The organism is Paenibacillus sp. FSL E2-0151, assembly GCF_037993015.1.
GTDB lineage: Bacteria > Bacillota > Bacilli > Paenibacillales > Paenibacillaceae > Paenibacillus > Paenibacillus amylolyticus.
Window position 1 is genome coordinate 2,993,931 of sequence record NZ_CP150308.1, and the last position, 57,671, is coordinate 3,051,601.

General features: G+C 44.6%; 54 protein-coding genes (2 of these 54 cut by a window edge). 44 read left to right on the top strand and 10 right to left on the bottom strand.

Going from position 1 to position 57,671, the window contains the following annotated elements:
* Window positions 1-394: the 3' end of an iron ABC transporter permease gene (locus tag MHI55_RS13815; protein WP_076249542.1), read on the top strand. Its footprint begins 620 nt before the window's first position; the window shows 394 of its 1,014 coding nt (coding positions 621-1,014); the start codon falls outside the window, past its left edge; it ends in the stop codon at window positions 392-394.
* Between the two features lie 242 nt (window positions 395-636).
* Here the strand turns inward: MHI55_RS13815 and MHI55_RS13820 are convergent, their stop codons facing one another.
* Entirely contained in the window at window positions 637-1,746 is a 1,110-nt protein-coding gene (locus MHI55_RS13820) for a LuxR family transcriptional regulator (RefSeq protein ID WP_256719958.1), read from the bottom strand.
* 129 nt (window positions 1,747-1,875) lie between these two features.
* Here MHI55_RS13820 and MHI55_RS13825 point away from each other — a divergent pair, with 129 nt between their 5' ends.
* The 13 genes from MHI55_RS13825 (at window position 1,876) to MHI55_RS13885 (ending at window position 17,292) form a co-directional block, all read left to right on the top strand.
* The gene (locus MHI55_RS13825) at window positions 1,876-2,583 is read left to right on the top strand and encodes a class I SAM-dependent methyltransferase (protein WP_076249540.1); all 708 of its coding nucleotides are present in this window, start codon (window positions 1,876-1,878) and stop codon (window positions 2,581-2,583) included.
* A complete protein-coding gene (locus tag MHI55_RS13830; protein WP_076249539.1) occupies window positions 2,567-3,664 on the top strand; it encodes a saccharopine dehydrogenase NADP-binding domain-containing protein in 1,098 nt (365 codons plus the stop codon). Before MHI55_RS13825 ends, MHI55_RS13830 begins: the two co-directional genes overlap by 17 nt.
* Before the next feature lie 74 nt (window positions 3,665-3,738).
* Window positions 3,739-4,032, top strand: coding sequence for a hypothetical protein (locus MHI55_RS13835; protein ID WP_036608638.1), 294 nt, complete (start codon window positions 3,739-3,741; stop codon window positions 4,030-4,032).
* 78 nt (window positions 4,033-4,110) lie between these two features.
* Window positions 4,111-5,403, top strand: coding sequence for an amidohydrolase (locus MHI55_RS13840; protein WP_076249538.1), 1,293 nt, complete (start codon window positions 4,111-4,113; stop codon window positions 5,401-5,403).
* Between the two features lie 192 nt (window positions 5,404-5,595).
* Window positions 5,596-6,633, top strand: a complete 1,038-nt coding sequence (locus MHI55_RS13845; RefSeq protein ID WP_076249537.1) for a dockerin type I domain-containing protein — start codon at window positions 5,596-5,598, stop codon at window positions 6,631-6,633.
* 91 nt (window positions 6,634-6,724) lie between these two features.
* Complete coding sequence (locus tag MHI55_RS13850; protein ID WP_340390283.1) at window positions 6,725-8,677, top strand: S-layer homology domain-containing protein; 1,953 nt, start codon at window positions 6,725-6,727, stop codon at window positions 8,675-8,677.
* A gap of 385 nt (window positions 8,678-9,062) precedes the next feature.
* Window positions 9,063-11,027, top strand: coding sequence for an ATP-binding cassette domain-containing protein (locus MHI55_RS13855; protein ID WP_340390285.1), 1,965 nt, complete (start codon window positions 9,063-9,065; stop codon window positions 11,025-11,027).
* Between the two features lie 29 nt (window positions 11,028-11,056).
* Entirely contained in the window at window positions 11,057-11,725 is a 669-nt protein-coding gene (locus MHI55_RS13860) for a response regulator transcription factor (protein WP_339301058.1), read from the top strand.
* Between the two features lie 2 nt (window positions 11,726-11,727).
* On the top strand, window positions 11,728-13,065 hold the full coding sequence (locus MHI55_RS13865) for a HAMP domain-containing sensor histidine kinase (RefSeq protein ID WP_340390287.1): 1,338 nt from the start codon (window positions 11,728-11,730) through the stop codon (window positions 13,063-13,065).
* Between the two features lie 212 nt (window positions 13,066-13,277).
* On the top strand, window positions 13,278-15,113 hold the full coding sequence (locus tag MHI55_RS13870; protein ID WP_340390289.1) for a UbiD family decarboxylase: 1,836 nt from the start codon (window positions 13,278-13,280) through the stop codon (window positions 15,111-15,113).
* A 283-nt stretch (window positions 15,114-15,396) separates the two neighbouring features.
* A complete protein-coding gene (locus MHI55_RS13875; RefSeq protein ID WP_036608620.1) occupies window positions 15,397-16,482 on the top strand; it encodes an HD domain-containing protein in 1,086 nt (361 codons plus the stop codon).
* A 161-nt stretch (window positions 16,483-16,643) separates the two neighbouring features.
* Window positions 16,644-17,099 carry an SRPBCC family protein gene (locus tag MHI55_RS13880; protein WP_340390291.1) on the top strand — a complete coding sequence of 152 codons (456 nt, stop codon included), beginning with the start codon at window positions 16,644-16,646 and terminating at the stop codon, window positions 17,097-17,099.
* 31 nt (window positions 17,100-17,130) lie between these two features.
* Entirely contained in the window at window positions 17,131-17,292 is a 162-nt protein-coding gene (locus tag MHI55_RS13885; RefSeq protein WP_340390667.1) for a hypothetical protein, read from the top strand.
* Between the two features lies 1 nt (window position 17,293).
* Here the strand turns inward: MHI55_RS13885 and MHI55_RS13890 are convergent, their stop codons facing one another.
* Window positions 17,294-18,514 (bottom strand): MFS transporter, encoded by a 1,221-nt coding sequence (locus MHI55_RS13890; protein WP_340390293.1) that lies wholly within the window; start codon window positions 18,512-18,514, stop codon window positions 17,294-17,296.
* Window positions 18,515-18,755: 241 nt separating this feature from the next.
* Between MHI55_RS13890 and MHI55_RS13895 the strand changes: the two genes are divergently transcribed.
* The gene (locus MHI55_RS13895; RefSeq protein ID WP_017688803.1) at window positions 18,756-19,337 is read left to right on the top strand and encodes a TetR/AcrR family transcriptional regulator; all 582 of its coding nucleotides are present in this window, start codon (window positions 18,756-18,758) and stop codon (window positions 19,335-19,337) included.
* Between the two features lie 80 nt (window positions 19,338-19,417).
* Complete coding sequence (locus tag MHI55_RS13900; RefSeq protein ID WP_340390295.1) at window positions 19,418-20,386, top strand: D-2-hydroxyacid dehydrogenase family protein; 969 nt, start codon at window positions 19,418-19,420, stop codon at window positions 20,384-20,386.
* 177 nt (window positions 20,387-20,563) lie between these two features.
* On the opposite strand, the gene MHI55_RS13905 is transcribed toward MHI55_RS13900, so the two are convergent.
* A complete protein-coding gene (locus MHI55_RS13905) occupies window positions 20,564-21,601 on the bottom strand; it encodes a LacI family DNA-binding transcriptional regulator (protein WP_340390297.1) in 1,038 nt (345 codons plus the stop codon).
* A 386-nt stretch (window positions 21,602-21,987) separates the two neighbouring features.
* On the opposite strand from MHI55_RS13905, the gene MHI55_RS13910 reads away from it, so the two are divergent.
* The 13 genes from MHI55_RS13910 (at window position 21,988) to MHI55_RS13970 (ending at window position 37,957) form a co-directional block, all read left to right on the top strand.
* Entirely contained in the window at window positions 21,988-23,037 is a 1,050-nt protein-coding gene (locus MHI55_RS13910) for a 2,3-butanediol dehydrogenase (RefSeq protein WP_076318073.1), read from the top strand.
* A 181-nt stretch (window positions 23,038-23,218) separates the two neighbouring features.
* The gene (locus MHI55_RS13915) at window positions 23,219-24,532 is read left to right on the top strand and encodes a hypothetical protein (protein WP_340390299.1); all 1,314 of its coding nucleotides are present in this window, start codon (window positions 23,219-23,221) and stop codon (window positions 24,530-24,532) included.
* A gap of 332 nt (window positions 24,533-24,864) precedes the next feature.
* Window positions 24,865-25,968, top strand: a complete 1,104-nt coding sequence (locus MHI55_RS13920) for an NADH:flavin oxidoreductase (protein WP_340390301.1) — start codon at window positions 24,865-24,867, stop codon at window positions 25,966-25,968.
* 397 nt (window positions 25,969-26,365) lie between these two features.
* Window positions 26,366-27,706: a beta-N-acetylhexosaminidase gene (nagZ, locus tag MHI55_RS13925; protein WP_340390303.1), complete on the top strand. Its 1,341-nt coding sequence runs from the start codon at window positions 26,366-26,368 to the stop codon at window positions 27,704-27,706.
* Window positions 27,707-27,747: 41 nt separating this feature from the next.
* Window positions 27,748-28,452, top strand: coding sequence for a response regulator transcription factor (locus MHI55_RS13930; protein WP_340390305.1), 705 nt, complete (start codon window positions 27,748-27,750; stop codon window positions 28,450-28,452).
* Entirely contained in the window at window positions 28,449-29,432 is a 984-nt protein-coding gene (locus MHI55_RS13935; RefSeq protein ID WP_340390307.1) for a sensor histidine kinase, read from the top strand. The genes MHI55_RS13930 and MHI55_RS13935 overlap by 4 nt, the downstream gene beginning before the upstream one ends.
* A gap of 302 nt (window positions 29,433-29,734) precedes the next feature.
* Entirely contained in the window at window positions 29,735-30,505 is a 771-nt protein-coding gene (locus MHI55_RS13940; protein ID WP_036608600.1) for an ABC transporter ATP-binding protein, read from the top strand.
* Window positions 30,480-32,438 (top strand): ABC transporter permease, encoded by a 1,959-nt coding sequence (locus MHI55_RS13945; protein WP_340390309.1) that lies wholly within the window; start codon window positions 30,480-30,482, stop codon window positions 32,436-32,438. The genes MHI55_RS13940 and MHI55_RS13945 overlap by 26 nt, the downstream gene beginning before the upstream one ends.
* Before the next feature lie 173 nt (window positions 32,439-32,611).
* The gene (locus tag MHI55_RS13950; protein WP_340390311.1) at window positions 32,612-34,057 is read left to right on the top strand and encodes a 4-hydroxyphenylacetate 3-hydroxylase N-terminal domain-containing protein; all 1,446 of its coding nucleotides are present in this window, start codon (window positions 32,612-32,614) and stop codon (window positions 34,055-34,057) included.
* Between the two features lie 215 nt (window positions 34,058-34,272).
* On the top strand, window positions 34,273-34,980 hold the full coding sequence (locus tag MHI55_RS13955) for a response regulator transcription factor (RefSeq protein WP_340390313.1): 708 nt from the start codon (window positions 34,273-34,275) through the stop codon (window positions 34,978-34,980).
* Window positions 34,958-36,415: a HAMP domain-containing sensor histidine kinase gene (locus tag MHI55_RS13960; RefSeq protein WP_340390315.1), complete on the top strand. Its 1,458-nt coding sequence runs from the start codon at window positions 34,958-34,960 to the stop codon at window positions 36,413-36,415. The genes MHI55_RS13955 and MHI55_RS13960 overlap by 23 nt, the downstream gene beginning before the upstream one ends.
* A 35-nt stretch (window positions 36,416-36,450) precedes the next feature.
* Window positions 36,451-37,530: an AI-2E family transporter gene (locus tag MHI55_RS13965; RefSeq protein ID WP_338594307.1), complete on the top strand. Its 1,080-nt coding sequence runs from the start codon at window positions 36,451-36,453 to the stop codon at window positions 37,528-37,530.
* A gap of 28 nt (window positions 37,531-37,558) precedes the next feature.
* Window positions 37,559-37,957: an Asp23/Gls24 family envelope stress response protein gene (locus MHI55_RS13970; protein ID WP_047842725.1), complete on the top strand. Its 399-nt coding sequence runs from the start codon at window positions 37,559-37,561 to the stop codon at window positions 37,955-37,957.
* Between the two features lie 69 nt (window positions 37,958-38,026).
* Here the strand turns inward: MHI55_RS13970 and MHI55_RS13975 are convergent, their stop codons facing one another.
* The gene (locus MHI55_RS13975) at window positions 38,027-38,872 is read right to left on the bottom strand and encodes an AraC family transcriptional regulator (protein WP_340390317.1); all 846 of its coding nucleotides are present in this window, start codon (window positions 38,870-38,872) and stop codon (window positions 38,027-38,029) included.
* A 201-nt stretch (window positions 38,873-39,073) separates the two neighbouring features.
* On the opposite strand from MHI55_RS13975, the gene MHI55_RS13980 reads away from it, so the two are divergent.
* The 3 genes from MHI55_RS13980 to MHI55_RS13990 all read left to right on the top strand — a co-directional run bounded on the left by MHI55_RS13980 (window position 39,074) and on the right by MHI55_RS13990 (window position 43,298).
* The gene (locus MHI55_RS13980) at window positions 39,074-40,078 is read left to right on the top strand and encodes an aldo/keto reductase (protein WP_076249522.1); all 1,005 of its coding nucleotides are present in this window, start codon (window positions 39,074-39,076) and stop codon (window positions 40,076-40,078) included.
* A 267-nt stretch (window positions 40,079-40,345) separates the two neighbouring features.
* Window positions 40,346-41,938, top strand: coding sequence for an acyl--CoA ligase (locus MHI55_RS13985; RefSeq protein ID WP_179087809.1), 1,593 nt, complete (start codon window positions 40,346-40,348; stop codon window positions 41,936-41,938).
* A gap of 115 nt (window positions 41,939-42,053) precedes the next feature.
* Complete coding sequence (locus MHI55_RS13990) at window positions 42,054-43,298, top strand: aminopeptidase (RefSeq protein ID WP_036608587.1); 1,245 nt, start codon at window positions 42,054-42,056, stop codon at window positions 43,296-43,298.
* A gap of 99 nt (window positions 43,299-43,397) precedes the next feature.
* Here the strand turns inward: MHI55_RS13990 and MHI55_RS13995 are convergent, their stop codons facing one another.
* Window positions 43,398-44,039 (bottom strand): superoxide dismutase, encoded by a 642-nt coding sequence (locus MHI55_RS13995; protein ID WP_340390319.1) that lies wholly within the window; start codon window positions 44,037-44,039, stop codon window positions 43,398-43,400.
* Between the two features lie 331 nt (window positions 44,040-44,370).
* On the opposite strand from MHI55_RS13995, the gene MHI55_RS14000 reads away from it, so the two are divergent.
* Complete coding sequence (locus MHI55_RS14000; protein ID WP_340390321.1) at window positions 44,371-45,021, top strand: metalloregulator ArsR/SmtB family transcription factor; 651 nt, start codon at window positions 44,371-44,373, stop codon at window positions 45,019-45,021.
* Between the two features lie 66 nt (window positions 45,022-45,087).
* Here MHI55_RS14000 and MHI55_RS14005 read toward each other — a convergent pair whose 3' ends face one another.
* Window positions 45,088-45,327, bottom strand: coding sequence for a 4Fe-4S binding protein (locus MHI55_RS14005; protein WP_036608584.1), 240 nt, complete (start codon window positions 45,325-45,327; stop codon window positions 45,088-45,090).
* Between the two features lie 201 nt (window positions 45,328-45,528).
* On the opposite strand from MHI55_RS14005, the gene MHI55_RS14010 reads away from it, so the two are divergent.
* From MHI55_RS14010 to MHI55_RS14025, 4 genes are all read left to right on the top strand, one after another.
* Window positions 45,529-46,527 carry an NAD(P)/FAD-dependent oxidoreductase gene (locus tag MHI55_RS14010; RefSeq protein ID WP_340390323.1) on the top strand — a complete coding sequence of 333 codons (999 nt, stop codon included), beginning with the start codon at window positions 45,529-45,531 and terminating at the stop codon, window positions 46,525-46,527.
* A 128-nt stretch (window positions 46,528-46,655) separates the two neighbouring features.
* Window positions 46,656-47,084 (top strand): Rrf2 family transcriptional regulator, encoded by a 429-nt coding sequence (locus MHI55_RS14015; protein WP_036608578.1) that lies wholly within the window; start codon window positions 46,656-46,658, stop codon window positions 47,082-47,084.
* 34 nt (window positions 47,085-47,118) lie between these two features.
* Window positions 47,119-47,661, top strand: a complete 543-nt coding sequence (locus tag MHI55_RS14020) for an NAD(P)H-dependent oxidoreductase (RefSeq protein WP_340390325.1) — start codon at window positions 47,119-47,121, stop codon at window positions 47,659-47,661.
* 35 nt (window positions 47,662-47,696) lie between these two features.
* Window positions 47,697-47,849, top strand: coding sequence for a hypothetical protein (locus MHI55_RS14025; protein WP_200868493.1), 153 nt, complete (start codon window positions 47,697-47,699; stop codon window positions 47,847-47,849).
* Between the two features lie 216 nt (window positions 47,850-48,065).
* On the opposite strand, the gene MHI55_RS14030 is transcribed toward MHI55_RS14025, so the two are convergent.
* On the bottom strand, window positions 48,066-48,530 hold the full coding sequence (locus MHI55_RS14030) for a GyrI-like domain-containing protein (protein WP_340390327.1): 465 nt from the start codon (window positions 48,528-48,530) through the stop codon (window positions 48,066-48,068).
* A gap of 166 nt (window positions 48,531-48,696) precedes the next feature.
* On the opposite strand from MHI55_RS14030, the gene MHI55_RS14035 reads away from it, so the two are divergent.
* A complete protein-coding gene (locus MHI55_RS14035) occupies window positions 48,697-49,857 on the top strand; it encodes a leucine-rich repeat domain-containing protein (RefSeq protein ID WP_340390329.1) in 1,161 nt (386 codons plus the stop codon).
* A gap of 267 nt (window positions 49,858-50,124) precedes the next feature.
* On the opposite strand, the gene MHI55_RS14040 is transcribed toward MHI55_RS14035, so the two are convergent.
* On the bottom strand, window positions 50,125-50,757 hold the full coding sequence (locus MHI55_RS14040) for a nitroreductase family protein (protein WP_340390331.1): 633 nt from the start codon (window positions 50,755-50,757) through the stop codon (window positions 50,125-50,127).
* A gap of 130 nt (window positions 50,758-50,887) precedes the next feature.
* On the opposite strand from MHI55_RS14040, the gene MHI55_RS14045 reads away from it, so the two are divergent.
* On the top strand, window positions 50,888-51,127 hold the full coding sequence (locus MHI55_RS14045; protein WP_235193803.1) for a hypothetical protein: 240 nt from the start codon (window positions 50,888-50,890) through the stop codon (window positions 51,125-51,127).
* 140 nt (window positions 51,128-51,267) lie between these two features.
* Here the strand turns inward: MHI55_RS14045 and MHI55_RS14050 are convergent, their stop codons facing one another.
* Together MHI55_RS14050 and MHI55_RS14055 are read right to left on the bottom strand one after the other, a co-directional pair.
* A complete protein-coding gene (locus MHI55_RS14050; protein WP_127545626.1) occupies window positions 51,268-52,041 on the bottom strand; it encodes a M15 family metallopeptidase in 774 nt (257 codons plus the stop codon).
* Window positions 52,042-52,456: 415 nt separating this feature from the next.
* Window positions 52,457-52,819 (bottom strand): iron-sulfur cluster biosynthesis family protein, encoded by a 363-nt coding sequence (locus MHI55_RS14055; protein WP_076214772.1) that lies wholly within the window; start codon window positions 52,817-52,819, stop codon window positions 52,457-52,459.
* Between the two features lie 168 nt (window positions 52,820-52,987).
* On the opposite strand from MHI55_RS14055, the gene MHI55_RS14060 reads away from it, so the two are divergent.
* The 5 genes from MHI55_RS14060 to opuFB form a co-directional block, all read left to right on the top strand.
* A complete protein-coding gene (locus MHI55_RS14060) occupies window positions 52,988-53,572 on the top strand; it encodes a TetR/AcrR family transcriptional regulator (RefSeq protein ID WP_339286625.1) in 585 nt (194 codons plus the stop codon).
* 132 nt (window positions 53,573-53,704) lie between these two features.
* Entirely contained in the window at window positions 53,705-54,148 is a 444-nt protein-coding gene (locus MHI55_RS14065; RefSeq protein WP_340390333.1) for a nuclear transport factor 2 family protein, read from the top strand.
* Entirely contained in the window at window positions 54,141-55,001 is an 861-nt protein-coding gene (locus MHI55_RS14070) for an ergot alkaloid biosynthesis protein (RefSeq protein ID WP_340390335.1), read from the top strand. Before MHI55_RS14065 ends, MHI55_RS14070 begins: the two co-directional genes overlap by 8 nt.
* Before the next feature lie 220 nt (window positions 55,002-55,221).
* On the top strand, window positions 55,222-56,196 hold the full coding sequence (locus MHI55_RS14075; protein WP_340390337.1) for an ABC transporter ATP-binding protein: 975 nt from the start codon (window positions 55,222-55,224) through the stop codon (window positions 56,194-56,196).
* On the top strand, window positions 56,189-57,671 hold the 5' portion of the coding sequence (opuFB, locus tag MHI55_RS14080; RefSeq protein ID WP_340390339.1) for an osmoprotectant update ABC transporter permease/substrate-binding subunit OpuFB. It continues 32 nt past the right edge of the window; only the first 1,483 of its 1,515 coding nucleotides appear in the window; the start codon lies at window positions 56,189-56,191; its stop codon lies beyond the right edge, outside the window. Before MHI55_RS14075 ends, opuFB begins: the two co-directional genes overlap by 8 nt.

Consider the following 57,671-nt stretch of genomic DNA (forward strand, 5'->3'; position numbering starts at 1 on the left):
ATGGGTCTTGATCTTACTCGGCTATATTTTTTACAAGGCTCGCATACTGAATGCCCTCCATTTGGGCAATCAGACAGCACAGGGGCTTGGTGTTTCCGTGAAGCGACAGTTCTTGGGGTTGTCAATCGCTGCTGTTGCTTTATCCTCTGGCAGTGTAGCTGTGGGAGGAAGCTTCTTTTTCGTTGGATTGATCGCTCCGCATATGGCCAGAAAACTGGTCGGTCCCGATCACAAATTGCTCATTCCGGCTGCCAGCTTAGCCGGGGGACTAGTCGTGGTGTTGGCTGACACGATTACGCGCACGGTTAGCCTCGTAGGAGATGTGCCGACAGGAATCGTAATTACAGTCATTAGTGTTCCATATTTTCTTTATTTACTAGCAAAATCCAAATAACACATAAATGATATGGTCTGAATTTTTTTGTGGAAAACGGCTTCGCAGGACTGCGCGTTGCATTTTAAGCAGAGTGCAAGATAACAAAAGTTCAAACAACGAAGTTACCCTGTGTTACCGCTATGCTTCTTAATTAATAGCATATAGAAAAAGATGCCATTACGAAGATATCGTATTGGCATCTTTTGATTTTTTCTAATTATTTGATAGTCAAGTGGATTACTGGAAAATTACATCAGGATTTATATGGCAGGCTCATCCGATAGCTGGAAACGGGAAACGAAATACCAGATGAGCTCGCGACGGGAGGATACCTTGGTTTTGGCGAAAATGGATTTCAAATGATCCTGAACGGTGTAGACAGAAATATGCATCGCAGCAGCAATTTCCTTGGACGAATAACTGCGGAGCACATATCCGAGAAGTTCCCGCTCTCGACTGGATAATCCATGGCTCTCTGCGAGCAAGGGCAGCAAATCCTGTGGCATCGCCTGCTCCAAACGGATAGCAATCTGATCCGGTCCCGTAAGCTGTTGCATGAGACTGGCATGAAGTATGAGGTAACGCCCATCCGGAAGTTGGATGCAAACTTTGGAGGGTGAGTCGGGAGCGATCTGAGTACCCACGACCAGTTCTGCCCGATTCTTGCGCTGCAAGTGGGAACTCACTGCACGTACCGGACGGGGCAGCACATCAGGCCCTACATGTTCCAGCATGCGCAATTGGGACAGCCAATATTGAGCGGAGGCGTTCAGGGATAAGAGTTGGAACGTGTCTGAGGTGATCAAAATTCCGGGTTCCTCGGGACTTTCACTCGTGATCTCATCGATCAGTGTCAAGCTCGTGGACCGCAGCATCGATGCAATAGAAGCGGTCCAGGACTGAATCATCAACCGCTCCCCCTCTGTAAAGACAGCACTTTCTGTCTTACGATATAGGGTCAGATATCCCCAGCAAGCGTCTCCACTGACCAATACAGCACGCAGTTCATCACCGAACCCCGCTGGCTGAAGAATGTTGAGATAACGTGGGCTTTGTTCAAGCTGTAAGTTCATGGACGGGTGAAGTGTAGCTGTATGCTCACCGCTGCGAATTAATTCAGCGTATTTATGTATATCTTCTTCCATGTATTCATTGATGAATAACCGATCATGAATGGCCTCAATGCCATCTTCTGTCACGGCTCCTGTGGAGAGAAGAGTCAGAGGATCAACGGTAGTAAAACAGTATGCGTCGTAATGTACAACCGTATGGATCTGCTTGAGAACAGCTTCCCGATAGGTACGTGAGGTCCAGGTTCCTTTTTCAAGAGAAGTGATAAGTCTATGGTTCCGATCAATACGTGATGTCAACAAGATTACTCCTCTCTCTGTGCGCATATCCCAATGTTCTGGGATTGTAGGCTCGCCGTATCCTTCTATAATGAAATTAGACGAACAACGAGTCAAGTCTAACTTCAATTCAAGAGGAGTGCGGTGTCCATGAATCACAATCCATCACCGATGAGCTGGGAAACAGCAGATGTTCATCGTTACGAACAATCGATAGCCCTGAAAATTCCGGGTTATTCTCATATGCATGATCTAATGGAACGGCTGCTTTCAGCATCTTTTGCGAATAACAACGATATTCATATCCTTGTTGCCGGAGCGGGAGGGGGAAAAGAGATTGCTCTGCTCGGATCACGTCATGCCGGTTGGACATTGACTGGAGTAGATCCATCACAGCCCATGCTGCAACTTGCTGAGAAACGAGTCGCGGAAGCAGGCATCGGTTCCAGAGTGAAGCTGCAACCTGTCACGGTTGAAGAATTGCCGGAGGATATTGTATATGATGGGGCGACAAGCATGCTCATGTTACATTTCCTTCAGGGGATGGAGGCCAAGAGAACGTTTCTGACCAGCCTCGCAACGAGACTTAAACCGGGTGCACCACTGATCATTGCGGCTGTAAATGCCGATCTTCGTTCACCTGCACATCCAATCATGATGCGAGCTTGGAAGGATCACATGTTGAGTGTGGGCGTCCTTCCTGAAGAGTGGGGGCGTTTTGCTGCTTCCCTGGGCCGTGAATCCGATCCCATATCCTCTGAAGAGATGACCCAGCTACTGACCGAATGCGGTTTCTCACATATTACACGTTACTTCGGGGCGTTCTGGGTGGAGGGGTATTATGCAATTCGAAACTAACGTGAAGCCTATGAAAGATCAGATCTGGGTGGTTGGCGGTTATGGTCAAGTGGGGCAGATGATATGTACTCAACTGGGGAAATTGTTCCCGGGTAAAGTATGGGCTGCGGGTACACGCATGAATCGTGCGGAAGAATTCAGCAGGTCTACAGGTGGTGCGGTGCTACCACTTCAACTGGATGTAACAAAACCTGTGGAGTCTTCAATGTTACGGCCTGTGAAGTTGGTAATCATGTGTGTGGACCAGAGCGATACCCGGTTTGTTGAAGCCTGTGCACAAGCCGGAATCGATTATATTGATATTTCTGCAAAATATGATTTCCTCGCCCAGGTGGAACAACTGCACACCAAAATGCAACGTTCCAAATCGACCGCGATCCTCAGCGTTGGATTATCACCCGGAGTGACTAATTTGCTTGTGCGCGAAGCGACCATGCATATGGATCAGGTGGAGGAGGCAGACATTACCGTAATGCTGGGACTTGGAGAGAAGCACGGAAAAGCTGCCGTGGAGTGGACCGTTGATCAGATGAATGCCACCTACCAAGTGATGCAAAAGGGAAAACCTGCTGAGGTACAAAGTTTCGGAGATGGCAAATGTATTGATTTTGGAGCGGAACTGGGGAACCGGAAGGCCTATCGATTTAACTTTTCGGATCAGCACGTGGTTGCTCGGACGTTACGAATTCCAACCGTATCTACCAGACTCTGTCTGGACTCCCGCTGGATCACAGGATCCATGGCAATCTCCAAACGTGCAGGGTTGTTTTCGTTGCTGCGTATCCCGTCTATTCGGAATGGAACGGTTAAGGCATTTGGCCTTATTCCTGGGGGAGAGCCAATTTATGCAGTCAAGGTCGATGCCGTAGGATGGGAAAATGGTGAGCAAATCCGCGTCGAACAACTACTGGTCGGCGCAAAGGAAGCAGATGCAACAGCAGCCGTAGCTGCAGCCGTGGCAGAACGTGTGTATAAAACAGAATTGCCTCATGGTGTGTTTCATATTGAACAGTGTCTCTCTTTGCAGGACATTCAGGATGCACTTCATACGCCACTAAAGGTGACGACCAAGATCACCTAGTTTCATGTTCTTTTGCTGAGAACCTCCGATCTGCTATGATGGAACAATAATCATGGCATGAATGGAGGGAGATCATGAACTGCGTTGCTGTATTACCTTATTACAAAGTGCAGAGAGAAGTGACGGGTCTCGCCCAAGAGATTGAGATGAATGCCCGCTCCATGATTCTGTATTCAGATAAAATCGTGACCAAATACCGCGAGTTCAACATCACGGAAGTGTTTGACATGTCATTTCGCCGTATGGGTGATGAAGGTGGATTTTTCTATTTGCATACAAGCACAGGAGTATATCCATATATGGTCGAAATCGACCCGAAACCGTTTATACAACATTTCAGAAAGATGACGATCCAAAAATTAAAATGACTTGACCTTGCCGTTACGTGAAGGCTTACCCTCGGATATGGAAAGAACCATAACCAATTCAGAGGAGCCGTGAATGTAATGAGTATACTGATTCAGCAAGCTACGATCCTAACGATGAAAGATGCCGATGCCCCCTTTACGGGGGATATTCGTGTTGAGGGTGATCGCATTACTCATATTGCTGATCACATTGTGCCTCACCCCCAAGATGAGATTATCGATGGACGTAATAAGGTTGCCATGCCAGGACTGATTAATGCCCACCAACATACACCGATGAGTCTGCTCCGGGGATTCTCGGATGATCTGAAGCTGATGGACTGGCTCGAACGCAAAATATTGCCTGCCGAAGCACGGATGAACCCGGAAGACATCTATTGGGGTGCCAAGTTATCCATCGCCGAGATGATCCGTTCGGGTACCACTGCGTTTGCGGATATGTACATTCATATGAATGAGATTGTAGAAGTGGTTGAGCAAACGGGTATGCGGGCATCGCTTACACGTGGGATGGTATTCATGGAGGATGATGGGGGGCGCAGATTGCAGGAGGCGATTGATCTTGTACAACGTTGGTCTGGAGCGGCCGATGGGCGGATTACAACCATGTATGGACCCCACTCACCCTACACTTGTCCCATGGAGCCGCTACGTGAAGTCATTGCTCTGGCTGTCAAGGAGGATATCCCGCTACATATTCATCTGGCTGAGACGAAGGAAGAAGTTGTGAAGATTCGTGAGCGCTATGGCATGACACCGACAGAGTATCTGGAAGAGGCGGGGATGCTCGAACAGGCACATGTGTTGCTTGCGCATGGTGTACACCTCAATCGCAGGGACATCGGCAGATTGAAGGGCATGCGCGGCGGTGTAGCACATAACCCAGTCAGCAATCTGAAGCTGGGGTGTGGAATTGCTCCAATTACCGAGATGTTGGCTCAGGGAATTAACGTGGGAATCGGAACGGATGGAGCGGGAAGTGCCACAACCGTGGATATGTTCGAAGAGATCAAAGCCGCTACCTGGCTGCAAAAGCTGGATTATGGCGATCCCACTCGCTTGCCAGCCAAGGATGTACTAAGCATGGCTACACGTGGAAGTGCTAGTCTACTTGGTCTACAGGATGAAGTGGGGATGCTTGAGGTGGGGTGCAAAGCTGATCTGATCCTGATCGATCTGGCGAAACCACATCTTCAACCGGTACATGAGGTAGAAGCGTTACTGGCTTACAGCGTAAATGGGGCGGACGTGGACACCACGATCGTGAATGGTCAGATCCTCATGAGAGGCAGAAAGCTGCTCACGATTGATGAGGATGAACTTTACCGTGAGGTGAAGGTTAGAGCCAAACGGATTGTTGAGGGAATTTAATTTTAGGTGAATATGATCCGAACTGGAAAATGATTTGTGTTCAAAACGCTATGGAGGCTTACTTCATGGCGTTTTTTGTCGAATCACAACTGGAAATAGTTCCATAGTCCTGTTCAGAATCGGTTCAGAATGACTCGTTATACTGAGCATGTAGTTGTTCAAATTTGAAATGTATACGAGGAGGAACATGAATTGAAGGGGAAACAAAACAAAAAACGGCTTAAGCCGATATTGAAAAAAAGCATGTTGACTGCACTCGGTTTGGGCATTGCGTTGCCTATAGGTGGAGCGCTTCCTCAAGCTAATGCGGGAGAAATTGGTCCAGAGATTAACATTTCACGGCCTGTGCTCAACGACGGCATCCATTGGTTAAATTATTCATCGGAACAAAACGATCCTTCTTTTGTGTCCGGTGTACCCATCGAGGTAACGAACAATAGAGTTAGAATTGATTTGAGTACCCATTTACGATCTAATGAGTTTAGTATGCTCACAGCCAACTCAAGTGATAACAGTATAGCTAGGGTGTATGTAGAAACGATAGAAAATGAAAATACATTGGTTGTTATTGCTTACAAGAGCGGCAAGATCAATATTGAATTGAAAGCTCAATATACTGTATCTGATGTACCGGAAACGGTTACGGATAACTTTGAACTTAACATTAGTAAAAAAGGGGATGTAAATGCAGACGGAAAAGTGAATTCTGCGGATGCAGCAGAACTTTTGACTTATCTTCGTAATATGGTCAGTCGCCGCGGTTATTCTTATGTAGAGATGAACCGAATGGACGTGGATCGTAATGCGGAACCCACTTTGGGGGATATGAATGCGTTGTTAAACGGATATGCCAATAAAACGCTTGGCGCGAAAAACAATGACTATGTGTTGACCTTTCAACAAGTGGACGATGCGCCGTATGTGCTGAATGGTCAATTGAAGGATTACATGGAGAACGCAATTGCCACAGATTATTATTTAGTGGATGTTGATGGTGATGATATTGATTATATTAATACTCCTTCTTATCAGTGGTACCGCGCAACAGACCCTTCAGGAGAAGATATGGTTCCAATAGAAGGGGAGACACGAGAACAGCATACCGTTACATCTGAGGACGAGGATCATTATCTTGTGCTCGAAGTGACTGCTCATTCCACTTCGCACCCGAATACGGAGCCTAGACGAGTATACATTGTTGGAAAAGAAAAAATACAACGCCCTGATTAATTCATATTTTTTAATTTAAATAACGAATAACAATATTTTTTCTATCGTTACCATACATTCTACCAATTGATACAGACATGGAGGCTAATACATGTTTCAACCGAAAAAGAAACGTCCAAGAATCAGAAGAACAATGTCAGGTCTCATCGCACTGACGCTACTCTCGTCTCTCGTATTCCCGAGTATAGCTGGGGCAGAGCCGGCAGAACCATCACAGGTGCAATTTGCAAATGTTAGTGTACAGGCGGGGCAGACGGTTCATGTCCCTGTTACATTAAAGCAGCCCTATTCTCAGGTTAGCGCTTATAATATGCAGATTGATTATGATACATCTGCCCTGGAAGTTGTCCGTATCACGCCTAAATCTGTCAGCACCATTAGCACATCTCCAGAAGAAACCGGTACAGGAGACTTCCAGTACGTAATTAATAACGAAGAAGGCTGGGTACGGATCATCTGGGTTGATTTCAATGCAGGTGAACGTCTGATTTCAGACGAACAGCAATTATTTGATATTGAGGTCAAAGCCAAAAGCAATGCGGCGCCTGGAACGAAACAGCTATCCGTAGATCAAACTGATTCAGAACATTGGCATTTTACAAATGTAGAACACAATAGTGGTGCTCAGTTGTCTGGTGGAACAATCACAATTACAGCAGCAAACTCAGGTGGCGACAATTCTGGTTCGACACCTACACCGAATCCTGGTAACTCTTCAGGTGGAGGAGGAGGAAGTGTATCGCCAACTACACCCGTGGTTACCCCAGTTCCATCGACTCCGGCGGTAACTAAAGGTGTAGACATCTATGTGAACGGTCAGAAACAGGAACAGTCTGCTACGGCTAGCACATCAACGGTAAACAATCAGGTTACCACCACGGTTCATGTGGATAATGACAAAGTCATCAATCAGATTGGAAGTGGACTTAGAACGCTTCTGCTGCCTATTACAGGTACTGGCAAGGGTGCGGTCGTTGGTGAACTGAACGGCAAGCTGGTCAAAACGATGGAAGGAAGTAATGCCGAAGTTGTCATTCAGACTGATAGCGGTACGTACACACTCCCAGCTAACCAGATTCAGGTAGATCAGATTCTGAACCAATTCGGAAGCACGGTTCCATTGGAAGATATCACAATCCAAATCGCTATTGTGCCTAGTGCTACATCCAAGCAAACAGCAATTCAGGCCGCAGCGGATAAGCTGGAGAACACAACGGTGATCGCAGCTCCGATTGATTTTGAAGTAAAAGCGATCTGGAATGGGCAGCAAGTTAATGTGGATCGTTTTAACTCCTATGTAGAGCGCACTATTACGTTGCCGGAAGGTGTCGATGGTTCAAAGATCACGACAGGAGTTGTGCTTCAGCCAGATGGCAGCCTTCTGCATGTACCGACAAAGGTTATCAAAGGTAACGTGCAAGATTCTGCTATCATTAACAGCTTGACGAACAGCACTTACGCTCTGATCTATCATCCGGCAACATTCAGCGATGTATCAAGTCACTGGAGTCGTGATGACGTACAGGATCTGGCATCCCGTCTGATCGTACAAGGTACTGGTGAGAACGTGTTTGCGCCAGACCGGAGTATTACGCGGGCAGAGTTTACGGCTGTTCTGTTAAGAGGTTTGGGTCTGCACTCCCCGCGCAGTACAGAAGAGGCATCATTCACGGATGTGAAGACTGGCAGCTGGTATGAGGATGAGGTTCAGACGGCTGTGTCCTACGGCCTAATCTCAGGTTATGCTGACGACAGCTTCCGTCCGAATAGCGAAATTTCTCGTGCTGAAGCGCTGACTATTGTGTCACGTGCGATGAAACTGGTCGGTCTGGCACAGGCCGACGCGTCAGAGACAACAAGTCTGCTTAGCACATACAGCGATAGCGCTAAAGTACAGGCTTGGGCAGCAGAGCCAGTTGCATCCGCGATTAAACAAGAGCTGGTACAAGGTGCTGATGGCAAACTGATGTCCGATGCAGACATTAGTCGTGCGCAGTCGGCAGCGATTGTGAAAAGGCTGCTGGCAAAAGCGGGATTAATCTAAACTTTATAAGTTGAACTAAAGATTATTTACACTGACACTACGACGACAGAATAACCTTCCAATCGCTGTTATCCCCAGATTTTTTGAATCCCTTCTCCGAAGGTGAAAATCCGGGGATAAAGGCGAACGCTTCGCTTTTTCAGGTTTTTTCTGTCTTCTCCGTTATCGTGTAAATGATTAGTTTAACTTATATTATCAAATGCAATAACGAAATAAGACAACCCGAATCCTTATATCTAAGGATTCGGTTTTTTTGTATATAGTTCTTTTGAACAACCTCTTGTAGGTGCGATGGTCCAGTTCATTATCAGTTCATACTGATTTGTTACGATATGAACATCAAATAGATAGATATCGTGCATGATCAGGAGAGGAAGAGATCCATATGAAAATACTAGAAGTTAAAAATGTGAAGAAATCATACACCTTATATGGAAAAGAAAAAGTTCCCGTACTCCACGGTTTGAACCTGAGTTTTGAGACAGGGGAATTTGTCTCCATCCTCGGCGAATCTGGCTGTGGTAAGTCGACACTGATGAATATCATTGGTGGCATGGACTCCGATTATGAAGGGGACGTCGTTGTTCGTGGCAAGAACTTAAGTGCCATGACAGAGAAGGAAATGGATGATTATCGGAAGAATAATATCGGCTTTGTCTTTCAAAATTTCAATCTGATCCCGCATCTGTCTGTCCTCGAAAATGTAACGATTGCGATGCAAATGACGGATACCAATGAGAAGGATCGCAACCAACGTGCTGTTGATATATTGACAGAGGTGGGACTGAAGGATCATCTGAACAAACGTCCCAACCAGTTATCTGGCGGTCAGAAGCAACGCGTTTCCATCGCACGGGCGTTATCCAACAATCCGGATATTATTCTTGCAGATGAACCGACGGGTGCTCTGGATAGGGAAAACGGAGATCAAATCCTCGCTTTGCTCGACAGTATAGCCAAAAAGGGAATGCTGGTGATTGCCGTTACTCACTCGCAGAAAGTCGCTGACTCCGGTACACGGATTGTGAAGGTTGAAGAGGGGCGTATTAGTGACGATATTCACCTGAAAGATCCTTCTACGGCTGTTTACGAGAGTAGTCAGGATTCTTCCCGGAGCCTGAGCTTGCTTGCTTCATTCAAGATGGCACTTAAAAATATGAAACTCAACGGCAAGCGTAATGTACTGGTAGCATTGGGTGGATCTATAGGTATATTAAGTGTACTCCTGATGCTCTCCTTGGGGAATGGAATAACAACATATATGAATGACGAAATCAATTCAAGTATGGACCCTTTGCTTGTGGATATAACAAAGCCGAGTGAAGAAGCCAAGGATATGCAAGGTCCCGAGGCCTTGATTGCACCAGGTGAATCGTTCACCGAAGCTGATGTTGAGACGATTCGCAATTTTCCTAATGTGGATCATGTAGAGACGATCACGACCATTACAGGCAAATCGACTATGGTGAATGAAAAACAAAGTGTAGGACTCACACAGTTAACAACGTTAACGGATGCTTTTGATCCAGCACTGATGACAACTGGTGTTCTGCCGGTAGAAAATGAGATGTTGTTACCCCTTGATACAGCAAATAAATTAAGCGGAAATGATCAAGCTGAAACCATGATCGGCAAGTCTGTGTTTCTATATATCAATGAGATGGATGGCAATAATAAACCAGTGACCTTGGAGAAAGAAGTAACGATCTCAGGGATCTACGAAGCTGCAGATCCGCAATCTCCAATGCAACAATCTCCGGGATACATCTCATCAGAGACGTTGGAGCAAATGTATACGGACAAAGGAATAACGATCGGGCCAATTCAAGTTAACGCCTATGCAACCGATATGAAATATGTAAATGATATCAATGAAGCTGCTGTAAACGCTGGTTTCGCAGGCTCCCAAATGGCCAAGGTCATGGAGAATATCACCACATATGTAAGTATGGCTTCCATTGTACTTGCGGGTATTGCAGGCATTTCGTTGATCGTATCCGGTATTATGATACTGGTAGTACTCTACATTAGTGTCGTGGAACGGACAAAGGAGATTGGAATTCTTCGGGCGATTGGAGCAAGAAAGAAAGATATCAAGCGAATATTCTTCTCCGAATCTGCCTTATTAGGCGTATTTAGTGGTATTATTGCGGTAATCTTTGCAGTGATCATTAGTTATGTGTTAAACATTCTTTTGGACAAGGCGTTTGGAGCAAAACTCATTAATCTCTCGGGATATTATATCTTGTTTGGTATCGTGGTAAGTACAGCGATTAGTATTGTTGCCGGTTTGATGCCATCATCAAAAGCGGCGAAGCTGGACCCGATGGAATCCTTACGATACGAATAAATATCAATTTTGGAAAGGATAATGGCTACATGAACACAATTCTGGTGGTGGACGATGATTCCCATATCCGCAAATTAATCCGAATCTATCTTGAAAAGAATCAATTCTCCGTGCTGGAAGCACCAGACGGTCAAGAGGCGTTAGATATTCTATCGCATACAAAAGTTGATCTGGCGATTGTGGATGTGATGATGCCGCGAATAGACGGTATTGAACTGACGGAAGATATCCGGTCTTATCTGGATATTCCCATCCTGATGGTGACTGCCAAGGGAGAATCGAAGGACAAAGTCAGAGGATTTAATGCCGGGTCAGACGATTACCTGGTTAAACCATTTGATCCTGTGGAGTTAATCTTGCGTGTAAAATCGTTACTGAAACGATATAACAAAAGTTCATCAAACATGATTCAGATCAGCGGTGTAACGATTGATTTGGGCAATCTGATGGTTGTTTCGGATGGACAAACTATCGAATTGAAAAAGAAGGAATGTGAATTGTTATTTTCTCTGGCGAGTTCGCCAGGGAAAATATTCACACGTACACAGCTTATAGATGACATATGGGGCATCGATTACGAAGGAGATGAGCGTACGGTTGATGTACATATCAAACGGTTAAGGGAACGCCTTGAACATGTTCCTGAGTTAGTGATCTCAACGATAAGAGGACTCGGTTATCGGCTGGAGCGGGCATGAAAATGTTTAGGAAAAGCCTGCGACTTCGCATCGTAGCTACGTTTATCGGGATTGTTCTGGTGAGTTTAATTCTCTCCTTTATGATAAATAACGGGTCCCAGGAAAAGACACCGAATCGTTTTATGGTTACCTTTGCTCAAGATCTCGCTACACTGATTAACCTGATTGATGATCCGGAAAAAGTACAATCAAGCTTAGGTATCTTTGCTCGCTACGGCTTAAATATCACTCCCGTGAATGAACAAAGTGAAGTGTTATCTTCCTTGCCAGAGGACAAAGTTCATTCGTTATTTGAGGCGGGTACAACGGATGCCATTTTTCTGTCCAGTAAAGATGGAGTCGCGACCATAGGTGTTCCTGGAACAAACGAGGGGATCGGCACATTTCTGATTCAAAGCGATTTCTCCTCTCTTTTTCATACACTGCGAAACACGCTCTTAACCTCACTGTTAACGGTTCTGGTGATTGGCAGCTTATTAATCCTGTTCATGTCCGGGTACATTGTGAAACCGATTAAGAGATTAACGGTTGCAGCGAAGGAGATGTCCTCAGGTGACCTGTCGGTCCGCTTGAAACATAATAATCAGGATGAGTTTGGGGAACTGATGGAGAGCTTTAATCATATGGCCAGTGAGTTGCAAAAAATCGATTTGGTTCGTGATGACTTTGTCAGCAATGTCTCTCATGAAATGCAGTCTCCGCTCACATCGATCAGGGGATTTACCAGAGCACTCCAAGATGGTGTTATTCCATTAGAAGAGCAGAAAGAGCATTTGGATATTATCTATGAGGAAACGCTGCGCTTATCGAGGCTCAGTGATAATCTGCTTCGGCTAGCCTCGCTGGACTCGGAGCATCATCCGGTTCATTTCACCACATTCCAGGTAGATGAACAATTAAGAAGGGCGATCTTACTGGCAGAGCCGCAGTGGTCACAGAAGGACATACAGATCGAACTGGACTTGTTGCCCTGCGAGATCACAGTGGACAAAGATTTGTTTGATCAGGTCTGGCAAAATTTAATAAACAATGCGATCAAATACATCGGTCCACAAGGTACCATTCATGTTGAAATTGAGACGTCATCTTCATTTGTGAAGGTATTGATTAGAGATTCTGGACAAGGAATACCTGAGGAAGCACTCCCGTATATCTTTGATCGATTCTACATGGTGGACAAAGCGCGAAGCAGCTCGCTTCGAGGGAATGGATTGGGTTTGTCCATTGTGATTAAAATATTGAAATTGCATCAATGTACAATTGATGTAGAGAGCGAAGTAGGAAAAGGTACACAGTTTATTGTCACGATCCCCAGATCGACCATTACACCTACATCTTAAGGCAACCCAGAACAGAGAGAGCAGTATGGAAACAATCGGTCCCTGTGCGTTCAGGCTTCAGATTGCTGCCATATTGCTTTTTTGATATCTGTATTTGCGACAAAATTTCACATATAGTTTTGTTTAGCAGTGGATCATTTGATAAAATAGAAGAGACGTTATGTGAATCTATGAACTTAATTAATTTATCATACAGAGAATGGAGCCATCCAATGAAATATCGCAATATGGAAGATTGTATTAACGATCTGGAGCAGCATGGTCATTTGATTCGGGTCAAAGAAGAGGTTGATCCTCATCTGGAGATGGCAGCGATCCATATGAAAGTGCACGAGGCTAAAGGCCCGGCGTTGTTATTCGAAAATGTAAAAGGCTCAAAGTTCCAGGCCGTATCCAATCTGTTCGGCACGGTGGAACGAAGCAAGTTTATGTTCCGCGGTACGCTGGAAGGTGTACAACGGGTCATGGCTGTTCGTGACGATCCCATGAAGGCGCTTAAGACGCCATTTCAGCATGTCCAAACAGGTCTTGCTGCGTGGCAGGCGCTGCCAAAACAGAAGTCTATAAGCCTACCCGTGTCGGCCCAAGAGATTCAAATCTCGGACTTGCCACTCATCAAACATTGGCCTATGGACGGTGGGGCATTTGTGACGCTACCACAGGTTTATTCGGAAGATCCGGAAAAACCAGGAATCATGAATTCAAACTTGGGGATGTACCGGGTTCAACTGGATGGCAATGATTTTGAAATGAACAAGGAAATAGGGTTACACTATCAGATTCATCGCGGAATTGGTATACATCAAGCCAAAGCTGTCAAAAAGGGAGAACCACTGAAAGTGAGTATTTTCATTGGGGGTCCACCTGCACATACACTTTCAGCGGTTATGCCTTTGCCTGAAGGACTTAGTGAGATGACATTTGCCGGTCTGCTCGCTGGACGTCGCTTCCGGTACAGTTACAAGGACGGATATTGCATCAGTAATGATGCTGATTTTGTCATCACGGGTGATATCTACCCAGGTGAGACAAAACCCGAAGGTCCGTTTGGTGATCATCTGGGTTATTACAGTCTGACACATGAATTCCCGTTAATGCGTGTGCATAAAGTCTATGCCAAACCTAATGCCATCTGGCCGTTTACGGTTGTTGGTCGTCCGCCGCAAGAGGATACGGCGTTTGGTGATTTGATTCATGAGATTACAGGAGACGCGATCAAACAGGAGATTCCAGGTGTCAAAGAAGTGCATGCGGTCGATGCGGCAGGGGTCCATCCATTACTGTTTGCCATCGGCAGTGAACGTTACACGCCGTATCAGGCGGTGAAGCAGCCGACAGAGTTGCTTACGATTGCCAATCGTATTTTGGGTACGGGTCAGCTCAGTCTTGCGAAGTACCTGTTTATTACTGCTGAGGATCAGCAACCTCTGGATACCCACAAGGAAGTTGAATTCCTGACCTATATCTTGGAGCGTATGGATATGCAGCGGGATATTCATTTCCATACCCATACAACGATTGATACACTCGATTATTCGGGTACAGGACTGAACAGCGGCAGCAAGGTCGTTTTTGCAGCGTATGGCGACAAGATTCGGGAGCTGTGTTCGGAAGTGCCAGAGTCTTTGAAAAACATTCGTGGTTATGAGAATCCACAGCTCATCATGCCGGGTATCGTTTCGATCCAGACATCGGCCTTTACGAGTTATGCGGATACAGCACAGGAGATGCAAGCATTCACGTCTCTATTGAAAGAACAGGGAGGTCTGGACTCGTGTCCGATGATCATTCTATGTGACGACAGTTCGTTCCTGAGTGCTAACCTCAGCAACTTCTTATGGGCAACCTTTACTCGCAGCAACCCTTCACATGACATGTACGGGGTTAATAGCGGATATGACCACAAGCATTGGGGCTGTGATCAGGTGATTATTGATGCACGTACCAAACCCCATCAGGCACCACCGCTGATTCCCGATGCTTCGGTCGAGAAGAGCATTGAACGATTTTTTGTTAAAGGTGCTAGTCTGGGTTCGATCAAAATCTAATTTGAGATGTCTTGAAGAAGTTCAAACGGAGCGTTTGAACTTCTTTGGCTTACTCTGATACGGCAATGAGGCACAAAAGTGTGTAAAAGTTTAAAACCGGGACTAATTTGGATGTTGGAGTGAGGATAAAGTCTTAGGCGTTCGTATTTACCATTGTGATTAAGGTCGTTTGAACTATGTATGAAATGAAGAATTATAACGATATAAAGAAGTATAGGTATTTTTGTGGCCCCGTTCCGTTGGGTGCTGTTACTATAATGAATTGTTCAGGGGGAATACCGATTTGAGAATCCATATTATGAACCTGCAAGACGGAGACCGTCTAACTGCGGATACATTCAGCGATGCAGGATTACACGTTCTCGGGAAGGGAACTGTGATCAAAGGTGAGGATATCACCTTGCTTATGCAGCACCGTGTAGATTATGTAGATATTGAATCACGCGAAGAGGAAATCACTGAAGCAGAATTTTTTGCAGCAGCCGCAAAGCATGCTTCGGGGATAACTACGAAGGAAGAACCGCCTGAAGAAGAGCTGAAGTCCCAATTTATTCAGACTGTACATAATTATCAAAATGCTTTTCTCGAAGCTCTGACCGTTGGCAAGTTCAACGCCACCATGGTGGATGATGCACTGCAACCGATGGTTGAAGGACTGGATGAGCAAAAAGATGTCGTTCATCTCCTGATGATGCTGGAGCGGGATGACGTCAATAACTATACACATTCAATCCAGGTAGGATTGTTGTCATTCTACCTCGCGAATTGGCTTGGATATTCTCAGAAGGAGAGTTATCAGATTAGTCGCGGTGGTTATCTGCATGACATTGGAAAGTGCAAAGTTTCCCACCGGATTCGGAACAAAACAGAACCATTGACGGCGGATGAGCAGCTTGAAATGCGGCGTCACACCATATATGGTCATGAAATTATCAAAAATTCGATGACGGATGAAGCGACAGCACTGGTTGCTCTGCAGCATCACGAGCGGGAAGATGGGTCGGGTTATCCGATGCAACTTGAGAAAAGTGAAATTCATCCATATACACAGATTGTATCTGTAGCGGATATCTATATAGGCATGAGATCCGGGAACCACGGAGGAAGCAATCCAAATCTGATCAACAACCTTAGAGATATCTATGGAATGGGATTTGGTAAACTGAATGAAAAACCGGTTCAGGCATTGATGCAACATTTGCTTCCTAATTTCATCGGGAAACAGGTTCTGCTCAGCAATGGAGAAAAAGGTGTTATTGTCATGAATAATACGTCTGATATTTTCAAACCACTCATCAAAGTGGAGTCTGAAGAATATCGCGATCTCTCCAAAGAGCGTACGCTTGCCATTGATGAATTGCTTATTTAATCTAAATATGATCTGTATTCCTTACTTATATTGAGAACGGGCCTCCTGTACGAAGACAGGGGACCCGTTTTTTGTTATATCATCCTAGATGTGTTGTTCGACCAAGGAAGCAAGCGTATACTTTGCAAAGACCTTATTTTTCCTGCCAAGGAGCGATCGCCATGATTGAAGTGACAACCGAGATTACGATACATGCCTCGATTGAACGATGCTTTGACTATGCCCGGGATATTGATGTACATACTCAGACCGTCTGGCAACATACAAGAGAGCGAGCAGTTGCAGGAGTAACCACAGGAAGAATTGGAGCAGGGGATACCGTTACATTTCAGGCTACTCATTTTGGGGTCAGACAGAAGTTGAAGTCCCGAATTGTACAGTTTGAACGACCTTTCCTCTTTGTGGATCAGATGGAGAAAGGGGCTTTCAAGAGCATGCGACATGAACATCATTTCAGCGTAATTGGGGATCAGATGACTTGCATGAGAGACACACTTCGATTCGAAGCTCCACTTGGATTGCTGGGATGGGCAACCGAACGACTTGTGCTGAAGAAATACATGCAGGCATTTCTGGAGGATCGTAATCGTAAGCTCAAAGATATGCTTGAAGAGTAGCTAGAATTGAGGGATAAAGGAGAGAAGACATTTGATGGATAATGAACATTTTGTAGGTTGGGGCACACTTGCCTTGATTAATGCCGGACTGGCTCAGGGAAAAAACAGAAGTGGTCGGAACTGGTTTCTGATTTCCCTGTTATTTGGTCCGTTGGCAACTCTTTTTATTGTGGTGTGGAATAAACTGGACTAATTCAACGATCGATATTCCGATGCATATAACGATCGATCATCCAGAATACAAGGGCTGCTGCACTAACGCCAGCACCTAACCAGCAAACGGCTGTCCAGCCTGCCCATGCATACACTTGGGTAGAAACGATGGAGCCAGTTGCACTGCCGATGGAATAAAAGATCATATAAGCTGCCGTCAGGCGGCTCTGCGCTTCGGGGCGAACTTCGTAGATCAGGCTCTGGTTGGTAACATGTACGGCCTGCACGGCGAGATCGAGCAGGATAACACCCAGGATCAGAAACCAGAGAGAATGATGGACATAACCGATGGGCAGCCAGGACAAGAGCAAAATGACAAGAGCGACACCGGTTGTTTTCTGCCCAAGGCCCCGGTCGGCAAGTTTACCTGCACGGGCAGCAGCCAATGCTCCCGCCGCTCCTGCGAGACCGAATGCACCTATGACTGTATGAGACAGGGACAGTGGAGGGCTACTTAGTGGCAGAACCATAGAAGTCCATAAGATGCTGAAGGCTGTAAAAATCAGCATGGCCAGCACACCTCGTACTCGTAACACACGCAACTCACGGTACAGTTGCAAGACGGAACCGAGTAATTGGGTATAGCTTTGTTTTACCTGTGGGGACTGCTGCTTTGGGAGAACAAGATATAAGGCGACAATTCCGAGTAATGTAAGGCTGGCGGAGAAGAGATACACCGATCTCCACCCGAGCCAATCGTTCAGCGTACCTGCAACCGTTCGTGCAAGTAAAATGCCAATGACGATTCCGCTGGTTACCAACCCGACAATGCGACCACGTTCGGAAGGGGCTGCCAAGTGTGCAGCAAAGGCAACGAGCGTTTGCGTAATGACGGCTAATAAACCAACGACAGCCATGCCCGTGAATAAAAGTGAGCTGGATTGTGCGGTTCCTACGAGAACCAGTGCAAGCACGGATAAGAGCATTTGAATGATGATCAACTTGCGGCGATTTAAGAGGTCACCAAGCGGAACGAGAAGGAATAGCCCCAAGGCATAACATATTTGAGTCACTGTGATGACAATCCCAATGGATGATGGCGAGAGGCTGAATTCTTGAGCGATGGAGTCCAGTAAAGGCTGAGCATAATAGATATTGGCGACCGCAAGTCCGCTGCACACGGCAAAAAGAAGAGCAACTAACCGTGACATGGCAGGACGATCCTTATTGGATAATTGTGCATCTGGAGAAGAAGTTTGCATAAATGGATGTCACCTTTCTATTATGTACTGATCAGTATGTTATGTTTCGAAATAACCATACTTTATTTGCGTGAATTCTGTCAACAGAGAATTGGGTGAGGGTATGCGATCGCTTCTATTCCAGATTTTTCGATTCATTTATAGCTAAAAACTCCTTTCCGGTTATTAGGTTTTGACTTTGTAATAAGAGTGAGGTTAAAATATATAAACATACTGATCGATACATAAAGAGGTGAATTGTATGGTTAGACAACGGGAATTTGATACGGATAAAGCACTTGATGCAGCGATGCATACGTTTTGGGACAAAGGGTTCGAAGCGGCATCTTTAAATGACTTGACGACCGCAATGGGCATACAACGTCCCAGTCTGTACGCGGCTTTTGGCGATAAAAAGGAATTATTCGAAACAGCACTTCGCAGGTATACCACTCAGCATGCGGCTCAAGTCAGAGCCAGACTTCAACAGGGCTCCTCCGTACGGGAAGCCTTTCGTGGATTGTTTGAACATATTGGAGCAGAGGGGAGTGTGACCGAGCCTAGTCACGGCTGTTTTTGCATTAATACGATGGTTGAGCTGGCTCCACATGATCCCAAATTCGCTGTCCTTACACGGGAGCATCAGATGTACCTGGGTGTTCTTTTCAAAGAAACGATAGAACGAGGGCAACAGAGCGGGGAGTTGTCCACTGACATGAACGCAAGTGCGGTCGCACAGTCCCTGGTAGTATCCATGATTGGACTGACTGTACTGATGAAATCAGGACCAGACCGCTTATTTGTAGAGCAGAGCATCCAAGTTACGCTGTCTTTGCTGCAGTAATAGGGATTTATTCTGTTTAAAGTGATGCGGAGTTGCTACAATATAGACAAGAATTGAGCAGATATAGGAGGAGATCAGGAATGGATACGAAGTTGCGCTGTGCCGTTTTGGATGATTATCAGAACGTCGCGCTGACGTCAGCAGACTGGAGTCCGTTGATGGATCAGGTGGAGATTCAGACATTCAACAACTATATGGGCTCGGAAGAAAAAGTCATTCAGGAATTGCAGGATTTCGATATTGTGGTTCTGATGCGGGAACGTACACCGTTTCCAGAGAAGGTCATTTCGCAGCTCCCTAAGCTAAAACTTCTGATTACAAGTGGTATGCGCAACGCGTCGATAGATCTAAAGGCTGCAGAGAAGAACGGGATTATTGTGTGTGGAACCGAGGGAAGCTCTAATCCGCCGACGGAGCTTACATGGGCACTGATTCTAGGGCTGTCCAGACAACTGGTTACGGAAAATAATGCACTTCGCTCCAATCGAAACTGGCAGAGCACTGTAGGGTTGGATTTGCATGGGAGAACACTTGGATTGCTCGGTTTGGGCAAGATAGGAACTCGCATGGCTGAGATCGCACAAGCATTTGGCATGAATGTGATGGCCTGGAGCGAGAATCTAACACGTGAGAAAACCGAAAAACATGGTGTGATCTGGTGCGAGACCAAGGAGCAACTGCTTGCACAGAGCGACATTGTATCCATTCATCTGGTATTGAGTGATCGTACGCGGAATCTGATCGGACAAGCCGAATTTCAACAAATGAAATCGAGTGCGCTATTAATAAATACGTCGCGAGCGGGCATTGTCGATCAGGAAGCTATGGTGGAGGCATTGCAGCGTGGTGTGATTGCTGGTGCAGGTCTGGATGTATATGAGCAGGAACCGCTACCCGTTAACCATGTGATGCGAACATTGCCCAACGTTCTGGCCACACCGCATCTGGGTTATGTGACTCGTGGCAATTATGAGATCTATTATAATCATACCGTAGAGAATATAGCGATGTTCCTGAAGGGAACACCGATCAGGCAACTGCATTCTTAGAATGAACGTATGCGGAGTATGACTCTGCTATAGTTATATAGAATCAACGACAAATAAGGTGCTGCCAGGAAAGAGTTAGACCTGAGCAACACCTTTTTAGTATATCTGTGTAGTAAACAAATGAAGGGACGGATGTAAAATACATTCTATCCCGGTGACCCATCCCCCTCACCAAATTTAACTGTGTGGCCCTCGCTGGGAAGAATGAATCATGGCTACGCTTGATTCACGAACGATTAAGCGCGGTTCAAACTGGATGTGTTCGTAATCGGTCGTGCTCATCTCCCGAATTCGTTTTAACAACAGCTCAGTAGCAAGTCTGGCGACTTCTTCGCCCATTATGGAGACGGAACTAATCTGAGGAGACGTGACGGTTGTCCATTGATTGTTATCCACACCCACAACAGCCACATCTTCAGGTACACGAACCCCTAACTCCTTGAACCGATTAACCAATCCTATGGCAACCATATCATTAATGGCATAGACGGCATCTGGCATATGCGTAAGTCCATAGAAATAATCTGCAGCATTGGCACCTGTATTTAATGAAAAGTCCTCACCAAAGTATACGAGAGAAATGTCCACATGGCCTACAGCTTGCTCATACGCAAGAAAGCGTTCTTCAATAATGTCCTTCGGTGCTCCCGCATATGCAATTCGAGTTCGACCGATCTTGAACAGATGTTCCATTACCAATTTGCCTTCAGGTTGAGAGAGAGAGACGATATCCGCTTTCATACCCGGTTCCAGTTTTTTGCCGTAATTAATCATCGAGATAGGGAGCGGAGCCTTATCAATCAGTCCGGGTAACGTTTTGGGGTACGCCAGAGGCATGAAGATCAGTCCGTCCACATGCAATTTTTTGACATTACGAATGGTTTCAAGCTCCGTTCTGGCATTGCCTGCCGTATTGATCTGGACGACATGGTACCCATGTTGCTTCGCCGTTTGCTCTACAGACCAGGAGATTTCCGGAATGATGGCGTTTCGTATGTCGGGTACAACAAGAGCGATCTGGTGCGTTTGCCGGATTTTCAGACTCTGTGCCGAGGTGTTGGGTACAAACCCCAGTTCTTCAATGGCCTGCATCACTTTATCCCGTGTTTTACTGCTGATGCCTTCTGAATTGTTGATGGCCCGGGATACGGTAGCGATGCCCACGCCGGCACGCTCTGCAACGTCCTTGATCGTAAGTTTCTGTTCTTTCCTCAATGTACGGTTACCTCACTTTATCGGAAACGATTCCGAATTATTAGGAATATGTATGAACTTCACGATAGTTATATAACTTGATTATAACATTTGAACAATGAAGTATCCCGTGAAAGGGCCAGATTTATGGCAACGCCTGATTAAATTTCAATGGGACTACAATAATATTTGCCATGATATATGTTAATAACAAGGATTACATCGTTTGTAATACCGCTAAGATCACTTGAATTAAAGTGCGAGCATTCTTAAGTGAACTCGATATGATCATGAAATAGCCATATTAGTGGAGAAATATGTTTGACAGCGTATCTAAAATGTGACATATTTAATTTACGGAAACGTTTCCGATTATATCACAAATTATGATCTGGGAGATGAAATGAATGAAAGCATTACGTTGGCATGGAGTCAAAGATTTACGTCTCGAAAATATTAATGAACCTCAGCCTGAAGAAGGAAAGGTCAAAATAAAAGTAGAATGGTGCGGTATCTGTGGCAGTGATTTGCACGAGTACACAGCAGGTCCAATCTTCATTCCCGCTCAAGCACCGCATCCGCTAACAGGGGAACAAGCGCCTATAGTTATGGGGCATGAATTCTCAGGACAGGTGGTTGAAGTAGGGGAAGGTGTTACGCGTTTCAAGGCGGGCGATCGTGTTGTGGTAGAACCCATCTATGCATGTGGACACTGCGAAGCTTGTAAACAGGGCAGATACAATCTGTGTGATCAGATGGGTTTCCTTGGACTCGCTGGAGGCGGAGGAGGATTCTCCGAGTATGTAACTGCTGCAGAAAACATGGTACATGCCATTCCGGATTCAATCTCGTATGAGCAAGGTGCGTTGGTTGAACCCTCAGCTGTAGCACTTCACGCTGTGCGCCAAAGCAAGCTGAAAGTGGGAGATACAGCAGCCGTGTTTGGCGCAGGCCCAATTGGACTACTGGTCATCGAAGCGCTTAAAGCTTCGGGAGCGTCGGATATTTATGTGGTGGAGTTATCGGATGAACGGAAAGCAAAAGCCGAAGAGCTGGGTGCCATTGTGATTGATCCAACGCAGTTTAATGTCGTGGAAGAGATCCATCAACGTACACAAGGTGGCGTTAACGTAGCTTATGAAGTAACCGGTGTTCCACGTGTTCTGCAACAAGCCATCGATTCAACACGTATTGGTGGAGAGTTGATGATCGTCAGTATTTTTGAACAGGAAGCGCCGATTCACCCGAACTCAATTGTCATGAAAGAACGTACAGTTAATGGCATTATTGGTTATCGCGATGTGTTCCCGGCTGTTATCAGTCTGATGGATAAAGGTTTCTTCCCGGCTGACAAGCTGGTGACCAAACGAATTTCGTTGGATGAAGTGGTAGAGCATGGATTTGAAGCACTGTTGAAAGAGAAAAATCAGGTTAAGATTTTGGTAAAAGCTGAATAGAAATCACAGACAGTAAGAACAAGTAGACAGCACATCAACAGATGTGATTGTCTACTTTTTTTGTATAAATAGGGCGGAATTTGTTGCATGTGCGGGTGGTTTTACATAGTATAAAAAGATACAAATTGTATCATCTTGGTGTGAAGGTAATGATGATAAAAAAATGAAGGAGGAAGCGGACATGCAGAGACATACAAAATGGACAGCCGTAATTTTGACCATTGTCGCAGGAATGAGCTGGATGCTTATGGGGAACTCCAAGCCGAAAAACACTACGTCAACGAGTCAACCCCCTGCGACGGAACGTGGGCTTGCCAAGGTGTCGAATGCACCGATCAGTTCAGCGGATGTAACATCGAAGATCGAACTGCTAGGCAGACCTTTTACCAAAACACCATATGCTAATAACGTCTGGGACATGCAACTGTACAACGGCAAGATATATTTGGGCCACGGAAATAGTAGCAATCTGGGCGTAGCTCCTAATTCAGGCCCTATTCCAGTCATTTATTATGATACAGCGAATGCAACATTCAAGACCCAGTCGGTGACTAACAGCAACCCGAGCATCTTGCCATCAACGAAGATGTATGTGGATGAGGAACAGATTGATATCTACAGAGTACTAAACGATAAGTTATATATTCCTGGCAATGATTCCGATAGTGAACAGTGGGAACTGGGTAACTTCTATCGTCTGGATGGAGAGGTGTGGACCAAATATCGCAATCTGCCGCTGGGTGTACACGTGTACGATTTGGCATCTTATCAGGGTAAAATGTTTGCCGCGCTGGGTACAGAGTCCAAACCAACCATTCTAATCTCTCATAATGAAGGTGAAACTTGGCAAAAATATGCGACTATTAATACGTTTGGTTTCCGGGCTTATACCATGTTCCATCTTAATGGCAAGTTATATGCATCTGGCATGATGTATCCTGCCAATAAAATATGGAATGACAAAACTAATATTTTGGAGATTAATGAAAATCTTGAGAAACGGGATGTTGTCATCTATGGTAACAAAATGCTACCTGGACTAACCTATCAAACGGGCACGATTCCTTATAATAAAATAGGCAAAAATGTTAACTTCAATAACAAGTTGCTCTATATAGCAGGTGGCGTGTTTAATGATGGACAGTTGCTGCCCAAATCTTTGAATGTCATGACGGACATCAATCAGGCAAGGCGAGTTGATCTCCCGGATGCCAAGGCGCTCCCAACCGATGTGCTGTTGCGTGATGGCAAGGTGTATGTGCTTACGTACACTCGCCAAAGTGCCAATCTGTATATTAATCGGGTCTACCAATCCATGGATCTGACCACATGGAATGAGATTTTACGTTTTAACCAGGACACGTATGCCAAGTCTTTCGAAGAGAACGAGGGTGACTTCTACTTTGGTCTGGGTACCGATCCGGATGTGTTATCAACTTCATCAGGGAAATTGCTTCGAGTGAACCGCAGTGATATCCCCGTGAATGCTAATTAAATTGGAAGGAAGATTATGGATTATATACTATGCTACATCCACATTATTGGTGACCGGGAAAATACTTTAAGATGTAGTAGAGTGTATATCAGACTGCTTCGGTAGTGTGATCCAACAGAGGCTGCCGTAAGGTAGCTTTCTTTTTTTTCTATAAGAGTAGTTTGAACGCCCAACTTCGAAAATTTGAAAATAAAATTAAGAAACTATAAAATGGATAGAGAAATAATCCTAAACCAGTCAACTGGATTACACGTGTTACAATATACAAAAGTATGTCGCATTTCATGTGGATGCGGAGTTCCACACTTCCAATTGCAAAGGAGCAATGTACTATGAACGTACCTTCAGCATTATTCAAACCTTTCACCTCGGACAAGCTAACATTGTCTAATCGAATCGTTATGGCACCCATGACTCGCGGATTCTCACCAGAGGGCGTACCTGGACCAGAAGTTGCTGAATACTATCGTCGCAGAGCAGCAGGTGGAGTGGGGCTCATCATAACGGAAGGTACAGGCATTAATCATCCATCTTCGGTTAGTGGAGCGAGTATTCCATTATTCCATGGTGAAGATTCGTTGCAAGGATGGGCTAATGTAGTGAAAGCAGTACATGAAGCGGGTGGCAAAATCATGCCACAATTGTGGCATGTGGGTACAGCACGTCGTTCCGGTGACTTGCCTAACGCAGAAGCTGACCCTGTAAGTCCGTCAGGGGTTAGCATGGCAGGTGAACCATCACGTGAACCATTAACGGAAGAGGAGATTCAAGGTCTTGTACAGGCATTTGCCCAAGCGGCAGCGGATGCACAGCGAATTGGGTTTGACGGCATTGAACTGCACGGAGCCCATGGATACCTGATTGACCAATTCTTCTGGGAGCAGACGAATCGACGGACCGACAATTATGGTGGTGATTTGGTACGGCGAACTCAATTTGCGGTTGAAGTGATTGAAGCTTGTCGTGCGGCGGTTGGTCCTGATTTCCCGATTGTGCTCCGGTTCTCCCAATGGAAGATGGGGAATTATGAGGCACGTCTGGTGGAGACGCCAGAACAATTGGAGCAATTCCTGGCCCCGCTCAGTGCTGCTGGCGTGGATATATTCCATTGTTCTACACGCCGGTTCTGGTTACCGGAATTCGAAGGATCTGAGCTGAATCTTGCGGGTTGGACACAAAAAATCACTGGCAAACCTGCCATTTCGGTTGGATCGGTAGGACTTGAAGCTGAATTTGTGGACAGAGCAACCGAGAAGCAGGGAACAGGGGATGCCCATTTGGATCAATTAAATGAGAAGTTGGAGAACAATGAATTTGACTTGATCGCCTTGGGTCGTGTTCTGCTTAGTGATCCCGAATGGCCTGCCAAAATTCGTGAAGGTCGCATATCCGAAATCATTCCATTTACAACGGAAGTGTTGCAAACACTCCATTAATAGAAGCCTAATAACGTTTGGTGAAAGATGAACTAACGCTGAACGGCAACGATTTACAACAAAAAGTAAAACAAAAACGAACAAATAGGCCGCCTTTGGGCGGCTTTTTGATCTTACTATACTAATAATTTCAACATATGAAAAATTCACAATAGAAATTCATTTCCTGCACCGTTACTCCTTTTTATTCTCCACATACATCGCACACGCGCCAGTCACAACACCATTAAGTTCCACATCTCAGGTTCCAGTGCAACCACTTTTTTTACCGCTTAAGTGTCTAAACAACGATTCAATCTTCAGTACGACTTATTTTGAAAATCCACCACCTTATGATAAGGTTAGGCCTGAACCCAAGGGTTGCCAAGATGACATTACATAAGGAGGATGAATATCCTTGCACAACTATAGGTACAACTCGAACAATAAATGGAGAAAACCACTGCAGATGCTGTGTTTTCTGCTGGGGATCGTACTGCTTTTATCGGCATGTGGCCAAGCACAGAAACCTTCCTCCGCAACGGACTCGAATACCGGATCGAACGCTGGCTCCAACTCAGGGCAATCTTCTTCATCGCCGGAGCAGAATACCGCTCCACCGCAGGAAGAAGTACCAGAGGAACCGCAAGAAGAAGTCGATCCGGTGCAGGAGCAGCTTAGTTCATTAACGTTAGAAGAGAAGATTGGACAGATGATACTGGCCGGTGTTCAAGGGACAACGTTGGATGATCAAGCCAAACAGATGATCACCGATCAAAAGGTAGGGGGGATTATTTTCTATGCCAACAATGTATCAACACTCGAGGGAACAGCCAAGTTTGTGAAGTCCATCAAGGAAGCGAATCAGTCCAATCCGGTACCGATCTTCATGAGTGTGGATCAGGAGGGCGGCAAAGTCAGTCGTATGCCAGAGACGGTGGAATCCATTCCTTCCAGTAGAAAAGTAGGAGAGACGAAAGACAGCGCGCTTGCTGAAACGATGGGCGAATTGTTGGCGAGACAGGTTCAGCTTGCGGGTTTTAATGTGGACTTTGCCCCTGTGCTGGATGTGAATAGTAACCCGAAGAACCCGGTAATTGGAGATCGTTCATTCGGCAGCTCGGCAGAACTGGTGTCACGTATGGGGATTGCAGAGATGAAGGGATTACGTAGTGAAGGCATTATTCCGGTAGTGAAACATTTTCCGGGTCATGGTGATACGTCCGTAGACTCCCATCTCGATCTCCCTGTCGTGAATAAAACGGAAAAACAACTGGCCGAGCTTGAATGGATTCCGTTCCAGGCCGCAGTGAAGGAGCAGGTAGAGGCGGTCATGGTTGCACACATTTTGTTCCCGAAGCTGGACCCGGATCATCCGGCTTCCTTATCGGATGTCATTATAGGTGAACATTTGCGCGGGAAGTTCAAGTATGATGGTGTGGTCATCACAGATGACCTGAGTATGGGTGCAATCGCGAAGAACTACAAGTTGGACCAGGCAGCCCTAGCAACTGTCAAAGCTGGAAGTGACATTCTGTTGGTAGCTCACAGTTATGAGAGTGCCAAGACGATTTTTGATACGCTAATAAGTGCAGTAAAGTCAGGCAAGATCACCGAGTCCCGAATTGATGAGAGTGTATATCGTATCCTGGCATTGAAGCAACAATACAAGTTATCGGATGATCAGAAAGCTTTAGGAGACCTGAAGCAATTGAATGCAGATATTGTGGATTGGCGTAAGGAAGTCGATGCTCGATAATAAATCCTGTGTTATGATTTTGCCAGAGGTGAGATCCAATAATGTATACCATTATGATAATAGAGGACGATCCCAAGATTGCGGGATTATTGAAATCACATATTGAACGCTACGGGGATCGGGCCGTTCTGGTCGAGGATTTTGAGATGATTGTACAACAGTTTGAGCAGGTACAGCCACATGTGGTACTTCTGGATATCAACTTGCCTAGTTACGATGGTTTCTATTGGTGCCGCCAGATTCGTACGCTGTCTACATGCCCCATTTTGTTTATCTCCGCACGGAGTGGGAAGATGGATCAGGTCATGGCACTGGAGAACGGGGCGGATGATTATATTACGAAGCCATTTGAGCATGAGATTGTTATAGCAAAAATTCGAAGTCAGCTGCGCCGGGTATATGGTGACTATGCTGCACGTGACGAAGAACGCAAGGTGGAACTGGACGGTTTGGTCGTGTACTTGGAAAGACTGGAGATTCAGCTTGGTGATCGCAAAGTGCAGCTGACGAAGAAGGAAACGATTCTGCTGGAAACGTTACTGCGGCGCAGTCCAAAGCTTGTGAGCAGAGAGACAATCTTGGAGAAGCTGTGGGATGACTCTTTTGTGGATGACAATACACTCAGCGTAAACGTTACTCGGGTGCGTAAACGATTAGCCGAACTTGGTATTACGGACGCACTGGAAACGGTCAGAGGTTCGGGTTACCGATTGAACAATACCTGGAATGCCTCTTCACCATCATGAGATTGTTTATACGAGAACATCTCGCTTTAACGTGCTGGGTTGTTGCCATCTTGTTCACTGTTGTTGCAGTGTTCTGGTATGACGGTTACAACGATTGGGTCACGGCTACTTATGCCGTAGCGTTGGGATTATTTTTATACATCGGATATTTGGTGTATCGTTATTATTCACATCGCTCCTTTTATACCCGGATGTCACGGTCGATGGATTCGCTGAAGGAATTTGTACCATTGAACGAAACAAGTCCTTTATCACTGGCGCTGGAGAAGTTGTTGGATTCACAATACGGCCAGTATCATGCTCATCTTCATCGGCTGGAACAACGGCAGCAAGAATATCTGACATTCATGAACCAGTGGGTCCATCAGATGAAGACACCGTTATCCGTTATTGAGTTGACCGTGGAAGGTCAGGAAGATGATGATCCTCGGCTCGTAAGCATTCGGGAGGAAGCGGACCAGATGAGGCGAGGTTTGGAGACTGTGCTGTATGTGGCCAGGTTGGATACCTTCGAACAGGATTTCAGTGTGGAACCTGTGATACTGAGGACCGCTGGGGAAGAGGCGATCCATGAGCTGAAACGGTTCTTCATCCGCAATCACGTCTATCCAGAGATACATATAGATCCTGCGCTGGTTGTGCAATCCGATGCCAAGTGGATTCGGTTTGTCCTGGTACAGTTACTGTCGAACGCAATCAAATACTCCGCGGGCAGCGGGCAAAAGATCTATGTGCGTGCGTATGAAGCCGAACGCTCCATCATACTGGAAGTGCAGGATCAGGGCATCGGAATTCCGAAGTCTGATCTAAACCGGGTATTCCAGCCTTTCTTCACCGGGGAGAACGGGCGGCATTTCAAAGAGTCCACAGGCATGGGGCTGTATATTGCCAAAGAAGTGTTAACACGGATGAATCATCGGATTGATCTTGAATCCGTGTACAGCGAAGGAACGACTGTCCGAATTACATTCAACTCCTGAAGTGACAGATTGAGGTGAGATTGGGACATAAGGTGTGTATTTTAAAGAAGTGTGAGTGGAGTATGAATTACAGTGTAAGTGTAGACGTCTATTGCCTGATCGGGGCGAAGGCGTCTTTTTGATTTTTATGATGCAACCTTACAACATTGTCATGTTGATGAAAGGTTAAACCATAGGAGAATGGCCGAAACTTCGATAGACTATAGTCATAAGAGTACAGGAAAGGCCACGCACAATACGCATGCACACAGCATGAAAAGTAACTTGATTTTGAATTCATATATCACTAAGGAGTTGTAACCATGGAGATTTGTTCTGTGAAACAGATCAGTAAAATCTACAAAGGCATCGTATCTTATGAAGCGTTATCAGGTATTGACCTCAGTATTCAGGAAGGTGAGTTTGTTGGCATCATGGGACCATCGGGTAGTGGCAAAACAACACTGCTGAACATGATCTCAACCATTGATCATCCAACATCAGGCGAACTGCGGATTGCAGGGAAGAATCCGTTTGAATTGAATCAGGACGAACTCGCGCTGTTCCGGCGCAAAGAGCTTGGATTTGTATTTCAATCGTTCAATCTGTTAAATACACTGACAGTCAAGGAAAACATTGTGCTGCCACTGACTCTTGACGGTGTTTCGCTAGCAGAGATGAACACACGTGTGGAACAACTGGCAAGCAAGTTGGGGATCGAGGGTATTCTGAACAAACGGACATATGAGATATCAGGAGGACAGGCACAGCGTACGGCCATTGCCAGAGCGCTTATCCATTCCCCGAAGCTGATTCTGGCCGATGAGCCAACAGGTAACCTGGATTCGAAGGCGGCAAGAGATGTCATGGAGATTCTCGAAACGCGCAATCAGGAGGATCAGGCTACGATGCTGCTGGTCACTCATGATGCAGTAGCTGCAAGTTATTGCAGTCGGGTTGTCTTTATCAAGGATGGCAAACTGTATAATGAAATTCACTACGGCGATAATCGCGCAGCCTTTTACCAGAAGATTATCAATGTATTATCCCTAATGGGAGGTTCAGGACATGAATTTTCGCCAGTTCGCCATTAATAACGTTGTTCGCAATAAACGAATTTATCTGGCTCATTTTCTGAGCAGTACATTTTCCGTTATGATCTTTTTTACTTACGCATTGCTCCTGTTCCATCCTGATTTGAAAGCGGGGTTAAAGGGATCAAGTGGGACGGTTACGTTGCTTGCAAATCAGGGTTTTGTGATTGCAGAGATCATTATATTCATCTTTTCATTCCTGTTCCTGCTCTACTCCGTTGGTTCATTTCTGAAGACACGCAAGAAGGAATTTGGTATTTTCCTGATGATAGGCATGACACGTAAGCAGATGAACAGACTTCTGTTTATGGAGAACATGTGTATCGGATTAGCTTCCATCATTACCGGGATTGGACTCGGAATTATTTTCGGCAAATTGATCCTGCTGATCTGTGGCTCCATGCTGGCTGTTGAGAACAGTCTTCGATTCTATTTTCCGCTAAAAAGCATTGCCCTGACGGCAGGTGCATTTCTGCTGCTGTTTGTTGTGATCGCGATGTCCTCGTCCTTGCTCATTCGCAAAGGAACTCTCATTGACCTTGTGAAATCAGAGGAAAAACCGAAACCGGAACCCAAAGCCTCACGTCTACTCGCCTTGTTATCCGTATTGTTGATTGGCGGGGGTTATGCAGGAGTATTCACTTTTGTATGGATAAGCTTCTCCTTTCCGTTATTACTCGCAAGTGTCGTGGTTGTTATTGCAGGTACGTACTTTCTGTTCACGCAGCTCAGTGTATACATCATTCGGGCACTGAAAAGAAATCCAAGGTTGTTTTTCCGTAAAACCAATCTGCTCTTCCTATCTGAACTTACCTATCGAATGAAAGATAACGCCATCATGTTTTTCATGGTAAGTATCATCTCGGCTTCTTCATTTACGGGAATTGGTACCATGCTCGCGATTGCTGATCCAGGTTTGTCGTCCATGTCGAATCCATATGCATTCAGTTATATGAATAACTGGGATACTCCCAACTCCGAGCGACATATTCGGCAGATTGAAGAAACGTTGATTGATAATCAAGTTCCCTACGTGAAGGGCAGTTATGCTCCTATAGGTGAAAATAATAATGGGAATATTATCAAACTGAGTGATTATAACCGTCTTGCGAAGGCACTGGGGTATGAAGAACGTACGTTGAAACAAATCGATGAGTCATTTATGACACCAAGCAATTTGGCGATGCGCAAGGAGTACCGTGAACAGGTTGAAAAAGGAGCCTCGGGAGGAAAGATCAATCTGGAGGTTGATAATCAGCACATACCTGTCCAGCTATCGACACCTGGTACCGATATTGTGATTCCTTTTCAATATGAAATTTATCTCTACGTCGTAACCGACGAATTGTTTAATAAGATGAGACCTGCGTACAACGAGGAAGTTGGCATGCCTGAAGGTTTCTATTCGAGTCGAACGATACAATTTATCGTGAAAGATTGGATGGGTACACGCAGCTTTGCTCCTGAATTGATCAAATCCATTCAAGATGATCATTCCGAAAAAGGTTATTACGAGGTCAGCGCGCTTGTGGTGGATTGGCTTAATTCCAAGCAGACCAATGGCATCATTCTAATTTTGAGCGGCCTGATCGGCATTGTTTTCTTCACCTTTGCAGCAAGTTTCACGTATTTCAGACTTTACGCAGATCTAGAACGGGATGAAGCGCAGTATCGCATGATTGGCAAAATGGGACTGAGTCGTCCCGAACTCCGTAAGATCGTAACAAGGCAGCTATTGCTTATGTTCTTCCTGCCGATTCTGGTGGCGGTCATCCACAGTTCGGTTGCCTTTGTGGCGTTGCAGCAACTGGTTGATTTCTCGGTCTTTGGATACAGCCTGCGCATCTTCTTGGTGTTTGCTTCCATGCAGATTTTGTATTTTGCACTCGTGCGCTGGCGGTATCTGCGTCACATGTATTCCAAATTAGTCTAAAATAGCATGGCCCAACAGACACCGGACTCATCGCTCGGTGTCTGTTGACTTTTCTAGCTGAGGCACAGTACTATTTCATTAGATACAGAATGTATCATTACATAGTTTTTCAAGCAGTTAGAAGGATGGAATTACAGAAATGTCAGGCCGGTGCCTGAGAGGGAGGACATATCATGAGTATCACGATGTCTCGTGGACAAGCTTACATTCAACGTTTGAATGATGAGCGGAATGTATGGCTGGACGGAGAGCGTATCCAGGTAACTGGGCATCAGACCTTTCAGGGAACACTTCAAACCATAGAAGGATTGTTCAATCTGGTGGATGACCCGGAGACAAGGGAAACCGTGGCCTATTGGGACGAACAGACGGGAAGTTACGTGCATCGCTCTTTTCTTGTGCCTCGTTCACTTCCTGACGTGAACAGCAGGGCGGATGCTTTTCGGCTGTGGGCCGATCGGACGTATGGGGTGATGAGCCGATTGTCTGATTATGCCCGATCCAGGCTGACCGGTTGGTATGCAACACGACATGAGATGACAGCGCATGACCCGGCATTTGCAGACAAAATATCGGATTATTTTGCACAAGCCAAACGAAAAGATGCATTCCTGACAATTGTCCAGCGTGACCCGCAGATTAATCGTTCCTTGCCTGTTGGTGAAGATGAGGATGCCATGCTGCGAATTGTCAAAAGGAATACAGAGGGCGTGGTCATTCGCGGGGCCAAAATGGTGGCAACAGCCGCGCCTTATGCCGATGATATCATTGCTTATCCCGTTCAACGAATTCCAGGCCACCTGCCAGAGCTGGCCCATATGGTAATTGTAGCCGCGGACAGTCCGGGCTTGCACATGATGTGTCGTGAATCTTTTGCCACAAAAAATACAGATAAATCACATCCACTCAGTGCGCAGTATGATGAGATGGATGCTGTATTATTTTTTGACGATGTATTTGTGCCCTGGGAACGTGTATTACTGCACAATAACCCTGAAGCCGTATGGCAGATTCGCTGCAATACAGCTTCGGCCAGTCTGGCCTACCATCAGAGTGTCATTCGATTACACTCGAAACTGGAGTTTATTACAGCCGTGACCTCATCCATTGCCAAGGAGATTGGGGTGGACTCTTTCCTGAATGTGCAGGAACAACTTGGAGAGCTGATCAGTCAGATGCAGACTATCGAGGGACTGATTATTGCTGCTGAAGCACAGTCCAAGCCGGACGCATTTGGCAACTGGCTGCCGGAATTCAAATATATTGAAACCGCACGTAATCTGGGCAATCGCTATTATCCCCGCGCGGTGGAGATTTTGAAGACCATTGCTGCGGGTGGTCTGATTCAGATTCCTTCTGGTACGTTTGAGATGAATGAAATGATGGGTTCCATGATTGGCAAATATCTTGGTGGAGTAACGATGCAAGCCCCGGAGAAGATTCGACTCTTTCAACTCGCATGGGAGCTGACCGGAAGTCCACTCGGAGCAAGGCATGATCTATATGAACGTTTCTACGCGGGTGATCCCGTGCGCAATCGGGCGAACCAATATGTGCAGTATGACAAGGAACGTTTATTCGGAAAAGTGGAGCCGTGGCTACGCTCGCTTAAGGACTGAGCTGTTGATCTAAGATTGAAAAGCCTGAATGAAGAACGAAAAGTTTGAATGTAGGCTGAAAACAGCCCTATTTTAGTTAATGCCTTGGCCTGAGCCAGGGCTCTATTTCTATTTATTTAGATTATCTTTAGAAATGATTTAGGTTGAATTAAGAGACGTAGTATATAGTAATAATGTAGAGATAGGCATAGAGTATAGGAAATGAGAGGAATAACATGAGATACACCGTATTAATTGCAGATGACGAACCAGAGATTGTTGAACTGCTTCAACTATATCTGGAGAAGGACTATACCATTAAAACTGCGGTGAATGGAGCCGAGGCATTACAAAGCATACGTTCAACACAGATCGATTTGGTCATACTGGACATCATGATGCCTGTAATGGATGGATTGCAGTTGATCAAACAGATCAGAGCCACATATCACATGCCTGTACTGTTCCTATCCGCTAAAAGTCAGGATCACGATAAAATCCTTGGACTTGGACTTGGGGCAGACGATTATATAGCGAAGCCGTTCAACCCGCTTGAGATTGTCGCCAGAGTAGAGGCGTTGCTCAGAAGAGTTAATCAATTTGATGCAGCGGAGATCCCCGAAGCGAAAGAACAGAATCTGGTATTAGGTGATCTGACGCTGGATCGATCCCAATGTATCCTTTTTCGTTCAGGAACACTTGTAACATTGACCTCTACAGAGTATAAAATTATGGAATTGTTGCTTGATCAACCTGGCCGAGTGTTCACCCGTAAAAAAATATACGAAGCGGTCTGGGGCGATTATTATGCGCACGAGGACAGTACTATCATGGTACATATCAGCAATATTCGGGAGAAGATCGAGCGTGACTCCAGACAACCGGAATATCTCAAAACGATAAGGGGACTGGGATACAAAATTGAAGCGCCCATGGAAAGCTAGAGAAAAGCGACTGTTGCAGACATCCCTGACACTGGACTTCTTGCTGTTCAACTTCTTTTTGCTGTTACTGGTATTGATTGTGTACCTTATGGTTTCACTGGATGTCGTGGATTTTCGCATTTCGGATCAGGTGGTTGATCCGGATCTGAATGTTGAAGCCCACGTATATGTGGAGGAGCTAGAGAACGAATTTTATTCCGGTGGAGGTTCCGTTTCGAAAGGCAAAGACACAGAGATTCAACGTCTGAAGGATAGCGGTGGCTGGATTGAAATTCTGGATGCGAATCGCAATGTCATTCATCATGTGGGAGACAAGCAAGATGCGTTCACCCAATACAGTGAAGCCGATCTGTATGCTGGATTGGAGAACCGAAGCGACCAGCCGTACTATTACTCCATCACTCCGTTTTCGACAGAAGGAGCGGCAACGTATGTATTGCTGAAGATCCCGCGTGATCTGGTCAGCGTGCGGATTAATGATAATCAGTTGATTACTAATCTGAAACATCCATTATCCTTTTACATTATGATTGGCATCGGTTTGGTTTTATTGTTGATCTTTGTCTATAGCTATTGGGTCGCACGGAGAATCAAAAAACCACTCAGCATCCTCTCCTCGGGTCTTACGCAAATGATACAAGGAAATTATAGTACACGGATGTCGATCTCGGCCGAGAGGGAATTTGTCCAGATAGGTGAGACTTTCAACTACATGGCGGACGTCATTGAGAACACCTCTGCGGAGAAACGTTATGCCGAAGAGAGCAAACAGCGACTGATTGTAGATTTATCACATGATCTAAAGACACCGATAACATCCATACAGGGATATGCGCAGGCATTGGTGGAAGGACGTGGGGAGGACAAGGACAGGCAGCAAAGATATCTGGGATACATCTATAACAAGTCCGTTCAAGTTGCACGTATGATACAGAATATGCTGGAGTTGCTCAAGGTGGATTCGCCCGATTTTCGCATGCATATTCAGAGAAGAGAGATTGGAGAATTCCTGCGCGAGATTATGGCGGATACCTATGGGGAGATTGAACAGAAACAGTTTGTCCTTCATGTACTTGTTCCTGATGAAGTGATCTACGCGAGGTATGATCCGGAGCTGTTATCCAGAGTCATCCAGAATCTGATTACCAATGCTCTGTCTTATAATCCAATCGGGACCGAACTGCGCGTCGAACTCATTCCGCTTCATACCCATGTGGTGATAGAGGTGGCAGATAACGGAGTGGGGATACCTCAAGAACTATGGTCAACGATCTTTGACCCGTTTGTACGAGGGGATGAGGCGCGGACAGCGACCGGAGGCACCGGACTTGGATTGTCCATCGCACGACGTAATACGGAGAAAATGGGCGGACGGCTGATCCTTTCCCGGCGTGGGCGAGAGACCACCGTCTTTACCATTGAGATTCCAAATTAAATAAGAGAAGAAATGTCCATGTGGAGGGAAATATTTTGTTCAAAGTAAATACGTTTGTCCGGTTCAGTATTGCACTGGCGCTAATATTGGTTAATATCTATTTATTATCACGTGTAAGCTTCATCTTTCAGCCGCTCGTCACCATGATCACGGTCATTACCGTGCCGATGATGTTGTCGGTGTTCTTTTATTATCTGCTAAGGCCGCTTGTGAATTATATGGAGAAAAAGAAAATAAATCGCACGCTAAGTATTTTGCTAATCTATCTGGTTATTGCTATTCTGGGAGTGTTCTTCATCATTGGTTTATGGCCATCGTTACGTGAGCAACTGATCAATCTGGTTGATAACGCACCAAGTCTAATTAATTCATTAAGTGACCAACTGAGAGAGCTGGAGCAAAATGGAGCCATTCAGGCCTTGTTCCCTGAGGGCTCGACACCTTTCTCCCAGATCACGGAGTATATCAACAAAGGATTTAACTTTGTAACCAACTATGTAAGTGGATTTTTCTCACTCGTTTCCAGTTTTGCGATCATCTTGTTTACACTACCGATCCTTTTGTTCTATATGCTGTTACAAGGCGAGAAATTTGGTCGTAAACTGGCACATATCGCTCCAAAACGTTTCCAAAATGACAGCCGTGAAGTCGTAATTGAGATTGATCAGGCGTTGAGTGGTTTTATTGTGGGAAGAGTTTTGGTGAATCTGGCGCTGGGTGTACTGATGTATATCGGTTTCTTGATCATTGGACTGCCGTACGCATTACTGCTCACGGTAATCGCGGTCATCATGAACTTTGTTCCATTCATCGGAGCGATTGTGTCGTCCGTACCTATTGTGATCATGGGTCTCGTGGTATCACCATCGGTTGCCATCTGGTCCCTTATTATTATTCTTGTCGCTCAGCAGATTCAGGACAACCTGGTTGCACCGTACGTATTCGGCAAAAAGCTGGATATTCATCCGCTCACGACCATCATTCTGGTGTTGGGTGCAGGCGACCTGGGTGGAATTATTGCTATCCTGATTATTATCCCGGTTTATATGATCGTTAAAATTCTTTTGGTTCGAATCTATAACATGTTCTTTAAGGATAAATGGCAGAATGCATAGAATTTAATTATTCGAAGGAGTGGAGCACATGTCTGAAATTATCGAAAAACAATACAATGAACCTGAATATATTGCACCTCAATCTGTTCAAATGGGTACCATTCATATCTCGAATGATGTGCTGTCCAAGATTGTAGGGATGGCCGCTCAATCAACGGCTGGTGTATCCTCCATGTCCGTTGGACTGACTGAAGGGATTGCCAAGAGCATCAGCGGCAAGAGTCTGCAAAAAGGGATTGACGTACACGTCAAAGACGATCAGGCAACCATCCAGCTGCGCATCAACATTCAATATGGCAACAAGATGCACGAGGTCTGCCGTGAACTTCAACATAATGTTCAACAGGCTGTAGAACAATTAGCCGGCGTCATGGTAGATGAAATCAAAGTGCAAGTTGTTGGCATATCCATGCCGGAGACGGTATAAACCAATGAAAAGAATGTAAGGAATAACAATTGTAAAGATAAACGATTGGCAAAAACAGCACCTTCCCAATTAACAACTTAACTGGGAGGGTGCTGTTTTATGTTTGCGGTAGTAGGTGGGCGCTTCGCCCATCACTTTTTTGAACATTTTAGAAAAGAGCAATTGATCCGTATAGCCCACAGAACGGGCAATATCGCCAATGGTCAGACCGGGATCAAGTGTCAGTTCGGCTGCCCTGCGCATCCGATAATGGACCAGATACGACTGAATACTGCTTCCCATCTGGTCCTTGAAGAGAGAGCACAGGTAACTGCGCTGCAAACCGACATGGGCCGCGATGGATTGCACGGTAATGGCATTGGCATAGTTCATTTCAATGAAGTCCATTACCTGCGTTACGTACGTTTCCTTCGAATAATCCTGTATGGGGTGAAGATGCTCGGAGTTGGCCTGATCAATCAAAATAGAGAAGAATTGATACAGCAAACCAGTCATGCTCATCTCCCAACCTTTGTGGGTATTGCGGGAATTGACCATTCGATGCATGCAGGATCGCATCTCGTCATCCTCATTACCCAACTCAAAAATCGGGTGATGCTCGGACAGACAGGCCTGCTGTAAAAAGGTTGGACTATTGCTGCCTTGAAAAGCAACCCAGCTGTATTCCCATGGGTCATCCTGATCTGCTTCGTAATGCACGACGGAATGTGGAACGATCAGAAATCCTTGACCTTTGTGCAGGGTGTACGTTTTGCCACCAACTTCGAAGGTGCCTTTGCCATTCAAAATATAATGAATTTTATAATAGTCTCGCATGGCAGGGCCAAAGTGGTGACCTGGTGTACAGGCTTCGGTTCCATAATGAAGGAGCTGAAGCTCCTGAAAATGATTGTTTTTGAACATATACGTAATCAAGGGTATTCACTCCTGTACGATTTCGTCTCATCTTGCATTTTAACATACTACATAGCTGAAAAGATTAATTATTTAACATTAGTATATATAGATAACAATCATTATTCCATATGTTCAAAGTGAAATGCCATATCGTTTATCCATGAAAATGTCTAAGATGAAAAGGAATTCAACAAACCTTACAGGAAAGTGAGAATAACGATGCCCTATACTGCGAGTGAACAACGATATGATGAGATGAAATATGTACGTTCCGGCAAATCCGGAATCAGACTGCCGCAAATTGCGCTGGGTTTATGGCAGAACTTTGGTGGCAACCGTACATTGGATATTCAGGAAGAAATGATTTTGCGTGCCTTTGACCTCGGAATTAACCATTTCGATCTGGCGAATAACTATGGTCCACCTCCAGGATCAGCGGAAGAGAACTTTGGCGTGATTTACAAAAAACATCTTCGTCCTTACCGGGATGAACTGCTCATCTCCTCGAAGGCCGGTTACCATATGTGGAATGGACCTTACGGCGAGTGGGGCTCCCGCAAAAACCTGATTGCCAGTCTGGATCAAAGTCTTGGTCGGATGGGACTGGATTATGTAGACATTTTCTATCATCACCGTCCAGATCCGGACACGCCATTGGAAGAAACGATGACGGCATTGGATCATATCGTGCGGCAAGGTAAAGCATTGTATGTGGGCTTATCCAATTATAATGCAGAACAGACACAAGAAGCGGTGACCATTCTTCGTCGTCTGGGTACGCCATGTCTGGTTCATCAGCCAAACTACTCGATGTTAAATCGCTGGATTGAAGACGGTTTGCAGGACGTACTGGATGAGCAAGGCGTAGGTTCCATTGCGTTCTGTCCACTCGGGCGCGGTCAGTTGACGAATAAATATGTCGATAAGATCAAGGAAGAACGCGTCAATCCAACAGGAAATTTGAAAAAAGAAGCATATACGGACGAACGGATTGCCAAGTTCGATGCACTTCAGGCGGTTGCGGAGCGAAGAGGGCAGACGATCTCTCAACTGGCTCTGAACTGGATTTTGCGTGGTAACCGTGTAACTTCTGCATTGATTGGGGCAAGCCGTGTGTCCCAGATTGAAGAAAATGTAGCTGCGCTCAGCGCACCGGATCTGACAACGGAAGAGTTGAATGAGATCGAAAGCATTTTGGACGGAATGGGTAATTATCCGTGGTAACATACACAGTATAGCTGTGTGAAAATTATAGTTAGGTAAAACTAATGTAATATAAATGAAGAATGAAAATGGCGCCTACCTGATCAATCAGGAAGGCGCCATTTTGTATATGTCATTTTCATTATAGGATAAGATCTATTATAATAGTTCATTAATTGACCTATGTTTATTTTTTTCAGAATGAACCTAGTTCATAGCACCTGGTCCTAGGATTTAGGGTATAATATATAGAAGCTTTACAATTGAACTACGAAGGAGAGGCTCCATTTGAACTTTGAACAGTGGATTTCGCCTGAAAGCTATAACCTGACATCCGAGATGGAGAATCATCCATCAGACCGGATTGCACTTAGATGGCTCAGCGATCAACGAGAATTGGAAGAGATCACGTATGGTGATTTATTCAAGCAGGCGAATCGTCTTGCTGGAGGTTTGCGTGAACTTGGACTAGAGAAGGGTGATCGGGTGTTGGTCATGGTACCACGCCGTATTATTGCCTATGTCATTTATATTGCTTGTCTGAAATTGGGGATTGCCGTTATTCCTTCCTCCGAGATGTTACGGGCAAAAGATCTGGAATATCGTCTGCGTCACTCTGAGGCGCGGGCTGTTATTGTATGGTCCGAGACGACCTCAGAAGTGGAAAAGATGGACGCGGATCTGCCGTCACTGGCACATCGCATCGTGGCATCACCGAATGAAGAAGTTAGCGTACCTGCTGAAGGTTGGGTCAATGTGCATCAGTTAATGCAGAATCAACCCGACGAGATGGCTGCGGTGGAGACTCATCGTGATGATACGGCTATCCTTGCTTATACTTCGGGCACAACTGGTAATCCCAAAGGAGTTGTACATAGCCACGGTTGGGGATATGCCCACCTGCGGATCGCTTCTTCATTATGGTTGGATATTCAACCTTCAGATACCGTATGGGCAACGGCTGCACCTGGCTGGCAAAAATGGATCTGGAGCCCGTTCCTGTCGGTACTCGGAAGAGGCGCGACTGGACTGGTCTACAATGGATCATTCCAGCCCAAGCGTTATCTGGAACTGATGCAGGAACATCAGATTAATGTCCTTTGCTGTACACCAACCGAATATCGGTTGATGGCCAAAGCAGATGATCTTGGACATTATGACCTGTCTCATCTGCGCAGTGCTGTTTCAGCGGGTGAACCGCTCAATCAGGAAGTTATTGAAATCTTCCAGCGTCATTTTGACCTGACTATTCGGGACGGATATGGACAGACCGAGAGCACGTTGTTAATCGGCAGTCTCAAAGATGCGCCTGTACGTATTGGCTCGATGGGTCAGTCAATTACACCTGGATTGATTGAAATTATTGACGATGAGGGACAACCTGTGCCTCCGGGTGAAGTAGGAGATATCGCGGTACACAAAGAGATGCCAGCTTTGTTCCGGTCCTATTATCAGGATGAGGGACGGAAGGAAGCGAGTCAGCGTGGCGATTATTTTGTAACAGGGGACCGTGCACGCAAAGACGAAGAAGGATACTTCTGGTTTGAAGGTCGCAGTGACGACATCATCATCAGTTCGGGTTACACGATTGGACCATTTGAAGTGGAAGAAGCACTCATGAAACACGCCAGTGTGAAGGAATGTGCGGTGGTTGCAAGTCCGGATGAGATCCGTGGCAATATTGTCAAAGCTTTTGTCGTGTTGAGAGACGATTCACTGGCTTCACCGGAACTGATGCGTGAACTGCAACACCACGTCAAGGAAATTACAGCACCTTATAAATATCCACGCAAGATCGAATTTGTTACGGATCTGCCAAAGACCAACTCTGGTAAAATCCGCCGGATCGAGTTACGCGAACAAGAAAAACGTAATAGTTAGATCATTTTGTATAGATGAAATTTTGGGAATTGTGCCTGCGTAGTGAAAGAGAAGGAATCGATTCTGCAGAAGCGAAAGCGGTCGTACAATATATGAAACAGGAGTGAACACAACCATGAGTCAATTTGAACAAACCTTTGAAAAGTCATTGGAACAATACGCAGAACTAGTTGTTAAAGTTGGCGTGAATATTCAAAAAGGACAGGATCTGCTCGTTACTGCACCGATCGAAACGCTTGAATTCACACGTCTCATTGTGCAAAAAGCCTATGCGGCTGGTGCAAACTATGTACAAGTGGACTTCGATGATGACAACATTACCCGCAGTCGTTTTGAGCATGGTTCCAATGACAGCTTTGACTATTATCCAGCGTGGAAAGCGGATATGATGGAGAAGTTTGCAGAAGCAGGCGGCGCTACCCTGACGATTAAAGTTCCAGATCCTGAACTGTATAACGGAATTGACTCCGACAGCGTTTCCCGTGCTACTAAGGCAGCTGCACACGCACGTCGCGGATATGCCAAATACACACGCAACCATGAAATTAGCTGGTGTCTGATCAAAGCACCGACCAAGGCTTGGGCGAACAAAGTATTTGCCGACATCCCGGAAGAAGACCGAATCAACGTGATGTGGGAAACGATCTTCAAAATGAACCGTGTAGATGGCGGAGACGCCGTACAAAATTGGAGAGAACATCTGGATACCCTGAATACCATGAGTGATCTCCTGAATAAAAAGAACTATAAGAGCCTGCATTACCGTGCGCCAGGTACAGACTTGAAAATTGAATTGGTCCACAACCACATCTGGGGTGGCGGTGGTAGCGAAAATAAACAAGGCGTGTACACGGTCGCCAATATGCCAACTGAAGAAGTATTCACCATGCCTAAGCGCAGTGGAGTGAATGGATATGTCAGCAGCACCATGCCTTTGAACCTGAACGGGCAACTGGTAGACCAGATGAGAATCACATTTAAGGATGGACAGGTTGTAGCGTTTACGGCAGCATCCGGTGAAGAGCATTTGAAGAATCTGTTTGCCACCGATGAAGGAGCACGTTATCTGGGTGAGGTCGCACTCGTACCACATGACTCCCCAATCTCCAACCTGAATCGCATTTTCTACAATACGGGTATTGACGAAAATGCATCCTGCCATTTGGCTGTGGGAAGTGCGTATCCATTCAACATGAAAGATGGCACAACGATGTCTAACGAAGAGTTGCTGAAGCATGAATGCAATGTGAGTTTGACTCACGTCGATTTCATGATCGGTTCCGCTGAACTGGATATCGATGGTGAGTTACAGGATGGTACAATCGAGCCGGTATTCCGTAAAGGCAACTGGGCATTTTAATTTTTAATAGGTGTAGTGAAAAAGGAGAAGAGCAATCTCTAATGAGGTTGCTCTTCTCCTTTTGGTCATACTCTTAGTAGCATAGTTGAAGACTTGAATTTATGAAATGATGAAGTTGGAATCAATGCTTTGTTTGATTGCCAATTCGTAGCGCTTATTTACCTCGCTCCAATTGATTACATTCCAAAATGCGCTAATATAATCTGGGCGCTTATTTTGGTATTTCAAATAGTAGGCATGTTCCCAGACATCCAGACCAATAATCGGAGTTTCCCCCTCCATCAAAGGACTATCTTGATTAGGAAGACTATCGACTTTCAATTTTCCATTCGCAACGGAAAGGAACGCCCATCCACTGCCAAACCGAGTAGTTGCTGCTTTCGTAAATTTCGCTTTAAATTCTTCAAATCCGCCCAGTTCATTTTCGATCGCTTTTGCTAATGCTCCTGTTGGATTTCCTCCCCCGTTGGGGCCAATGATTTTCCAAAACAAGCTGTGATTGGCGTGCCCGCCTCCGTTATTTCGAACAGCTGCGCGAAGTTCCTGTGGAACACTGTCCAGATTGGAGATCAAAGCTTCAATAGATTTCCCTTGCAGCTCAGGCAAATGCTCCAGAGTAGCATTCAGATTCGTAATGTAAGTATTATGATGACGATCATGATGGATCATCATCGTTTGCTCATCAATATGTGGTTCGAGTGCGTTATTTGCATAGGGTAATGCAGGTAATTGATATGTCATGTGTTATTCCTCCAATGTAATATAATGATATTTCTAAATTGATCATACTTCATTTTATATACTTAATCAACATTTATGTATATAAAGTTTAGTTTGTATTCTCGTATTATATGATCACAATTAATAGTTTGGGTTATTTTCCATTTATTAGAGTTTGAACTAACACGTATATTATATATAATAAATATAAAATTAGTTATATCGGTTGTTTAAGGATATAATGTATCTGAGAACTTGAGATGATGTAAACAACGAGAGCGATATACGTGGATTGTATACACGAAATCGAAGGTGTTAAAAATTGTTTATTCGTAAGGAGGTTGAATCATAAATGACTAATCCTGATCTGGTGAATAGTCTTCCAACCAGAGAAATTATATTACATCTCCTCAAAACCAAAGGAGACATGACTACTAAAGATCTTACCGATGAGCTTGGGATCACCACCATGGCGGTTCGGCGTCATATCCAATCGCTAGAACGAGATAATTTAATTACGTCTAAGATACAGCGACAATCTATTGGAAGACCAACAACAGTGTATTGTTTAACTGAACAGTCTGTAGGATATTTTCCTAATAAATATCATTCACTAACATTGGATATATTGACTGAGCTTGAAGAACAATTAGGACCGGAAGCTGTTGAGAAAATTTTTGAAAGTCGCAAAAATAAAATGATCGAAAAATATGATCAAAGTATGAAAGCGAAAAATATCTCGGAGCGTGTTGAGACACTTGCGAACATTCAGAATGAGAATGGCTATATGGTGGGACTTGAGAAGATTAGCGATGATGAATTTATTTTAAAGGAAAATAACTGCCCAATTAGTCACGTCGCCATGAAATATAAGAAGGTTTGTCAATGTGAATTAAGTATGTTTAAATCATTGCTTGGGGATGCTGAAGTCAAAAGAATGGAGTGTTTGGCTGACGGCGGGCAACGTTGCACATATTCCATAAAAGTAAAAAAAAGCAATTGAACGTATTAGATATGTAAAGATGCTTCCTAGCATAACCGCTAGGAAGCATCTTTTTTATATATTCATTTAACTTAACTTAAAGAAGTCGAGTGCCTTGCTTACATATATTTGATGATGATCAGGTAAATCTTCCTCATAATAAATAGCTCCAACAGGACAAGCTGTTTCACAGTTCCCACAATCTATGCATTGGTCAGGATTGATAAAATATTGGTCTTCTCCTTTTACAATGCAATCGACTGGACATACATCAAGACAATCGGCAGCTTGTTCATGAATGCAATGCTCTGTAATTACAAAGGGCATATTCCTCCACACCTCCTAACTTTTCATATCTATTATTCGCAACGCTTTAACATATACATAATATACATATAAGTATAAAAATATCAAATCTATCGTTTATGTTTGATTTTAATAAAGAATTTTATTTGATATTTATATATTTTATACATTATAGTATATTATGTTGTGTATTATAAAACATAAAGAGAGGGAGAGCTCCCATTGTCACTAGAACTTACTCCATCAATTACTGATATCACAATTATTGGTGGTGGGCCAACTGGAATGTTTGCCGCTTTTTATGCTGGTATGCGTCAAGCAAGTGTCAAAATTATTGATAGTATGCCGCAATTAGGTGGTCAAGCGATTGCCCTATACCCTGAGAAATATATCTATGATATTGCTGGATTTCCAAGGGTTACAGCTGCTCAACTCGTTGAAAATTTACTGGAGCAGATGCAATTATTTCCGGTTGATGTCTATTTAGAGGAGAAGGTACAACAGGTATTAAAAAAAGGGGAACATCATTTCGAAATTATTACAGATAAATCTATTCATTACAGTAAGTCGGTTATTATTGCCGCAGGTATAGGGGCATTCGAACCACGCCGATTGGAACTGGAGAACGCGAGTCAGTTTGAACAATCTAACCTTCATTATTTTGTTGAAGATTTGCAGCAGTTCTCCAATCAACACGTGATTATTAACGGTGGTGGAGATTCAGCAGTCGATTGGGCACTTATGCTTGAGCCCATTGCCAAACAAGTCACTTTACTTCACAGACGAGATAAATTTCGTGCTCACGAACATAGCGTTGAAAAATTGAGGGCATCTTCAGTTCATATCGTCACTCCGTCTGAGATTACCGGGTTAACTGGTGATGAACGGATAACCGAGATTACAGTCACTATTGCGAAAACGGGGGAGAAAAGAATCATTCCTTGTGATGCTCTTATCGTGAATTTTGGTTTTGTTTCTTCTTTGGGTCCCATTGCTGAGTGGGGATTGGAAGTTGATAACGGCTCTATTGTTGTTGATACGCGGATGCAAACCAATATTCCAGGAGTATTTGCAGCTGGAGACGTTACGTCCTACCCAGGGAAAATTAAGCTGATCGCTGTAGGCTTCGGAGAGGCTCCAACTGCAATCAACAATGCTAAGGTTTATATTGATCCTACTGCCAAATTATCACCAGGTCATAGCAGTAACATGAAGCTCTGATATGCTTAGCAAGGTAAATGACGCAAGATTTCAAAGAAAATCATGGTTTGATAAAGGTCAGCCTCCTACAGTTCATGCCATTGGATTTGAAGGACAACTACGAAGAATAATGAACTAGGGGGCCTAATATGAATAGTGAGCTAAGTGTTGTCATATACATTCTCATTATCCTTAGTTCACATAAGAATGAGAAACTAACCAGTGCTCAGATCTCAGAAAAGATTAGTGTAAACCCTGTTAGGATACGCCGTATCCTTAGCTCATTTAAAAAAGTGGGATATGTTAAGACAAAAGAGGGTATTGATGGTGGTTATGTGTTGTCTGTGGAGCCGCATGATATAACCCTGCAAGATATATATAAATTGGTGTCGTCTAAGCCTTTACAGATTCCTAAACCATCTATGAGCAGTAAGGGACATCTAACAGCAGAGATAGATATGCAACTCACAAGTATTTTTATAGAGTGTGAACAACAACTGATGAGGCAGTTAGGAAAAATCAACTTGGGTAGTATGCTCAAATTAATGACTGACTGTCAATTAGAACGAACGGAATAGTTCAAATACAGATAAGCGATTAGGAGGACCAGTTATGAAATTAATAGGTTTGTCTGGGTCATTGATTGGATCAAAGACTGCAATTGGTGTGGATACTGTACTACAATTCGTGAAAAAAAATCATCCGGAAATTGAAATTGAACTAATAGATTTGAGAGAATACAAAAACATCGAATTTTGCGATGGCCGCAAGTTAGAGGATTATAATGAACACACCCGGTCAGTAATCCAAAAAATGATTGATGCTGATTTTTTCGTTATCGGCACACCTATATATCAATCCTCTTTGACAGGTGTACTGAAAAATGTGTTCGATCTACTCCCTGTACAGAGTTTTTATAATAAAGTGATAGGCTTTATTGCAACTGGGGGCACATATCAGCATTATTTGGTTGTCGAAAATCAATTAAAACCGATCGCGGGCTTTTTTCGTTCATATGTAGCGCCAAGATATGTTTATTTAAATAGTGATCATTTTGGTGCTGAGAATAAAATCGAAGATGCTGATGCGCTGAGTCGGTTGGAGAAATTGGCCGAAGAAATAGTCTTCATGCAGATTCAATTGAAGTCGCGATAAGATATCATTCTAATACGAAAAGGAGATTGGAAGAAATGCCTTTTGTAATTACCGAAGCATGTATTTCAGAAAAAGCAGCTGATTGTTTAGACGTTTGTCCAGTTGAAGCGATCTACTATGAAGAGGATTTACCTTCGCAATACTTGAAATACGTGAATAAAGCAACTGAATTTTTTGAAAAACAATAATGCAACAATCTACATTTGCTTCGGTAGAGTTGCTCCAATGCTTTTTACCAGGATACTCAACGCACTGAAAGTGTAATATAATTCAGTAAAAAATCTTCTTCTAAGCTTGATTAGCAATAGCAGGGAGCCGAGTGAAGAGATTAGTGGTTCAGTGGTCTTTGTTGGAACCCAAAGCAAAAAAAGTGACTTCATTGACTGAAGTCACTTTTTTTGCAACTAAACAAGCCTGATTGGAACACATATCTCGCAAAAATCAAGGTTAACAAGATGGCCTGTATACCTTTCCATAACTGGCTTGTTATCCAGAGTATAACCGCTACTCTGCAAACGCGGGAAAATTTCAGTCCATGCTTGCTGAACAGCCTCTGTAGTATGTTTGACTTTGCAAACCAGATATTGCCCGCCTGGAAGTTCAGTTTCGTTTAGATCGGGGGTCAATTCATCCATAGGAAAATCTTTCGAAATGACAATACAAGCATCGTATCGGCAATCTTCGGGAATCGTGCTTTCCGGGTTATCCTGGGGGATACCAAATAAAACGGTCGATGCAGTAAGCAGATTTTTGGCTCTAGCCCAACTCTTTAACATTTCCATAGCTTGACTGTTGGCAGGCCCATACAAACCAACTTGTCGCACATAGGCGATACGATATGACGGGAGGTTTTCGATATACATTTCCATGAAAATCTTCCTCTCTGTACGATTTCTCTTACATGTTTGATGCTAACATGGTATAAAATAATTTGCTTAGGTAATTGTTGAATCCCGGCGACGAAACTCATAGAATAGTGATAATATGTTGGAAGACTGTTCCAATAGAGCAAAACGAGAGGGGGAGGCGTTAGACATGGATATTACTTATGCCTTCACGGATGAACGTTTCAGGCAAGTTATGTTGGATCGTTTTTGCGATCAGCGGGATTTCATTCAGGAGAGTGACGTTTGTGAGGTTGAGATATTAGAACTCTCAAATCACAATATTAGCAATCTTGATGGAATCGAGTATTTCAGGGGTCTTCAAGAGCTGGATTGTGCCTATAATCAATTGAGCGGTCTGGATCTTACTCAGAATCACAAGCTGAGGACGTTACGTTGCAGAGAGAATCAGCTTCTTACACTGGACCTCCGCTCCAATTCGGAATTGCAGGTGCTGGATCGTAGCTTTAATCGACTTCGCAAATTGGATCTTTCTCATAATTCCAAACTTATAACGGTGGAGTGTCATTGGAATATGTTGTCGGAGCTGGCTTCAGAGCCCCTTGAGCAGTTGGAGGAACTTAGTTGCAGTTATAACGCTCTTTTCTCACTTGAACTTGAACACAATAAACAACTGCGGCGACTTGATTGCGCCAACAATTACATGCTGGAACTTGATGTAACCGGTTGTCCAAACTTGATTGAACTTCGTTGTAACCACAATCATATTAAACAGTTGGATTTTCGTTCAAATATGGTTTTAGAGAGTGTCCGTTGTTTTAACAACCATATTAGCAAGCTGGATATTCGCCATAACGTACAACTAAAAGAGTTGTACTGTTCCGAGAACAAATTAACCGAGTTGGATTATAGCGCTAATCCCAAGCTGGAAAGACTGCAGTATGCAGATAATCTAATGTTTGAATCCAATCATGAAGTTCCGGGTATGGGGTTGTTTCAGTATGACGTCTCGATGTCCAACTATCAGATGAGCTTACTTATTCAGGATAAAGAACTGGTATTCACTGCACAGGTTTCAACCAAGACAGAGATGGAAATATTGTCCCCATATATGGAAGAGACGTGGAAACGGTGGGACATGCTAGGTGAGCAGGCACTTAAAACCATTGCCGAGGCTCATCCGGACGAAGATATCAATACATTGATTTTGGCTGATGCAGAATTTCAGGGAGATCAATATTTCCGATTGGGTTATGATGCGGGGGATACACCTGCTGGTCGACTGTACATATATGCGGAGTTTGACGATGAATTTCACATGTTGGATACGTTGATCTATGAAACGTATTAAAGCCACGAGATCGTGGCTTTTTTGTTGTGTTGAACTAAAGATTATTTACACTGACACTACGATGACAGAACAACCTTCCAATCGCTGTTATCCCCAGATTTTAATTCCATTCCTTTTCTAAAGGGGAAATCCGGGGATAGCGTATGCTTCGATGCAGCTTTCTTTCAGAAAGCTTTTAGGCGAACGCTTCGCTTTTTCAGGTTTTTTCTGTCCTCTCCGTTATCGTGTAAATGTTAGTTCAACTTATATAATTGGTTATATTATATGTTATTCAGCGTGCATTTTGTTAAAGCTAACATATTCGTTAATCGGTTTACGGTAACCGCGTGGGCGCTGTTTGGCTTCCGACTTTTTGCCGATGGTGATCAGCATAACGGGTACGTAATGGTTAGGGATTTCCAGACTCTGTTGCAGTTCTTCCGAGTCAAAGCCAATCATTGGACAAGTGTCCCAACCGCGATCCTGAGCGATCAGCATCAATTGCATGGCAGACAGGCTGGCATTGCGAATCGCATCCTCACGTTGGAAGAATCTGCCGCGAGATTCGTAAAATTCGGTGACACTTTGGGATTCCTGCTCGTATTGGAACGGAGTAAGAGCGCCCAGGTTCAGCAGGCCTTCGTTAATCGTGCGGATATGATGATGCGCGTTGACGTCGCCCAATACCACGATGACCGCAGAAGCTGTTTTTACCTTATATTGCTGGGAAGCTTCATAGACTTTCTCTTTCTGTTCCTCGTCTTTAATTACAAGATAGTGCGTGTGTTGTAGGTTAAAGGCAGATGGTGCAAATTTATTCAGGGCAAACATTTCTTGCAGTTCCAAATCCGAAATTTCAATTCCTTCTTCAAAAATAACGGCCGATCTACGGTTTTTGACTAGATTCTCCAACTCACTCATGGTAGTTTCCCTCGCTTATGTATGATTTATGAACTGACTATAACACACTTAGTTACTTTATGTAAGTATTATTTTAGAATAAGACAAGGATCGTCTGCCATACGCTAAAATAAAACACTAGAGGTGATTCATGAAAGCATTGATCGCAAGGTATATGGGAGGACATGACCCTCATGAATTTCGGGTATATGTGATCCAATCTTCGACGTTAAAACGTTTTGTAGTCGTGGAGATTATTCTAGGCCCTATCGTGTACAATGTCGCACTTTATTTGTGCCATAATGTAATACTTGCAGGAGTAGGCTCTTGGGCTGGAACAGAAGGTCTGAAGAGACTGCCACTGGTCTTTAGAAAAATCGTTGGGACATGATGAAGTGTGTAAATGAAAAATTGAAGCAGAAGAGGGCCAGTTGCGGCCCCATCTTCTCCTTCAGTCATGTTATCTATAGTCACGCTTCTTTTATCTAAACACATAATTATAACTGTCTAAGCTTTGGGTTCAAACTTGCCTTATTTGGCACGTTCCAAATACTGCTCCAGCGTAAGTTTCTGGTTGGTAATCTCACCAGCAATATATACTCCGACATAACGTACATGCCATGGCTCATAGGAGTAACCAGTCAATTTCTCCTGATCTTTGCCATAACGGATGATGAAGCCGTACTTGTGGGCATTGGCTTTCAGCCATTTGCCTTCTTTGGTGTTGCCAAAGCTTTGCTGAAGATCATAACCAGCCGAAGCGCTGGAGATATCCATAGCTAGACCGGTCTGATGTTCGCTTTGTCCTGGCCGAGCACTTGTTTTATTGGCAACAGCTTCGCCTTTGATGCTGGCATTACGGTCAAAGATTGATTTCTGAGTCGCATACGAGCGATAGCCAGACACCGCTTTGATATCGATGCCGTCTTTTTTGGCAGCCGCAAATAATTTCTCTATCGCGGTTGCGGCCACTTTACGCATCTGTTTCTTCGGACTGGAACCTGAGAAGCTAAAAGGAATATTAGGTACAACCAAATCTTGAGGTGCATAAGTTGAAGGCAGATTTCTCTTTTTATTGACAAGCACAACTGTACTGGACACATTGGTCACAGTTGCCACATTTTTAATCGTTTTGATCGTACGACCAGGTGCATTATCATGCAGAAATTGAGTGAAGCTAGAGCTTGCAGCAGACGCGACGGGATTCAGGCTTGAAGTGATGGGAAACGTAGTAAATGCAGAACCTGCTACAACAGAGCCTACGAGAATTGTAGATATGATGGATTTACGAGTAAAAGGTTTCATGATGTGTGTTCCTCCTCGGAATATATGAATCTATATACCGAGTATACTAGAGGATTATATCCATAGGTTCTCCAATTGTTTCCGAGTTGTAAACAAAGTTTGCTATAAAATCTAACTAGAGGATATTTACCTTGCCACTTCGATGACAGAACAACCTTCCGATCGCTGTTATCCCCTGATTTTTTTGATTCAATTTTATAATGGTGAAAATCTTGGGATAAAGGCGAACACTTCGTTTCTTCAGGTTTTTTCTGTCCTCTCCGTTTCGTGTAAATGTTTAGTTCATCTTTTATAGAGTCTTTTTTGCAACTCTGATAGAGGCATATAAGGAAAAGAACGGTAAAAAAGCCGTTGCATTAGATGCAACGGCTTTTTGTTGTAAAGAGAGTGTTGTTAATCCATGCTGGAGACTGTGTTACAGCATGCAGGCGTCGGATCCACCGGAGCTTCCTGCAGTTACTGCACGGGTGTCACGAACGCGAACGTTGGCGCTGAGCACACCAGAATCACTGCTTAGTTTAAAAGAAGGATAATTTTCTTCCGTATCCAGCTTCATGTGTTGTTCTAGGTTCAGCTGCTGCTTCGGATCAACATAGAACGGAACCAGATTGGTTTCAATCTGCGCGTCGAGAGCCGCAAGTTCATCAACAATGATAATAGCGATAACTCCGTTACATCCGCAACCTTCCAAGTCATAGATCACTTTGAAATATCCGGGTTGGTCATTCAAGCTTTCCGTCAATCGTTTTGCAGCCAAATCTGTAATTTGAATATACATATAGGTACACTCCTTTATATGTGGTCATGGTTGGTAAATGGTAAAAGAATTCATTCAGCTTCTATTCCCATTATACCACTTTGGCAAAAATCAAAGCATTTATTTTCTTGACTGATCAGTCTGGAAAAGGTATTCTTTAGTTAATGAATAGGGAGGTGAGGTCTTAAATTGGGAAGAGCCAAGGAGTTCGACACGGAGAGCGTTCTAAGAAAAGCAACGTCTGTATTTGGAGCGTACGGTTATGAAGGTACATCTTTGAGCTTACTGCTGAGTGAACTTGGCATTGCGCGGCAAAGCCTGTATGACACCTACGGAACTAAACATGATTTATTTGTCTCTGCTCTTAAATTCTATATTCAGCAGAAGACAGAGGCGGGGATCAGACTATTAAACGGATGCACAAGTGTGAGGCAAGGCGTGACCGAGTTGTTCAACGAAGCGGTTAACGTGTTGACAGACAACGAACGTCGTAATGAATGTTTCATCATTAATAGCGCGGTTGAACAGGCACCACAAAATCACGAAATCGCGGTCTTTATTCAAACCACTAACCAACAAATGGAAGATGTTTTCCATACTGCGCTGTTACGAGGCCAGAGGAGTGGCGAATTGAGGCACGCTGAGGAAGAATTGCCCGGGCTTGCCCGTTTTCTAAATTATTCCCGACTCTCATTGACCTTTACAGCGAAGAGCGGTGCAAGCGCAGAAGCGCTACGAGATTTTGTACAGATGACCCTAAGGGCTTTGGATTAGCGTTTTACATGATTCGAGTAAGAATTCTTTACGTTTTCTTGAAAATGGACGCTTAAGGCGTTTATTTTTTGACTATTATAGACCGATTGGTCTGGAAAAAGAACACGAAACAAACTGAAGGAGGAAATAAGGATGACACAATCTCAGCAGTTGGAAGCGGGCAATAGTATACCGTATCGGATCATGCATGGATTTACTCAATTGCTACTGGAGGGAAAACTAGAACAATGGTTGGAGCTATATACATCTGACGCTATTTTCGAATTCCCATATGCACCAGCAGGATATCCTCAGAAACTGGAAGGCAAAGCCGCAATTACGAATCATCTTCATAATTTACTGGGGATGATTGAAATTCAGCAGTTTTCTGAACCGGTGATCTTGGCTGATTCCACGAAACAACAGTTTGTGGCTGAATTTACTTGTAAAGGGCGTTCATTAGTTACAGGCAAGCCATACAACCAAACGTACATCTCTGTAGTGAGCCACTCTAATGGAAAAATTACACATTATAAAGACTATTGGAATCCGATGGTCGTACTCGAATCGGACTTAGGAGGAAACAAGCATGATTAATGATAAACCGTTGACACTTATTACCGGAGCTAATGGAAAGACAGGAAGCCGTGTTGGGGCCATACTTCAAAAGCATCATTATCCGGTGCGTTTGGCAGGAAGAACTAAACCATCTCTTTCTGGTTCTGCCGATAATTATGTCTATTTTGATTGGTATGATTCCGAGACATATGCGCCGGCGCTGAAAAATGTGAATCAGGTGTACCTTGTTGTGCCAGCAATGGATATGAGCCCAGAAGACGTCATGAATCCATTCATCAAGGAAGCATTATGGAGCGGCATTAAGCGATTTGTCTTGCTTGGCAGTGCTTCAATTGATGGAAATGGTCCTATTTTTGGCAAAGTACATCAGTATATAAAAGCCCATGCTCCTGAGTGGGCTGTATTGCAGCCTTCCTATTTTATGGAGAACTTTACGGAGGGACCGCATCGGGAGACGACGAAACAACTCGGGAAAATATACAGTGCTACGGGTGAAGGGAAAATTGGATTTGTTAGTGCAGATGATATCGCGGCAGTTGCGTTCCATGCTCTGACAGATGTTGTTCCTCATAATACGGAGCATATCATTACAGGGCCGGAGACGTTGTCCTATGGACAGGTTGCAGACGTCTTGAGCCATGTACTGGGTCAGTCCATTCAACATGAATCTTTGTCCGATGATGAATTGAGGAACAGCATGATTCGCGCAGGAATGTCAGAAGAATACGCTGCTGCCCTCGCAGGACTGGATGTGCCTATCCGGGAGGAGGGGAGAGAAGATCAAACGACGGATACGGTGAAAAAATTAACGGGGAATAACCCGATTTCATTCGAGCAATTTATTCAGAATCATATGGAAGTATGGAAATAATGGAAGAAACATTTTCATATTATGAGAAGACGGTGCCTAGTGCCCGTCTTTTTGCATGTCTACAAGCATGTTGACATCGTTGATTCGAATATGGATCTCTCCCTAACAAGGGACACTAAGGAAAGCAGTGATTATACGAACACACTTTTGGGGAAATAGATGAAGATGAATGTTAGGGCGTGTCTGAAACACGCCCTAGATAAAGGGGCGAAGAGAGCGAATGATTCAGTTCGAAAATGTATCGAAACAATATCCTGATGGAACAACGGCTTTGCGTCAGGTTAACCTCAACATTAACAAGGGAGAATTGTTCGTCATGATTGGTCCGAGTGGATGTGGCAAAACCACCATGCTCAAAATGATCAATCGCCTGATTGAACGAACAGATGGAACAGTGCGCATTAATGAACGCCCAATCGATGAATACAACATTCACGAGTTGCGCTGGAATATCGGATATGTACTGCAACAGATTGCACTATTCCCGCATATGACCATTGCCGAAAATATCGCAGTTGTTCCTGAACTGCGAAAGTGGAAGTCAGATCAAATCAAGGAGCGTGTACATACGTTACTGGACATGGTTGGTTTGCACGGAGATACATACAGTGAGCGTAAACCGTCCGAGTTATCCGGAGGACAACAGCAGAGAATTGGTGTGTTGCGTGCACTCGCTGCCGATCCCGAGATAGTTTTGATGGATGAACCGTTCAGTGCACTCGATCCAATGAGTCGGGAGAAATTACAGGACGATATTCTGGATATCCAGCGTCAGATGAAAAAAACAATTGTGTTTGTCACCCATGATATTCAGGAAGCGATGAAGCTGGGGGATCGCATCTGCATTATGAAGGATAGACAGGTTTTGCAGGTAGGCACCCCGGAAGAACTGATCCGACAGCCAGCTAATGACTTCGTACGTGAATTTGTTGGAAGTCCTAACACCGATACGAGTTCACAATCTGATTTTGATCTCGAATCCATCATGTCACCACTCTCACCGGGTCATGTGCCGAAATCAGCCAAAACTGCCGTTCCTGTATCCATTACGTTAACGGAATTAGTTGATATCATGGCTTCCCATGACCATCTGCTGGTTGAACGTAACCGCCAGATTATTGGCGAGATCAGTCGAGTTGATCTGATGAAATACTGGTCTGGTCAGTTACAGGAACGAGGTGAAGGACATGAGTAGGTTCACGGAGGTGTTCAGTGAGCGCAAAGGTCAGTTGTTGTCTGCTCTGCTGGAACATATTCAGATCTCATTTATCGCATTGTTCTTTGCTGTCGTCATCGCTATTCCGCTAGGTATATACCTTACACGCAAACCAAAAGTAGCTGAACCAATTATCGGGGTTACAGCTGTGTTGCAGACGATACCGTCCTTGGCGCTTCTCGGATTGCTCATTCCGTTATTCGGCATAGGCACACTTCCTGCAATCATTGCACTGGTGGTGTATGCACTGCTTCCCGTACTCCGCAACACGTACACAGGCATATCCGAAGTTGATCCTTCCATGGTGGAAGCAGCGAATGCGATGGGCATGAATAGTTGGCAACGTCTAATCAAAGTGGAACTGCCACTGGCGATGCCTGTTATTATGGCCGGAATTCGGACTGCGATGGTGCTTATTGTAGGAACGGCGACACTTGCCGCCTTGATTGGCGCAGGAGGTTTGGGTGCATTAATCTTGCTGGGCATTGATCGGAACGATACGGCATTGATCATCCTTGGAGCCATTCCGGCCGCATTGCTGGCTATTTTGTTTGATGTACTATTACGTCAGTTCCAGCGGTTATCCTTTAAGAAAACATTGGTTACCCTTGGTTCGCTGGCAATAATCGCGATACTTGTGATTACCATTCCCTTCGTGGCACGTGGTGGACAGAAGGATCTAGTCATTTCCGGGAAATTGGGGGCGGAACCCGAAATTCTCATTAATATGTACAAATTGTTAATCGAAAAAGATACAGACCTGACCGTTGAACTAAAACCCGGATTAGGCAAAACACCATTCCTTTTTAATGCACTCAAGTCGGGTGATATTGACATCTATCCCGAATTCACGGGGACAGCGATCTCCGAATTTATGAAGGAAACGGCTGTGAGTACGGATCGAACAGAGGTCTACGAACAAGCAAGAGATGGAATGCTGAGCCAGTTCAACATGGTGCTGCTGAACCCTATGGATTACAACAATACGTATACGTTGGCCGTTCCAAAGAGCATCGCAGATCAATACAATCTCAAGACCATTTCGGATCTCAAACCGGTGGAACAGCAGATAAAGGCAGGATTCACGCTGGAATTCTCGGATCGGGAAGACGGATACCTTGGCATACAGAAAAAGTATGGGATTGAATTCCCGAACGTTGCAACAATGGAACCCAAGCTTCGCTATGGTGCTCTTCAGCGCGGAGATATCAATCTCGTTGATGCTTACTCCACAGACAGTGAGTTGAGACAGTATGAACTCGTTGTGCTGGAGGATGATCAGGAGTTATTCCCACCGTATCAAGGCTCGCCGATGCTTCGTCAAGAAACGGCAGATCAATATCCACAACTGGTTGAGGTGCTGAATCAGCTTGCTGGCAAAATTACGGATGATGAGATGCGTCAGATGAACTATGACGTGAACGTAGAGGGAGCGAATCCTGAACAGGTTGCAG

Excerpts from the sequence above, each read along its gene's own strand:
- MHI55_RS14030 (WP_340390327.1), bottom strand. The coding sequence starts at position 48,530 with ATGGAAATGTATATCGAAAACCTCCCGTCATATCGTATCGCCTATGTG.
- MHI55_RS14050 (WP_127545626.1), bottom strand. The coding sequence starts at position 52,041 with ATGAAACCTTTTACTCGTAAATCCATCATATCTACAATTCTCGTAGGC.
- MHI55_RS13980 (WP_076249522.1), top strand. The coding sequence starts at position 39,074 with ATGCCCTATACTGCGAGTGAACAACGATATGATGAGATGAAATATGTA.
- MHI55_RS13915 (WP_340390299.1), top strand. The coding sequence starts at position 23,219 with ATGCAGAGACATACAAAATGGACAGCCGTAATTTTGACCATTGTCGCA.
- MHI55_RS13920 (WP_340390301.1), top strand. The coding sequence starts at position 24,865 with ATGAACGTACCTTCAGCATTATTCAAACCTTTCACCTCGGACAAGCTA.
- MHI55_RS13825 (WP_076249540.1), top strand. The coding sequence starts at position 1,876 with ATGAATCACAATCCATCACCGATGAGCTGGGAAACAGCAGATGTTCAT.
- MHI55_RS14000 (WP_340390321.1), top strand. The coding sequence starts at position 44,371 with ATGACTAATCCTGATCTGGTGAATAGTCTTCCAACCAGAGAAATTATA.
- MHI55_RS14040 (WP_340390331.1), bottom strand. The coding sequence starts at position 50,757 with ATGAGTGAGTTGGAGAATCTAGTCAAAAACCGTAGATCGGCCGTTATT.
- MHI55_RS13895 (WP_017688803.1), top strand. The coding sequence starts at position 18,756 with ATGGTTAGACAACGGGAATTTGATACGGATAAAGCACTTGATGCAGCG.
- MHI55_RS13930 (WP_340390305.1), top strand. The coding sequence starts at position 27,748 with ATGTATACCATTATGATAATAGAGGACGATCCCAAGATTGCGGGATTA.
- MHI55_RS13900 (WP_340390295.1), top strand. The coding sequence starts at position 19,418 with ATGGATACGAAGTTGCGCTGTGCCGTTTTGGATGATTATCAGAACGTC.
- MHI55_RS13855 (WP_340390285.1), top strand. The coding sequence starts at position 9,063 with ATGAAAATACTAGAAGTTAAAAATGTGAAGAAATCATACACCTTATAT.
- MHI55_RS13995 (WP_340390319.1), bottom strand. The coding sequence starts at position 44,039 with ATGACATATCAATTACCTGCATTACCCTATGCAAATAACGCACTCGAA.
- MHI55_RS13865 (WP_340390287.1), top strand. The coding sequence starts at position 11,728 with ATGTTTAGGAAAAGCCTGCGACTTCGCATCGTAGCTACGTTTATCGGG.
- MHI55_RS13940 (WP_036608600.1), top strand. The coding sequence starts at position 29,735 with ATGGAGATTTGTTCTGTGAAACAGATCAGTAAAATCTACAAAGGCATC.
- MHI55_RS13860 (WP_339301058.1), top strand. The coding sequence starts at position 11,057 with ATGAACACAATTCTGGTGGTGGACGATGATTCCCATATCCGCAAATTA.
- MHI55_RS13850 (WP_340390283.1), top strand. The coding sequence starts at position 6,725 with ATGTTTCAACCGAAAAAGAAACGTCCAAGAATCAGAAGAACAATGTCA.
- MHI55_RS14025 (WP_200868493.1), top strand. The coding sequence starts at position 47,697 with ATGCCTTTTGTAATTACCGAAGCATGTATTTCAGAAAAAGCAGCTGAT.
- MHI55_RS14065 (WP_340390333.1), top strand. The coding sequence starts at position 53,705 with ATGACACAATCTCAGCAGTTGGAAGCGGGCAATAGTATACCGTATCGG.
- MHI55_RS14005 (WP_036608584.1), bottom strand. The coding sequence starts at position 45,327 with ATGCCCTTTGTAATTACAGAGCATTGCATTCATGAACAAGCTGCCGAT.
- MHI55_RS13870 (WP_340390289.1), top strand. The coding sequence starts at position 13,278 with ATGAAATATCGCAATATGGAAGATTGTATTAACGATCTGGAGCAGCAT.
- MHI55_RS13880 (WP_340390291.1), top strand. The coding sequence starts at position 16,644 with ATGATTGAAGTGACAACCGAGATTACGATACATGCCTCGATTGAACGA.
- MHI55_RS13945 (WP_340390309.1), top strand. The coding sequence starts at position 30,480 with ATGAATTTTCGCCAGTTCGCCATTAATAACGTTGTTCGCAATAAACGA.
- MHI55_RS14015 (WP_036608578.1), top strand. The coding sequence starts at position 46,656 with ATGAATAGTGAGCTAAGTGTTGTCATATACATTCTCATTATCCTTAGT.
- MHI55_RS13955 (WP_340390313.1), top strand. The coding sequence starts at position 34,273 with ATGAGATACACCGTATTAATTGCAGATGACGAACCAGAGATTGTTGAA.
- MHI55_RS14035 (WP_340390329.1), top strand. The coding sequence starts at position 48,697 with ATGGATATTACTTATGCCTTCACGGATGAACGTTTCAGGCAAGTTATG.
- MHI55_RS14075 (WP_340390337.1), top strand. The coding sequence starts at position 55,222 with ATGATTCAGTTCGAAAATGTATCGAAACAATATCCTGATGGAACAACG.
- MHI55_RS13990 (WP_036608587.1), top strand. The coding sequence starts at position 42,054 with ATGAGTCAATTTGAACAAACCTTTGAAAAGTCATTGGAACAATACGCA.
- MHI55_RS13835 (WP_036608638.1), top strand. The coding sequence starts at position 3,739 with ATGAACTGCGTTGCTGTATTACCTTATTACAAAGTGCAGAGAGAAGTG.
- MHI55_RS14070 (WP_340390335.1), top strand. The coding sequence starts at position 54,141 with ATGATTAATGATAAACCGTTGACACTTATTACCGGAGCTAATGGAAAG.
- MHI55_RS13935 (WP_340390307.1), top strand. The coding sequence starts at position 28,449 with ATGAGATTGTTTATACGAGAACATCTCGCTTTAACGTGCTGGGTTGTT.
- MHI55_RS14055 (WP_076214772.1), bottom strand. The coding sequence starts at position 52,819 with ATGTATATTCAAATTACAGATTTGGCTGCAAAACGATTGACGGAAAGC.
- MHI55_RS13830 (WP_076249539.1), top strand. The coding sequence starts at position 2,567 with ATGCAATTCGAAACTAACGTGAAGCCTATGAAAGATCAGATCTGGGTG.
- MHI55_RS13890 (WP_340390293.1), bottom strand. The coding sequence starts at position 18,514 with ATGCAAACTTCTTCTCCAGATGCACAATTATCCAATAAGGATCGTCCT.
- MHI55_RS14045 (WP_235193803.1), top strand. The coding sequence starts at position 50,888 with ATGAAAGCATTGATCGCAAGGTATATGGGAGGACATGACCCTCATGAA.
- MHI55_RS13950 (WP_340390311.1), top strand. The coding sequence starts at position 32,612 with ATGAGTATCACGATGTCTCGTGGACAAGCTTACATTCAACGTTTGAAT.
- MHI55_RS14020 (WP_340390325.1), top strand. The coding sequence starts at position 47,119 with ATGAAATTAATAGGTTTGTCTGGGTCATTGATTGGATCAAAGACTGCA.
- MHI55_RS13970 (WP_047842725.1), top strand. The coding sequence starts at position 37,559 with ATGTCTGAAATTATCGAAAAACAATACAATGAACCTGAATATATTGCA.
- MHI55_RS13840 (WP_076249538.1), top strand. The coding sequence starts at position 4,111 with ATGAGTATACTGATTCAGCAAGCTACGATCCTAACGATGAAAGATGCC.
- MHI55_RS13910 (WP_076318073.1), top strand. The coding sequence starts at position 21,988 with ATGAAAGCATTACGTTGGCATGGAGTCAAAGATTTACGTCTCGAAAAT.